The following is a 57,671-nucleotide window of genomic DNA, read 5'->3' as shown; positions in this document are numbered from 1 at the left end:
GATTTCAAACGTAAAGTACTGGTAAGGAAATTTACGCCTATTTATTTTGACATGGAGCCAAAATATTTTAACGCCAAACATTATCCTGAAGCTGCGATGTACAAAGGTAATACAGGAAATAAAAATGAATTTCTGAATGGGCCACTTATCTATAACGATTTTATAGCGGAAAAGTGTGAGATCTTAATCCCTTTTTCTGGTGTAATCAATGCTAATGAAGGAGATAAGGTAACTTTTAAGATTAAAAATGTTTCAAAAGGGGATGATCTTTATTATCTTGATAAAAAGGAAGAAAAAGTTAAAATTGAAAATCTAAAAGAACAGGATGGGGTATTAGAATTTCAAATTACTTATAATAGAAAACAGGGTCGTTTTATTACTTTGTATCTTGATAAAAATGCTCTTGCTTCTTTTAAAGTAGTTCCAAAAACAATTTAGACTTTAAGGAGATTTCGAAATATTATTTTAATAGCGTATCTTAGCAAGAAGTATAAAAAAATAGTTTTGGACTTATGGAAACAACTTTTCTGAAATCAATTTTAGATAATGATTTCTATAAATTTACGATGCAGCATGCTGTAATTAAACTTTTTCCAAAAGCAAAGGTACGTTATGCTTTTATCAATCGTGGAAAGCATGTTTTTCCGCCCGGTTTTGCTGATTTGCTTCGACGTTCGGTTGATGCGATGGCAGATTTGCGATTGACGAAAGAAGAGAAGCGTTATTTGTCTCATCATACCCATTACCTTGATCCCACCTATTTGGATTTTTTGCAAGGATATAGTTTTGATCCGTCAGAAGTCGAAATTAGTCAGGAAGGATTAGAATTAAAAGTTACTATTGAAGGCTATTGGTACCGTACCATTTTGTGGGAAGTTCCTTTGATGGCTCTGATATCGGAACTTTTTTATAAAGCCAATCTTCTGATTCGATTAAACGATGATGCCATAAAAAGCCTGACCAAAGATAAAATAGATAATTACAATACACTTGGAGTGGCTGTTTTGGAATTTGGGACACGCCGCCGCCATTCTTACGAGGTGCAGGAGTTGGTAAATGAAACGCTGAATAATTTTGGTAATCAAAGTTTTATTGGAACCAGTAATGTGCATTTTGCAATGGTTAACAATAAACGACCGTTGGGAACACATGCCCACGAGTGGTTTATGTTTCATGCAGCACAATACGGCTTTAAGATGGCCAATTCAATGAGTTTGGAGCATTGGACACAGGTGTACGGAGGAGATCTCGGAATTGCGCTTACAGATACGTATACGTCGGATATATTTTTCAACCAATTTGATAAAAAATACTCCAAACTTTTTGATGGCGTTCGGCATGATAGTGGTGATCCCGTAGAATTTGCTCAGAAAGTAATCGCGCATTATACCAAAATGGGAATTGACCCGAAATCAAAAAGCATTGTTTTTTCAGATTCTCTTAATTTTGATAAAGTAAAAGTGATATCCGATTTCTGTAAAGACAAGATCAGAATGTCTTTTGGAATCGGAACTAATTTCACCAATGATGTAGGCCTTCCGTCTATGAATATGGTGGTCAAATTAACCGATACCAAACCAGATAATACACATTGGCAGGGAGTTGTGAAACTTTCTGACGAAAAAAATAAAAATACAGGAACGCCTGAAATGATTGCTTTGGCAAAAGAAGTACTGGGAATCAAATAGTATTTTTTGTTGTAACGTTGATTTTTTATATTTTTAAGGTCCGTATTATTTTAAAATCAGTTTAAATAGTTCTAAAAAGCCGTTTTTATTGATAACTTTAAAATGATACGCTTTCATTTTTTACCCAGAAATGGTACATTAGCCAAAAATCCTAAATTCATTTATGCTAGAGCAAAATCAATATAACGAAGATAACATTCGATCACTCGATTGGAAAGAACATATCCGTATGCGTCCGGGAATGTATATCGGAAAATTAGGTGATGGATCTTCACCAGATGATGGTATTTATATTCTTTTAAAAGAGGTTTTAGACAACTGTATCGATGAATTCGTTATGGGTGCCGGAAAAACTATTGAAGTGACGATCAAGGATAAAACGGTTTCTGTTCGGGATTACGGACGTGGAATTCCGTTAGGTAAAGTAGTCGACGTAGTTTCGAAAATGAACACAGGAGGAAAGTACGATTCTAAAGCTTTCCAGAAATCAGTGGGTCTGAATGGTGTCGGAACAAAAGCAGTTAATGCTTTGTCAAGTAGTTTTCGTGTAGAATCGGTTCGTGATGAGAAACAGAAAGCAGCAGAATTTTCGGCAGGGAATCTTGTTTCAGAAGAAGATGTAATTGATACAACAAAACGAAAAGGAACAAAGGTTTCTTTTACACCGGACGAAACGATTTTCAAAAACTATAAATTTCGTTTAGAATATGTAATCAAAATGGTCAAAAACTATTGTTATTTGAACAATGGTTTGACGATTATCTTCAATGGTGAAAAATATCTTTCAGAAAACGGTCTTAGAGATTTATTAGAAGAAACCATTAGTGAAGAAGATTTAGAATATCCGATTATTCATTTGAAAGATCATGATATTGAAATCGCTTTAACACATAGTAAAACACAATATAGCGAAGAATACCATTCTTTTGTAAACGGTCAGAATACCACACAAGGAGGTACACACTTAGCCGCTTACAGAGAAGCTGTTGTAAAAACCATTAGAGAATTTTACAACAAAAACTTTGAGGCATCAGACGTTCGTAAATCGATTGTGAGTGCGATTAGCATCAAGGTAATGGAACCCGTTTTTGAGTCCCAGACCAAAACCAAATTGGGTTCTATGGACATGGGTTCTGATGATGGAACGCCTGCAGTATCGGTTCGTACTTTTGTAAATGATTTTGTGAAAACCAAATTAGACAATTATTTACATAAAAATACACCAACGGCAGAAGCCTTATTGCGTAAAATTTTACAAGCAGAACGCGAACGTAAAGAACTATCAGGAATTAGAAAACTGGCCACAGATCGTGCTAAAAAAGCCAATCTTCACAATAAAAAATTAAGAGATTGTCGTGCACATCTTCCTGATACAAAAAATCCAAGAAACTTAGAAAGTACTTTGTTTATTACCGAGGGAGATTCGGCATCGGGATCGATTACCAAATCGCGTGATGTAAATACACAAGCCGTTTTTAGTTTACGTGGTAAGCCTTTGAACTCGTACGGAATGAGCAAAAAGATTGTGTATGAAAACGAAGAATTTAATTTACTGCAAGCCGCTTTAGATATCGAAGACGGATTAGAGAAATTAAGATACAACAATATCGTAATCGCAACCGATGCCGATGTCGATGGTATGCACATTCGTTTGTTGTTGATTACGTTCTTTCTTCAGTTTTTCCCCGAATTAATAAAAGAAGGACATTTATACATTTTGCAAACGCCACTTTTTAGGGTTAGAAATAAAAAGGAAACGATCTATTGTTATTCGGAAGAAGAAAGAAAAGACGCGATTGAGAAATTAAAACCAAAGCCGGAAATCACGCGATTTAAAGGTTTGGGAGAGATTTCTCCCGACGAGTTTAAAAACTTTATCGGAGATACCATTCGCCTTGATCCGGTTATGATGGATAAAAATACCTCAATCGAGCAATTATTGTCTTTCTATATGGGTAAAAATACACCGGACAGACAAGAGTTTATTATCAAGAATTTGAAGGTGGAGTTGGATGCGATTGAAGAGGAAGCTTAAAAACAACATATTACTGTCAAACAATCTGCAAAATAAAGATGTATTTCAACAAGTAGTCGAGTTGCTTCAAAACGCTAGACAGCAGGTTTTATCAGGACTTTTACAACGATTGAATTAAGAATTTGGAAAAGGATTTTCGATAGATAATTTGGAAAGAATAAGGAAGTTTTATTTGACTTACTCAATTTCCGCATCAGTGATGCGGATTTTAGAAATTCGAAATACGCAGTCAGTGACTGCGCAATTTAGTAAACTAGATTATCCAACATTGTCTTCGTTTTTTAAATTGAGTTTTACGCACTACAATTTTTAATGTGTATTGATGATGAAAAAAAGCATTTGGAAGATGAAAAGAATGAGCAAATTTTTGCCAGCAAGTATAAGACCGTTTTACCTAGTGAGTCAGTATTAAAAAAACGCATTGAAAACAGATAACATTAAATTTATAATTTCGAATATAAATAATGAAAGACGAAGAAGACGATAACATAATTCCGGACGGGGAAGATAATAATTACGAAGAAAACTCAGCTGATGGCAATCAGGATGAGGATTCTGACGAAATTATTGATGTAGATGCCAAACATTTCGAAGGCCAGCATTTTTACGAAAATCAGGAAGAGGAAGGTCAGGATACGATTACGAAAGTAACCGGAATGTATAAAGACTGGTTCTTGGATTATGCGTCGTACGTAATTCTGGAACGTGCAGTTCCTGCTATCGAAGACGGATTTAAACCGGTACAACGTCGTATTATGCACTCTTTGAAGGAGCTGGATGATGGTCGTTATAACAAAGTTGCCAATGTAGTTGGTCACACCATGCAGTATCACCCACACGGAGATGCGAGTATCGGTGATGCTATGGTACAGATTGGTCAGAAAGATTTATTGATTGACTGCCAGGGAAACTGGGGAAACATACTAACAGGTGACGGTGCTGCAGCTTCGCGTTACATCGAAGCGCGTTTGTCTAAATTTGCTTTGGAGGTTTTATACTCTCCAAAAATTACCGATTGGGGTGTTTCGTATGACGGACGTCGTGCTGAACCGAACAATCTTCCGGTAAAATTCCCATTACTACTGGCACAAGGAGCTGAAGGTATTGCGGTTGGACTTTCAACGAAAGTTTTACCTCATAACTTCAATGAATTAATCGATGCTTCGATCAAGATTTTAAAAGGAAAACCGTTTACACTTTATCCGGATTTTATGACACAGGGTATTGCCGATGTGTCCAATTATAATGACGGACTTCGTGGCGGTCGTGTGCGTGTGCGTGCTAAAATTGCCCAGTTGGATAAAAACACATTGGTGATTACACAAATTCCGTTTTCGACCAATACCACGACTTTGATTGACAGTATTTTGAAAGCCAATGATAAAGGTAAAATCAAAATCAAGAAAATCGAAGACAATACAGCAGCCGATGTTGAGATTTTAATTCACCTTTTTCCAGGCGTTTCTCCGGATAAAACAATTGATGCTTTGTTCGCTTTTACAGCCTGCGAAACTTCTGTAGCACCTTTAGGTTGTGTAATTGAAGACAATAAACCCTTGTTTATCGGAGTTTCTCATATGTTGAAAATTTCAACAGAGAGAACGGTTGATTTACTGCGTCAGGAGTTGGAAATTCAATTGGAGGAATTAAAAAACAAATGGCATTTTGCTACTTTAGAAAAAATCTTCATCCGTGAAGAAATGTATATTGACTTTAAGCTGTATGGTGATAAAGATGGATTATACAAATATATGTACGATCGATTTGAGCCTTTCAAAAAAGCATTCGTCAGAGAAATCAACGACGATGATTTGCAACGACTGACTCAGATTCCGATGATTCGTATTACGCGTTTCGACTCTGACAAAGCCGATGATCTTATCGCTAGATTAGAAGACGAAATGAAAGAGGTAGAGCATCATTTAGAAAACCTGATAGATTTTGCCATTGCCTACTTTACGAAATTAAAAGAGAAATACGGAAAAGGTCGTGAACGCCAGACAGAACTTCGTATTTTTGATAATGTTGAAGCTACAAAAGTGGTTTTAAGAAACACAAAACTGTACGTAAACCGCGAAGAAGGTTTCGTCGGAACGAGTTTAAAGAAAGACGAATATGTAGCGGATTGTTCTGATATTGATGATGTAATTGTGTTTTTGCGTGATGGTACATTAATGATTACAAAAGTCGACTCCAAAACATTTACAGGAAAAGATATTATACATGTTGCCGTTTTTGATAAAGGAGACAAACGTACAATTTACAACATGATGTATCGTGATGGTAAATCGGGTCCTTCTTATATAAAACGTTTTAACGTGACTGGAGTTACACGTGACAAACCTTACGATTTGACAAATGGTACAAATGGTTCGCAGGTCGTTTATTTTTCGCATAATCCAAACGGAGAAGCTGAGGTGGTGACTATTTTATTGCGCCAGATTGGAACCATCAAAAAATTGAAATTTGATATTGATTTTGCTAATTTGGCAATTAAAGGACGTGCTTCAAAAGGGAATCTGGTTACTAAATATCCAATTAAAAAAATCGAATTAAAAGAGAAAGGAATTTCAACTTTACTGCCAAGAAAAGTTTGGTTCGACGATACGGTAAAACGTCTGAATGTAGATGCACGAGGCGAACTGTTAGGCGAATTTAAGCCAAGTGATAAGATATTGGTCATTAGCCAGGCAGGTAAAGTAAAAGTTATCATTCCGGAATTGTCTACTCATTTTGATGAAGATATGATTGTTCTGGAGAAATGGAAACCAAAGAAACCGATCTCAGCGATTTATTATGATGGGGAAAAAGAGCGTTATTTCCTGAAACGTTTTCTGGTAGAAACCGAAAACAAGGAAGAAACTTTTATTACCGATCACCCAAATTCGCAATTAGAAATTGTATCGACAGACTATCGTCCGCTTGCGCAATTGGTTTTTGCAAAAGTAAAAGGAGTTCAGAAAGAAGATTTACATATTGATGTTGAGGATTTCATTGCTGTAAAAGGATTTAAAGCATTAGGAAATCAATTGACCACTGATAAATTGAAACAGGTTAATTTATTAGAGCCATTGCCTTACGAAGAGCCTATAGAAGAGGTTGTAGAAAGAAAAGTGAGTTATAATGACGATGGTTCAGTTGAAACCGAATTAGATGACGACGGCCAGATAGGTCTGGTTCTGGATTAAGATAATTAGTGTAAACCGTCTCAGTTTGAGGCGGTTTTTTTTGCTTTTGCTTGTAGCTATATAGTGATTTAGATTTTTTGCCACAGATTAATGGATTAGAATGATTTTATTTTAAGCTGAAGCGATAAAAGTTTTTTTTGAATAGCCTCCTGCTTTAGCTGGAGGAATCAGATAAAGTATAGATTTCAAGGCTTTAGCCAAAACTGCAATTTTGGCTAAAGCCTTTTTTGTATGCATTTTGGAACCTCCAGCTAAAGCAGGAGGCAATTTACAATATAATTTTTGGAGTCATTTTTTAGGCTGACCTGTCATCCCGATTTCCATGATAAAAAGCGAGCGTTAATTTCGAGGCACGAGAAATCATAGAAGAAACTCCGTACAGTTTGTCATACTGAGGAACGAAGGATCTACGTTTGCTGAATCGATACCGTTGAACTTCACTTTACGGAATTACTTGTGAAGATACTTCGTTCCTCAGTATGACAAAATTGTGAAAAATAGAAGCGGAGCATTTAGTGTGATTTCTCGTGCCTCCGAAATCTGATTTATTAGATGAAACAGTAATAAAATCTATTCCTACAATACAGATGTTGATCAACCAAAATTGATTATGTTTGTGTAACTTACTGAATTTAAAAAGTAATAAAAAATGAATGTTAAGCTAACAGATAAAGATAAAATTAGTGTAACGAATCCTGATGAATTATACGAAATCATGCGACAGATTTTGTTTCGTGATAATAAAATAGACCGTGAGAAGGAACATTTCTGGATGATAGGGCTAAACATGGCAAATACAATCGTGTATATAGAATTGGTAAGCATGGGGAGCGTAAAAGCTTCACAAGCAGAACCAATGAATGTTTATAGAGTTGCGGTATTAAAAGGTGTTACAAGTGTGATCGCTGTGCATAACCATCCGAGTGGTAATTTGACTCCCTCTGAAGCCGACAAGGATACTACAGACCGATTAATACAAGTGGGGAAAATTTTAGATATAAAATTTTTAGACCATTTTATTATTAGTGCAGAAAAATATATTAGTTTTTTGGATATTGGATTAATGGCTCAATTAGAAAAAAGCCTAAAATATGTTGTTCCGTATAAAATAGAAGAAATAATCCGCAAACAGGAAATGGAAATCAGATTAGGGAAAGAAAAAGCGGATAAATTAAAGGAAACAACAAACCAATTAAAAGAATCGGCAAAAGAATTTAAGGAAACCGCAAAAATAGAAAAGTCTTTAAGGATTGAATTTGAAATGACGGTTATTTCCAATTTACTAAAACAGAAGATGACAATAGAACAAATAGCAGTTATTTTGAATCTTACTACAAAGGAAGTAGAGCAAGTTACTAAAAAGATAAAATCATAAAAATCCATTCTTAATTTAGAGCAAGGTTTGAATAGCCTCCTGCTTTAGCTGGAGGAATCAGATAAAGTATAGATTTCAAGGCTTTAGCCAAAACTGCAATTTTGGCTAAAGCCTTTTTTGTATGCATTTTGGAGCCTCCAGCTAAAGCAGGAGGCAATTTACAATATAATTTTTGGAGTTATTTTTTGGCTCGACCTGTCATTCCGATTTCTATGATAAAAAGCGAGCGTTAATTTCGAGGCACGAGAAATCATAGAAGAAACTCCGCACAGTTTGTCATCCTGAGGGACGAAGGATCTACGTTTGCTGAATCGATAGCGTTTAACTTCACTTTACGGAATTACTTGTGAAGATACTTCGTTCCTCAGTATGACAAAATTGTAGAAAATAAAATTGGAGCACCTAGTGTGATTTCTCGTATCGAAATGGTAAAAAAAGCGGGTGTAAATTTGCTAAATTTGAGCTGTTCAGAAAAAAGAAGTAATAAAAAAAGGATGTTTCGCTAACTGCGAGACATCCTTTTTATTGATGATAAGGTGTTATTTTAGTTTTGTTGGTATTTTTTATCCGTTAGTGTTTTCATGAATGCAACCAACGATTGTTCTTCTTTTTTAGTTAGTTTTAGTGCATCAAAAGGCAATGTTTGGTTGTCTACTGCATAACCCAATCCTTTTCCACCACCTTTATTGTAGAAGTCAACAACTTCTTCTAAAGTTTTAAAAACACCATTGTGCATATAGGGTCCTGTTACAGCAATGTTTCGAACTGTTGGTGTTTTGAAAGCTCCAACTAACTGAGGCATTTTATTGTATAAATATCTGCCGGTATCGGGGCTCAATGCTTTTCCTGAGATGTCATTTGGAGTTCCTATAACTTCGTGTTCGGTTTTGGAATAATTTGGTGGTACAGTTCCGTTAAACAAAGGTGTGAAGTGGCAGGTCGCACATTTTGCTTTACCCATAAAAAGATTCATACCTTCTATTTCCTGATTGGTCAGTGTATTTTTTTCGCCTCTCATATAAACGTCAAATTTAGAATCAAAAGCATTAAGCGACCTTACGTAACTGGCAATTGCGTTTTGAATTTGCCAAGCTTCCGGTTTTGCTGTTTTAGGGTATGCCTTTTTGAAAAGTTTTACATATTCGGAATCCAGTAAAATCTGAGCATGAATATCTTTTAAGGAACCATGCATTTCATCTTTATTTTCAATGACATCTACACTTTGTTTTTCTAAATCTAATTGGCGCATATCCCAAAATTGTGCATTCTGCAAAGAAGCATAGGTCAGGGTAGGCGTGTTTCTCATCAGGTTGCTGCCATTTAGCGAAACATTTGTTTTTAGGCCATCGGTAAAGGCTTTTTCAGGATGATGACAGGTAGCGCAGCTTCGGTCATTGTTTTTGGAAAGCGTTTTGTCATAAAATAATTTTTCTCCTAAAGTAGCTTTATCAGCGGTAAAATTATGCGCATCAGAAAGAACAAATCCATTTACGTCAAAGGCATCTTTATCGAAAAAAGTGGTTGCAGTGGGTTTTAACGGACTGCTTTTTTTAACATTTTGAATCTTTTCTTCTTTCTGGAAAGCTTTTATTTTTTTTGAAATCGGATTCAGATATTGAGTTATAAAAACGGCTCGGTTGAAGGCGTTAAAATTGTTGTTGTTTTTACAATATTTTTGCGCTTCTGTAATTAGTTTTTTTAAATCTGCTAACGTTTTACTAGTGCCATCAATTCTTTCGAGTAGACTTGGAATACCGATTAAACTTTCACCAGCTTCAGGAATTGAAGTCTGTAAAATTGGACTATCAAAACCGGTAATACCTAAGGCAATTACTCTAAAAACGTTTTGCTGAACAGCATCTAAGACATAATCGTTACTAATTGTAATGACTTCAAAAGTGCTTTTCAACTGTTTTATGTTGGAGGCGAAAATGTTTAATTCTCGAACTAAATCTTCCTTGTTTGTAACTTCATATTCCGGATAAATAAGTTCTTCCATAACCTGAAAACCATGTGGTTCGAAGGATTTGTTTTCTTCCAGTTCCATTTCGTCTAAGGCTGGGCCGTTCATAAAACGAGCGGTTTCAGGAATGAAGTATTCAACTGCCCATTCTACTTTTTTATAGGCCAGACGGGACTTTTTAAACTGTTCTACAATTTCTTTTTGGGATTGGTCTGTAGTCACTAATTTTTGAAATTGTACAATTTCATTGTTTAATTTGTTTAAATCAATGATCAAATCCTGATTGATGGTAGTTTGAGAATCTTGATTTTCTTTGCATGAAATGGCCAGGCAAAAAAGTATAAACAGAGGAATAAAGTATTTTAATTTTATCATAGTATATAAAAAGATAACAACCCTTATCAAAAAAATAAGGGTTGTAAATTTAATTTAGGTTGAAATTATTAGCGTTGTACGTTTCTAATAATAACAGTTTGTCCACCTTCTTTGTTGGTGTTGATACCCGAACCATCTGCATTTTTGAATGCATCAAGTTGCCAAGTGTGCGAGTGAATATTTACTGTAAAAGTGTTTGGTACACCAATTAAATCAGAGATATCTTGCATGGCACCAAATTCCCAGCTACCAAGTCTTGTCTCTCCAGTTTGATTGTATAAGGCATTCCAAGACGCGTCTGTTCTTTTGTGATTCATGTTTAACCAAGGCTTGTTTTGTTTTGATGCAATATTATATTGCCAGATGTACGAATCGTGTTTTGCATCAGCATAATAACTATCACCATCTTCCTGAATGTAAACGTAATTTTCAGTAACACAAAGGTTGTCCGGATTGATGATTCCTGTTCCCGGAGTACTATCACCTTCAACGGCTAATTCTAAAGTTCCTTTTAAAGGATCAGCAGCATCCATTTTTAGTTTGTAAACTCTTCCCCACATGGTATAACCATCAACAGGAGCGTTTGAAGTAGCTTGTCCGGTTGCTGTAAAGTAAACCTCTCTGTTATTGCTGGCACTTCCTTTTCTGTAGTCAACATCTTCTACTCTTGAAAAACGAATAGCTCCTAATGCATTTACAGTAGTATTAATTACAGCTCCTGTCAGGTTTTTTGCATTTGGAATTTCAACAAAAGAAACAGGGTAAGAATTGTTTAAAGTCATGGCAGTTTCTACCTGATTTCCGTCATTTCTTTTTAAAGCATATAATTTTCCGTTTGATAAATCTCCTACAGTACTCATATACATGATCAATTGTCCCGCACTTGCATGTGAAGTTGCGTAAGATTGATCTTCACCAATCATGATAATTGTTTTTCCAGGATACGCTTCTTTTGGTAATGGAACCGCATTTTCCATACTCGCTTTTCCTAAAGCAGGTAAAACTCTGTCGGTTTTGCTTTTGTCTGAAGATAATCCCAGTGGATTAATTCCATGAACCATACTTTCCTGACCACTTTCCCCGGCAGTTAAAAAGATTGGACCAAATCCGTGAATTTCAGGAGTGGCTAAAGTTGCTGAACACAAACGTGTTAAACCTCCAATTCCGTCTACTAGATAATCTCCTTTTACTGGTTTAAAAGTTTTGTCTAAATAAACTCTTGAGACAGATTGTAATATTTCGTGGTTGGTAATTAAGATATAACCTTCTCCGTTTGGATTTTTCATGAACCCGGCTCCATCTGGCTGTGCTCCATAAACAAATTTCGGAGATTCCGGTAAAACGTCCGCACTACTGATCAAGGTGCTAATCTGAAGGTTTTCGAAACCAGTCATCGGAAAAACAAAAGCAGGGACTTTTGAGTGTGATGTGAAATCGATAGAGGACTTTACCTCGTTAGATGCACCTTTGTTGTCATCATCTTGACAACTGATTGCAGAAAGACCTGTAATACCAAGCAATGCTAGCGATCTTAAAAAATTAAATTTCATAATATTTTGGTTTTTTTATTTTGAGCAAAGCTATCCCTCAAAAACAAAATACATGTTATGTCAGTTTTTTATAATTGCTAATAAACTATAAGGTATATATTATTAAATCGTAAATATTGGAAGTTAATTGTAAATTTTATACTTGTGGGGAAGTTATAATAAACTGCGAAAAAAAATAGAGTATGCTGCTACAAGAGTAAAGGTGCGAAATTGAAAAAACAATCCTAAAAACAAATCCATCCAATACGTTTAATCTGTGGCAAGAAAAAGTAGCCACAGATTTTAAAGATTAAAAATGATTTTGTCTCTTTTGAGCTAAAAAGTTTAAACGGTAAGGTATGCAAAGTTTAAACGGTAAGGTATGCAAAGTTTAATTATAGTATTACGGCACTTTTTTAACTTTATACCTAATTTTCTGCACGCAGATTTAGAAGATTTAGCAGATTGCACAGTTTTTCTTAAGACGTAAATAAGATCGGCCTAATCTGCTAAATCTGCGTGCAAAAGAAAAAACGCAAAGTTCGCAAAGCTATAACTAAACTTTGCGAACTTTGCGTAAACCCTCTGCGCGCTTTGCGGTTAAAATTCCCCGAAAAGAAGCTTATTTTTAAGAAAGATATTATTGTTTCTTTCGAATTTTCATATTAACAAATTCAACAGCCAACGAAAATGTTATAGCAAAATACAAATACCCTTTCGGAATCGCGCCAATGTGTTCTCCTGCAAGTGTGGCTTCAGATAAGTGCATGCTTTCCGTAATCAGCATAAAACCAATAAGGATTAAAAAAGACAATCCTAATATTTGTATAGAAGGATTCTGATTGACAAAATTCCCAACCGGAACTGCAAATAACATCATTACCGCCACCGAAATAATAACGGCAGTTACCATAATAGTCAAAGCGCCATTTACTCCGTTTGTCATTCCAACCGCAGTCAGGATTGAATCAACCGAAAAGATTAAATCGATTAATAAGATTTGTAGAATAACATTGGAGAAGGATTGCTTTGCTGCCGTCTTGATGTTTTTTTCCTCTTCGCCTTTATGATCTACTTTTTCGCTGATTTCTTTGGTGCTTTTATAGATAAGGAACAATCCTCCGAAGAACAAAATCAGTGCCTGTCCAGTAAAATCGGCATTTAACCAACCCCAGTTTATGCTGAACAGAATGGCTTTCATCGCAATTAGATAAGAAATCCCCATCAACAAGGCAATACGCATGAACATGGCTAAAAATAAACCAATTCTGGTAGCTCTTTTGCGATTTTCTTCCGGAAGTTTGCCCGTTACAATCGATATAAAAATGATATTGTCAATTCCCAGAACAATTTCAAGAAAAGTAAGCGTTAAGAGTGCAATCCAGGCATCGGGGTTTAAGAATACTTCCATTTTTAAGAGCTTTTAATTTATTCTATTTTATGAACTGTTCCGCGTTGTTTTTCTTCAGAGCCCACCATTCCAAATTCAAATGTATAGGAATCCTTTGTAGTGTTTAGGATTTTCATGCTGATTGCTTTTTCTTCCGCCATATTTTTTGGGTGTTTTTTTTGCAGAATGTATTCGCAATCACTTACCCAGCGTACAGTTGATGTATCTGTTTTGCCATCGAAAGTTTCAATTTCTATATTGTCTTTTCGTTCAAATATTGTGGTTTTTTTTACACCGTTTACTTCAAACTCAAATTTGAATTTTCCGTTTTTGAAGTCCTTGCAGTTGTGTTCTGCGTTGTAACATGATACTAATGCTAATAACGGAAGTAAGAATATAATTTTTTTCATTTTTTTGTTTATGTTATTTTTTGAGTCATCCTGAGCGAAGTCGAAGGAGTTTTAGTAGGTCTTCGACTTCGCTCAGACTGACATTTGGGTTCGCTCAGACTGACATTCAGGTTCGCTCAGACTGACATTCGGGTTCGTTCAGACCGACATTTGACTTCGTTTAGACGGATAATACGATTATTTCAATTTTTTTAACTCGTCATCCGTAAAGTTCTTAATTTCTTTTTCTTTGGCAAACTTTTCGGCATTGTAATTTCCCGATTTATTCTTCGGAATTGATAAACTGTTCCAATCGTCTTTTTTTAATTGTTTGGCATAAAAAACAATTTGTCCGATATGATAGGGGTAATGTGCCAATTGTCGATTGATGGCTTCAATGACCGTATGACCTTCGTTTCTGATGTAGATTATTTGGGAAAGTTGTTCGGGTTTTAAATTTTCTAAAGTAGTCAGAAAACAATCCCATCCTTTATTCCAAACCGCCAAAACTTCTTCTTTTGATTGTAAGTCATTTTCAAATTCGGCATCACGATTGCGCCATTCTTTTTCGCCATCGGTAGTTAGGAAATCAGTCCAGCGTGATAACATATTGCCCGAAATGTGTTTTATGATTGTAGCGATACTGTTCGTGTCTTCATTTATGGCAGTAAAAAGCTGTTCGGGTTCCAGTTGGGCCATTGCTTTTTCTCCTAAGATTTTGTAATATAAAAATTGCTTTTTAACACTTTCTAAATACGATTCGGTTGCATCCATAACTAAACAATTTTAATGTCATATTTGTCTAAAAGGCCTTCAATTCCCTGAGTTGCAAATTGTGCTTTTCGCATTGGATTAAACTCGGGATCAATTTTGTAATTATAAGCTGTTCTAAAGTCAACCGCCGCTAATTGAGTTTCGTTAAAAATAGCTCCCTCAAGATTGCAATTATCAAAAGAAGAGCTTGTGAGATTGGTTCCTATAAAAGTTACTTCTCTCACCGAACAGTTTATAAACTTAGTTTTGGGCATTTTTTTGTTCGAAAAAATAGCGTAGTCTAAAGTGCTTTCCTCAAAGTAAACCTGAAATAAAAAGTCATCACACTCATTAAAGGCAATTCCTAAAAGTTTACAATTCTTAAAAGTCACATTTTTTAAACTCGTTCCGGCTAAACTGGTCATGGAGAGATTGCAGTCTATAAATTCGCAGTCTAAAAAAGTATTGTAAGCAAAATTACTGTTGGAAAAATCACAATTTTTAAATACACAATCTTCAAACTCGCGATTGTTTATTTTTTTATCAATATAAATGACTTTGTCAAATGTTTTCTGAATGTGTATTAGACTTTCCATACAATTTTGTGGTTGTTTTTTAGCAAACCTAACAGGTTTTAAAAACCTGTTAGGTTTATAATATATTTTAGAAATTTAATCATTAAACAAACCTTTCATGATGATTTTCAATCCATAAAAAATTAAAAACATGGCACTTAAACAAGCTACAATTCCGATTCCTAAAACCAAATAGTGCCAGTTCGTATGCTGATTCATAAAAGCGTTATAAATTAGGGATGGTCCAATGAATAGTAACGGTAATGAACCTGTCACGTATTTGATGCCTTTTCCGAGTAGTTCTTTATTTGTTGACATATTTTTTTAAGGTTTCAGGTTTAAAAGTGTTTCAGGTTTAAAGTTGTTTCAGGTTTCAGGCTTCAAGTTTTTCGCAATCTTGTCATTTCGACGGAGGAGAAATCACACAAGAAATTCCGTTATGAAAATCGCTAATCTTTGTCGAATATTGAATGTGATTTCTCCTTCGTCGAAATGACAAATCGATAGTACTCTGACCAAAAACATCTTACATCTCACATTTCACAAGCTTTCCACATTTTACAAATTATAGTTGTCAACAGCATTTCTCACGCTGCCATATTTTTTCAACAAATCAGAGGCTTCTTCATATGAAACAGGGATTTCTCCCATAATCATTTTGACACCGCGATCCACCAATTTGATGTTGCTGAGCTGCATATCGACCATTTTGTTTCCTTTTACTTTTCCAATTTGGATCATGGCTGCAGTCGAAATCATATTCAGAACTAATTTTTGTGCAGTTCCGGCTTTCATTCTGGAGCTTCCGGTAACAAATTCAGGTCCTACGACCACTTCAATTGGAAATTGTGCAGTTAAGGCTAATGGACTTCCTGCGTTACAGGTAATAGATCCTGTGGTAATATTATTCTCATTACAAGTTTCTAAACCTCCAATTACATAAGGTGTCGTTCCAGAAGCGGCAATACCTATAACAATATCATTTTTTCCAATATTATTTGCTTGTAAATCAATCCAGGCTTGTGCTGCATCGTCTTCGGCATTTTCTACGGCACGACGGATTGCAGTGTCCCCACCGGCAATAATTCCGTTTACTAGATCAAACGGAACGCCAAAAGTAGGAGGACACTCAGAAGCATCAACAACGCCTAAGCGCCCTGATGTTCCGGCTCCGATGTAAAACATTCTTCCGCCTAGTTTTAACTTGGCTACAACTTGTGCTACAAGAGCTTCAATTTGTGGCATCGCTTTTTCAACAGCGTGCGGAACGGTTTTGTCCTCGTTATTGATATTAGCAAGCAATTCATGGACAGACATTTTTTCTAAATGATCATATTTTGATGCTTGTTCTGTAGTTTTTGTAAAAATCATGGTATCTTTTATGTGCTGTGTTACAAAGCCTCAAAGTTACAAAGTTTTAAGGCTTATAACAACGAAATATATTTGTACCAATTAGTTTTTTGTGAGGAATTAGAAGCAACCTGCTCCTGTATGTTTATGAAATGTGGGTATTGTAAGCGATTTGTCAAATAAAATCTCTTGTTAAGATCTGTTGCTGTTAATTATAAGAAAAAAGCCAACAGAACGCCAAGAACGATCATCGACACTTTAGCGACATTAAATTTATGCCCTTCGCTACTTTCAAAAATAATAGTAGAGGAGATGTGAAACAAGATACCGATTACAACTGCTGTAATCTCTGTATAGTATTCGTTTAAAATCGGCAAATATTCTGATGCGATTGTACCTAACGGCGTCATAACTGCAAAAGTTAGCATAAAAGCAAAAATGGCTTTTTTGTTTAAGCTTGCGTTTAGAAAAAATGTCGTTAATATAATGGCAATTGGCAGATGATGAATTGCAATTCCAATCGCTAAATCATGATGATGGCTGACAGGGAAACCTTCTAAAAAAGCATGAATACACAAACTTATAAAAAGCAACCACGGGATTTGGTTCATTTTTTCGTGCCCGTGAACATGACCGTGTTCTGCGCCTTGTGAGAAAAATTCCAGAATGATCTGAAACAGGATTCCCACCATGATAAACAAACCAATATTATGATTGTGTGACGCGTAAACTTCCGGTAACAGGTGCATAACCGTCAAGGATAGTAAAAACGAGCCGCTAAAAGCTAATAAAAGTTTTAGATTGGATTTGTTTTTTGGCTTTAAAAACAAAGCTACAATATAGCCCAGAAGTACCGAAAATAAAGGTAATAAGTAGTTCATTTTTTGTTTAATCGTTTGTTAAGTTTAATCGTTTAACTGTTGGATTGTTTAATCGATGCAACGGTTAAACAAAGAGGCAATTAAACCATTTTATTTAAAAATCATGATTAATCGTTCGCTTTCAGTCTTATGAAACTTTTTTAGTTTATAATCTCCAAAAGTATCTAAAAGAAAAATACCTGCTTCATTCATTAACTCTTCGAAATCCTTTAATGTTAAGGCTTTTACTTTTTCGGTAAAATGAAAATGCTGGCCTTTATCTTCAAAATCTATTTCTTTAAAAATATGTCCGTCTTGTAGATATCTTTTGATTTTAAAATCGATATCGTCTACTGTTTTAATTTCTTCGGGAACCAAAGTTTCTAAGACCTGAGTTACATTCATGAAATCAATTACAGCAAAACCATATTCGGATAAGCTTTCTTTTATGGCTTTTAAGGTGGTTAGATTGTCGTCATCACTTTCGAAATAACCAAAACTTGTAAACAAATTGAATATCGCATCAAATTTTTCTTCAAAAGGCTCACGCATATCGTGCACCTTAAAATGAAGTGTCTCATTACTGTTTTTGCTTGCTTCAGCAATGCTGTTTTCAGATAAATCGGCTCCTATTACGTTAAAACCTAATTGGTTTAAGTAAATAGAGTGACGGCCTTTCCCGCAGGCAAGATCGAGTACTTTTGCTTTTTCAGGTAAATTTAGATAATGTGTAAGATTATCCATGAAAATCTGAGCTTCGCGGTAGTTTCTATCTTTATAAAGAATGTGGTAATAGGGAGTGTCAAACCACGAAGTAAACCAATTTTCGGTGTTACGTTCCTGATTCGGTGTGGATGAGTTCGATGCGTCAGACATTTATTCTATTTCAATTAATTCAAAAGTCCCGCAAATTTAGTGTATTTTTGCCGAAAAATAACTATTTCGCAATGATACCTCGTGAATCATTGTGTGTAAGGTGAAATTTTTAATGCAGATTTGAGATTGATAAGAAATCTGTTTTAATTTAGAGAAAAAATGGAAGAAAATTTTAGAATGATAGCCAAATGTTTTTTTGGTTTTGAAGAAATATTGGAAAATGAGTTGCGTGCGCTTGGTGCTCAGGATGTAGAAAAAGGAGTGCGAATGGTTAGTTTTAAAGGCGACAAAGGATTTATGTACAAAGCCAATTTGTCGTTGCGTACTGCTCTTAAAGTTTTGAAACCTATATATTCTTTCAGAGCGAATAATGAACAGGCATTGTATAAAGGAATTTCAGGTGTAAACTGGTCTAAATTATTGAATGCCAATCAGACTTTTGTTATTGATGCTACAGTACATTCTACTTATTTTAATCACTCTGAGTTTGTTTCTCAAAAGTGTAAAGATGCGATTGTAGATCAATTTAGAGAGCGAACAGGGCAGCGTCCGAGTATTGATAAAGCTTTTCCGGATTTAAGAATTAACATTCATATTGATAAAGATCAGGTTTCGGTTGCGTTGGATACTTCAGGGAATTCATTGCACCAACGTGGTTACAGAACTGCTACGAATATTGCACCGATTAATGAGGTTTTGGCAGCAGGAATTTTATTGTTGTCAGGTTGGGAAGGACAAAGTCATTTTCTGGATCCAATGTGTGGTTCGGGAACGTTTTTGGCAGAAGCTGCTATGATTGCTTGTAATATTCCGGCAAACATTAATCGTAAAGAGTTTGCTTTTGAGAAATGGAAAGACTGGGACAACGATTTATTTGATCAGATTGTAAACAGTCTGATGAAAAAGACAAAAGAATTTCATTACACTATAAAAGGTTTTGATAAAGCACCAAGTGCAGTAAATAAAGCTAAAGATAACATCAGAAACGCTAATTTAGAAGATTACGTTACGGTTCAGGAAAATAACTTTTTTGATAGCGAAAAAGCGGTTGAAGGTAAATTACACATGGTTTTCAATCCTCCTTATGATGAACGTTTGGACATTCATATGGAAGAATTCTATAAAAATATTGGGGATACTTTGAAGAAAAGCTACCCGGGAACAAACGCTTGGTTTATTACAGCCAATCTTGAAGCACTGAAATTTGTTGGATTAAAACCGTCCAGAAAAATCAAACTTTTCAACGCAAGTTTAGAAGCGCGTTTGGTGAAGTACGAAATGTACGAGGGAAGTAAGAGAACAAAGTTTCAGGTTAATGAGTAGAAAAAAAGGTTCTAAGGGACTAAGTTTCTGAGGTGCTAAGCTTTTTTATACAATTTAAAATAATAATTTTAAGGTTCTAAGATGTTGAGTTACCAGATTAAAAAAATCTTAGAAACTCAGTATCTGAGAACCTTAGCAACTTTAAAAAAAATGACAAAACTACAAGTAAGAGGTTTTTTATATCAGTTGGGATGTTTCGCTATTTTGTTTATAGCGGGAAGGTATTTGGTAGCAAGCTATACCGGATTAACAGGACTTTGGATTCCGGTGACCTCTTTTATTGCCGCGACTTTGATTTCGCCTAAATTTCAAGCAGTAAAAACCAAAGACGGTGAAAAGCTTTTTATGAAATGGATTTTTATAAAAGGAATTAGAGAAATAGGGTAGGTGCTAAGGTTCTAAGTGACTAAGTTTCTAAGTGACTGAGTTTCTAAGAAAAAAACTTAGCGACTCTGCGTCTTTGCGAGATTCTAAAACGAGACAAAGTGTATCATAATTTTTGGTTTTGATTCGTTCGAGATTGAGTTTCTCTCATAAAAAATAAGCCCCAGATTCATGAATCTGGGGCTTATTTTTTTGCTATATTTTTCTCAGTTAAAAAACTTAGAAACTTAGCCACTTAGAAGCTTAGCAACTTAGGAACTTAGCAACTTAAGAAAAACCTATTTCTTCGGAATGTCTTTAATCTCCGGAATGATTACTTTTTTCTTGTAAAGCGGAATAAAATAAGAAACGGTATAATTAAAACCTACTCCAAAATTTCCGTCATAGGTTCTGTTAAAACCGGGAATATAAAGATTTTCAAAATTCCCTGGTTCTTTATTGCTTACCAAAAGTTTTAGCTGAACACCAAAACCAACAAATACGTTATTGAAAACTTTTGCTTTAACTCCCATAGCGACTTCGAGCCAGGCAGCAGTAAGACCATTGTATTTCTCACCTGAAACAATTGATTCTTGTGATGACCAGTAAGGATCTCGATTATAGATTTTATAAGTATTTAATTGTTGACTAAAAGTACTAAAACCACCTCGCAAGCCTATAGTGATAAGGTTTTCCATATCAAGCCAGTTTTGATACGTATTGTAGTCAAAACCTCCTTTTATATACGTTCCTGTTGCGGTGGAGTTTACTCTGTCGTCATCAGTGGTTTTGTCTTCAAAACCAAGTTCTGCCGCTAAATAGTATTTTTTCGTCAGACGAAAATCACCTGTAAATTCAACACCTTTATAATCTTTGTCGTAAAAACCACGTGTTAGTTTGTAGACATCAACACCAACGCGCAGACCGTATCGATCTGTTTTTGGTGGGATTGTGTCCGTTGTAACCTGCTGAGCAGCTGGTTTTTTGATTTCCGATTTTGGTTTTTCCTGAACAGTTTCTTTTGTTTTGGTTGTTTCTTGTGCCTGAACCATAAACATTGAAAACAAGAGAGGAATACTAAAAAAATACTTCAACATGTGTCTCATTTTCGTATTCAATGTTAGTTTTTTTTATGTTAATTTGTTTCATCCAAGGGTTGTCAGCATCAGGGATTATTCGAATGAAAGCTTCTAGATTAAAAATAGTTTTAACACCACAAGCTCTTGAAACATAAATGTTTTGACGCGTGTACTTAAATTCCAGTACATCCTTGTTAAACTCAGGAGAATTCGGATTTCCCGAGTCGTAAATAAACGTATAAGTTGTCGTGTCAGCATCTGTTCTTAAAGGAATGGAAATTGAATTAGCATTGGTTATGTACATTGCATCACCAATACCGGATTTATTAAAAACAATACCATTATCTTGTTTTTCACCAATTACTTTAAGGTTTTTTACATTCTTTTTTATAGATGCATTGGTTATATCATAAAAGGAGATTACTAAACGTGGCGTTGTTGGTGTATCTGCATCACAAATGTCATCTTTCTCGCAGCCGGATAAACCAAAAGCAAAAAGCAATAAAAAAGAGATTATTTTTTTCATGTATATTTTTGTTATCTAAGTTCTAAAAGTACAACATTTTCAACATGATGCGTTTGCGGGAACATATCTACCGGACGGACACGTGTTACCTTGTATTTTTCATCCATCAAAGCTAAATCACGTGCCTGCGTTGCTGAATTACAACTCACATAAACGACTTTTTTAGGTGCAATTTTCAAAATCTGATCAATAACGGCAGCGTGCATACCATCTCTTGGCGGATCCGTAATAATTACATCAGGTTTTCCGTGTTGTGCAATAAAAGCTTCATTAAATACGACTTTCATGTCTCCAACAAAAAACTCACAATTGGTAATATTATTGCGTTCTGCATTGGCTTTAGCGTCTAAAATAGCTTCTGGTACACTTTCTACCCCGATTACTTTTTTTGCCTTTTTAGAAACAAACTGAGCAATAGTTCCGGTTCCTGTATATAAATCATAAACCGTTTCGTTGCCGGAAAGACCTGCAAAATCACGTGTTATTTTATACAATTCATACGCTTGATCAGAGTTGGTTTGGTAAAATGATTTCGCATTAATGCTAAATTTTAAACCTTCCATTTCTTCTAGGATATAATCTCTTCCTTTGTATAATTTAACATCCTGATCGTAGATGGTATCATTTGCTTTTCCATTAATTACATACTGCAAAGAAGTAATCTGTGGAAACTTTTCATATAAATGATCTAATAACAATTCTCTGTTCTTTTGGTCCTCTTCAAAAAACTGAATCAAAACCATGATTTCTCCTGTTGAAGCCGTGCGAATCATAAAAGTACGCAATAAACCGGAATGCTCTCTAGGATTGAAAAAAGCTAAATTATGCTCGTTGGCAAATGCTCTGATTTCGTTACGAATAGCATTCGAAGGATCTTCCTGAAGGTGACACTTGGTAATGTCAAGGATTTTATCCCACATTTTTGGAATATGGAATCCTAAGGCATTTCTGTTTCCTAAATCTTCCGTACTATCAATTTCTTTTTCGGTTAACCAACGACTGTTAGAAAACGAAAATTCCATTTTATTTCTGTAGAAAAACTGTTTGTCTGAACCCAAAATAGTTTCGAATTCAGGAAGCTCCACTTTTCCAATACGTTGTAAATGATTTTTTACTTCGTTTTGCTTGTAATACAGCTGTTGACTGTATTTCATGTTTTGCCATTTACATCCTCCACAAACACCAAAATGATCGCAAATAGGATCAATGCGATGCTCTGATAATTCATGAAATTTTACTGCTTTGCCTTCATAATAGGCTTTTCTTTTCTTAAAAGTTTGTACATCAACTACATCACCAGGTACCACATTCGGAATAAAGATCACTTTTCCGTCAGGAGCCTTTGCTACTGATACTCCCTTTGCTCCAGCATCAAGAACTTGAATTTGATGAAAGACAACTTTGTCTGTATTTTTTCTTCCCATAGCGCAAAAATAAGGGTTTGTAAACTTTTATAAATTTAAATTTTAAAATATTTTACCATTTTTTTTAAATTGTTAGTTTAATCGACTTTTAAAAGTAACTTTGTTTTAGCAATAATCCCAAAAGCTACATTTTTAACCTATAGTTTTGTTATCTTTTTATGAAGTTGTATCACAATCTTTCACAAATTAGCTTTTTAAAGAAGAGTTACGCATTCAAATTCTTGTTTGTAGCTTTTATAGGTATACATATTCCCCTTATCGGTATTTTGTTTTTTGTGCTTTATTTTGATACTTCTATTTCACCGGCTTCTGTTTTGGTTTTTTCTTTAATAATGACCTTACTGGCAACTGCGATAACACTCTTGGTTTTAAAGAATTTAATTGAGCCAATAGCAAAGGCTTCAAAATCTTTAGACGATTACAGAAATAACAGAAGATTATCGGTTTTGCCAACGGAATACAGCGATGAGGCGGGTTTGCTAATGTGTAATATTCAGGAATCTATTTATGAAGCCGAAAGTTATATAAATGAAAAACAGGATTTAATTTATATGCTTTCACATGATTTAAAAAACTTTGCAGGGAATCCTCAGGGTTTAGCCAATCTCATTATAAGCGAAAATCCGTCAGACTCGGTGAAACATCTGGCCGGTTTGATTTGTGAATCCACTAATTTACAATTTAGATATATCGATAATTTTATTAAATTGTTGAATGAACAGGATCAGATTGTAAAAATGAATCAGGAATTAAAAACGATTGTATTCCCTAATATTTTGCCTTTTATCAATGAGCAGGTCGAACAACGACTGATTGATAAAAATATTAAGCTGACTTTGAGTTTAGAGCTATCTGAAGCTAAATTGAGAATCGAAGAAGGTTTGTTGGTTCAGGTTTTAGTGAATCTGATCAGTAACGCAATAAAATTTTCTTACTTTGACAGTGAAATTAAAGTGAGAATCTATTTTGAAGATGAAGAATTGATCATTACGGTCACTGACAAGGGGATTGGTTTTGACAAACATCAAATTGATGAATTGTTTAAAAAGTTCACCACAATGAGCCGATTAGGAACAGCAAAAGAATCCTCAACCGGAATTGGGCTTTATCTCTGTAAAAAAATCATAGAGAGAAATAGAGGCATCTTAAGTGCTACCAGTGAAGGAAAAAATAAAGGAGCTGAATTTAAAATCGTTTTTGAACTCTGATTAGGATCTTTTCTTGATGATTTCGTAATTGATAATGGTGAAAAAATAGAAACAAGTATCTGCTGTTATTTTTCCCAGAATAATTCCGAAGAAATAGTTCCCGCATAAGATTGGCATCCAATACATGCAAAAAGGGCGAACGACTAAAAAATCTAAAAACGCCGGATATCCAAACTCTAAAACTAAATTTTTGACAAGAGATACAATCTCACCAAATGTGGTTGTTTTGTTTTGAAGTTTATTCTGCTGTGCAATTTTTCTATAAGAAGAAACCAGAATAGTCCCGTAAAAAGCAAGATATTCGGCAAAGGTAATAAGGTAGGCTGTTGTTAATCCGCTGTAGATTGTGCTGAAGAATGAGGTCAGAAGTGCTGCTGTTGTACTTGCTAATTCAGCATATTTATACCTGTTAAACCATTCTTTGAAATTTGATTTTGTAAGCATTTTTGTTTGAAGTGACTAAGTTCCTGAGGGGCTAAGGTACTGAGTTTAATTTTGGAATGGAATTTTTTGTTTGAAGTGACTGCGTTTAGTCTTATAATGGAAGATTCTGTTTAATTTGAATAAGATTCTGAGAGGCTAAAATGATAAATTTTGATTTACAATGAAAAGAAAACTTTTTGACTTAGCATCTCAGAAACTTAGTCTCTTTTTCTTAATCAAATAAATCAGAAGAAAGATAGCGATCCCCACGATCGCAGATTACGGCTACGATAACTCCCGATTCTAATTGTTCTGCTATTTTTAAAGCTACTGCAACAGAACCTCCGCTGCTCATTCCTGCAAAAACACCTTCTTCAAGCGCTAAACGTTTGGTCATTTGACGGGCTTCGTCTTCGCTGATATCAATAACGGTATCAACTTTTGAAGCATCAAAAATTTTAGGTAAGTATTCTTTTGGCCATTTGCGAATTCCCGGAATCTGAGAACCATCGCTTGGCTGTGCGCCAATGATCTGAATGTCCTGATTTTTTTCTTTTAAATAAGTCGAAGTCCCAATGATTGTTCCGGTTGTTCCCATTGCCGAAACAAAATGGGTTACCGTTCCTTCAGTATCGTTCCAGATTTCTGGTCCGGTAGTTTTATAGTGCGCTTTCCAGTTGTCTTCATTGGCGAATTGATTTAACATCAAATAACCGCCTTCTGCGACCTTTTTGTCGGCATAGTCACGCGAACCGATAATTCCTTCACTGGCAGGTGTTAAGATCACTGTAGCGCCATAAGCACGCATGGTCTGCGTTCGTTCTTTTGTAGAATCTTCCGGTAATACTAATTCTATTTCTATTTGAAACAATTGAGCGATCATCGCAAGTGCAATTCCTGTATTTCCACTGGTTGCTTCAATTAGTTTGTCTCCTTTTTTGATGTCGCCTCTTTCAAGTGCCGATGCAATCATGTTATAAGCGGCTCTGTCTTTTACGCTTCCGCCGGGATTATTTCCTTCTAATTTTAATAGCAGTTTTACATTTTTATTTTTAACCAAATTGACTGTTTCCATCAATGGTGTGTTTCCAATTAGGTTTAGCAGTTTCTGTGGACCCATATTATCTTTTTTCTTTTATTTTAATTTCTGTAGTGGTGGTATTTGTTACAATAGAGTCGGCGGGAATCGATTTGGTGATCCAGGCATTTCCTCCTACAATACTGTTTTTGCCAATAACGGTTTCTCCTCCTAAAATGGTCGCATTTGCGTAAATGCAAACATTTTTTTCCACGGTTGGGTGGCGCTTGGCATTTTTCATTTCTTTGCTTACACTCAAAGCACCTAAAGTAACACCTTGGTAAATTTTGACATGTTTTTCGATAACGGTGGTTTCTCCAATAACAATACCGGTGGCATGATCAATAAAAAACGGTGAAGCAATAGTAGCACCGGCATGAATGTCGGTTCCGGTAATTCGATGTGCATATTCACTCATTAATCTCGAGAAGAGTAACAAGTCCATAAGGTACAATTCGTGACTTAATCGGTAAATAGCAATGGCATAAAAGCCCGGATAGGCTAAATAAACCTCGTCAATACTATTAGAGGCAGGATCGTTTTCTAAAATATACTCTGCATCCTCATTTAGTTTTTCTAAGACACCCGGAAGTTTTTCCAGAAAACGTTCCCAGATCGACTCGCACAAGTTTTCCGGTTTTTTGCAGGCCAGAATAGCAATCTCTTTAAATCGTACTTCAAGTTCCTGGATACTTTGGTCTAACGCTGCATTAGAATCAAAAAGAGTGTAAAAAAGCTTTTCGGTAAAGTCTTCCGTTTTGGTTTTGATCCCGTAATTTATATTTAAATGACTTTTTAACGCTTTTATATTTTGTATGATAAGTTCTTTTGACACAATTGTAAAATTGAATGAATATTTTTGAAGCCTTAAAAGTAAGGTGTTTTTTGGAAACAAAGGCATGATTTGCCTAAAGAAATTTTGTTTTGCGAATTGGATTTGTGATAAATAAAGAAAAATAACAGACTACTAATTTATTGTGATTCGGAATAAGTTAAATGCTTAAATTAGCAGTTAAAACACATTAAAATGAAAAACAATCCGACTTTTAAAAGTGCTATTTCTAATTTGTCTTTCCCTGCAAAGGATAAAATTTCGGGAAAATCGATTCACGATCCTATTTTAGGCCTTATTGTAAAAGATTATCCGGCTTTTTGCGATAGTGATTTCATAGCGGTTAAGGAATTGAATGCGTATCGTCAGAAATACATCTCCAATTATTTATCTACGGAGATTGGAGCCCTTTCGGATCTTGAAAAGAATGTTATTGAGTCATTAAAAGAAGATAAATCAATAGTGAGTATTGTTGAGGATGAAGATGAGAACAGAAGTTTTGGACAAAAAATAGCCGATAAGGTAGCTGATTTTGGAGGGAGTTGGACGTTTATAATCTCATTTCTGTTTTTTATCATCGTTTGGATTGCTTTGAATGTCTGGATTTTGGTGAATAAAGGTTTCGACCCTTATCCTTTTATTTTGCTTAATTTAATTTTATCCTGTATTGCCGCATTACAAGCTCCGGTAATTATGATGAGTCAGAACCGTCAGGAAGAAAAAGATAGAAATCGTGCCAAAAAAGATTATATGATTAACTTAAAATCGGAATTGGAAATTAGAATGATTCACGATAAAATTGATCATTTGATCATGCACCAACAACAGGAGTTAATCGAAATTCAGAAAGTACAAATCGAAATGATGGATGATATTCTGAATCAGATTAAAAAATAATTGGAGTGTAATATTTGAATTTAAAAGTGTTTATACCAATATCCCACAACCATAAAAAGGGCATTTAAGATTCCGGAAATCCAAAGTAGTTTGGTGTAGTTTTTTGATTTGTCGAAATAATACAAAAGGATAAAACCCAAAAAAAGAAGCGTAGAATAGAGTGCCGGATACATCTTAAAAGCGGCTAAAAGTTCACCCTGAAAAAGTAAGAATAAAGCACGTTGAAAACCACAGCCTAAACACTCTATTCCAAAGAGCGTTTTGAAAGGGCAGGGGAGCATATAATGTTCTAAACTCATGGGTTTTAATTTTTACAATTTTACAAAAAATATATGATAATGTTTCCGGAGGTAAGAACTGCTATTTTAAAGTTTCTTACTTTTGAGTTCTTATGATTTAAAAATATGAAAGCTTTTAAAATTTTAATAATGCTACTTGCCATTTCGGTCGCTTTATATGAGCAGGTTTCAGCAGAGAAAAATATCTATATCATGATAATTGCCATAGTGGTTTTCATGTATGGAATGATGCAGTTGAGTGCAAAAACACCAAGTAAAAACCAGGATAAAGAAGAAGAAGATGTTAAGTAAAGGAGATAAGGTTTCTGTTTTAGACGAGGCCATAAACGGAGTAGTGGTTTCAGTTAAAAACAAGGAGGTTTTGATTGAAACGGAGGATGGATTCATGATGACATTTTTTGTCAATGAATTACTTAAAATACAAGATACCAGTAATTTAATGAATTCTATTAAAAGAATTAATTTAGATGAGATTACAAAAGAGAAAACAGAGCCAAAACCAAGAAGTTTTGTGAAAGAACGCAAAGATAAACGCGAAATTTCGGCTCCGGAATTTGATTTGCATATCGAAAAACTGGTTCCGAACAAACGCGGAATGTCGAATTATGATATTTTAACTTTACAGACGGAGACGGCAAAAAGACACATAGAATTTGCGATTAGAAACCGGATTCCGAAAATAGTTTTTATTCACGGAGTTGGCGAAGGAATTTTAAAATCAGAACTTGACTTTTTGCTGGGTCGATATGACGGGGTAGATTTTCAAGACGCCAATTATCAAAAATATGGCTTAGGAGCGACCGAAGTTTATTTTAGGCAAAATGCCAAGTAAAGTACTTTTTGGGTGTGAGATCACCCAGAATATACGGTAAAAAAAAGTCCGTTTTCAGAACTAATTTTGAAATTAAATTAGCATGAAAACGGACTTCTTTTTTGTAAGAAAAAAAACTTTTTTACAAACAGGAATTAAGGTCGGTTATTTCGTTAATAGTTCCCCCAATACATAACTGGTTCCTAAATTAACAAAGTTGTTTCCTTTTTTTATAGAAGTATTTTTAAGTACAATTGTGTGTTTGAACTGATTGTTTACAGCTGTAGTTGTGGTTACCTCTATAATACCAGTTGTATTAGCTACACCATCGACTCCGGTCCAGGTCTCTTTTACTGTAGGTGTAGTTGGTATAGTTGTACCACAAAAGTAATCGTCACTAACTGGAGGGCCAGTAAATAATTTATACAAAAGCTTGTTTACAGTTGACCCGATTAATCCTCTTCTTGGGGAATTTGCAGCTGTTGCTTCATTTTTAATTAATAGAGGATCAATAGCATCAATTGTCATTGCAGATTTGGTATTGTAGGTGTAGATTTGTTTTGAAGTAGGACATTGTACTAGTGGTCTGGTGAAGGCTAAATCCAGTTTATCCACATCAGCTACGGTTGTTGTAAAATCACCAAAAACAACCTGAGGTTGTGTGATATCCAGACTGGATACTGAATAGGTTATATTTTTGATGACAATATTATGACTGTATCCTGTAATTGTGATAGCATTGGTGGTTGAGTTTGTAGATGTTATTGCTGTAGTCGCAATTTCAATTCTTCCGGATTTTGCATACCATTCATTAATCACATTTGGTGTTGTGGGAGGAATGAAGTCGCAAATGTTTGGTATTCCTACAGGTCCGTCGTAACTTCTATAGTAAAGCTTGAATTTATTATCATCGATCTGATATGTATTTGGTTTACCAGGAAGTGTTGGTTCGTTTTCGAAGGTGTCCTCATCCAATTGTAAAAGCAGTGATTCCTGACTTTTAATTTTATAAACCAATTGATTGTTACTACTAGGACAACTAGAAGCTTGTTTGATGTCGCTAAAATCTAATGTTTCAACAGTTACATCACCATCATCGCAGCCGTTTAATATAAGGGCGAATAACAGAAGGCATGCATATTTTCTCATCATAAATATATTTGGGTCAAAAATAGTGAAAAATTTGGCAATTGATATTTAAGAATTCACAATTGATATTTCTTAACTTTGCCGCAATGAAAAAAGTATATCTCGATAACGCCTCGACAACTGCTATGCGTGCTGAAGTTATTCAGGAAATAACAAAAGTCATGACCGATGATTTTGGTAATCCATCTTCAACTCACAGCTTTGGACGAAACGGTAAAACAATTCTGGAGCTTTCCAGAAAAAGTATTGCCAAATACCTAAACTGTTCTGCACAGGAAATTATTTTTACCTCAGGAGGAACTGAGGCCAATAATTGGATCTTGCGTTCTGCAGTAAAGGATCTTAAAATAGAACGTATTATTACGACTAAAATTGAGCATCATGCTGTTTTGTATACCGCCTTGGCTTTGCAAGCGGAGTATACTATTCAGGTTGATTATGTAAAAATCAATCCCGATGGAAGCATTGATTTGACTCATTTGTCCAATTTGTTGTCTGAAGAAAAGAAGACTATCGTAAGTTTAATGCATGTAAATAACGAAACCGGTACTATTCTGGATCTGGATAGAGTAAGTGTTATTTGTAAGCAATACAATACTTTGTTTCATTCTGATATGGTGCAATCTGTCGGCAAAACAGCAATAGACCTGCAAAAAACGCCTGTTGATTTTATTTCGGCTAGTGCGCATAAATTTCACGGTCCCAAAGGAGTCGGATTTGCTTTTATTCGAAGAAATTCGGGATTACAGCCTTCTATTTTTGGAGGAGAGCAGGAAAAAGGACTTCGCGCAGGTACAGAAGCCGTGCACCAAATTGCGGGAATGGCAAAAGCGTTGGCGCTCTCTTATGAAAATTTAGATCAGGAAAGAACATACATTTCAGATTTGAAAATGTACCTTATTGAGCAGCTTGAAATTCATTTCCCAAGCTTTAGAATCAACGGTAAAAAAGAAGATTTTTACAATATCATCAATATCATTCTTCCTTTTTCTTCCGATAAAACTGCTATGCTTTTGTTTAGTTTAGACATGAAAGGAATCGCAGTTTCCAGAGGAAGTGCCTGCCAATCCGGAAGTATTAAACCTTCCCATGTTTTAAAAGAAATGCTTTCAGAAGAAGATTTAAAACTGCCAAACCTACGAATTTCATTCAGCCATTACAACACCAAAGAAGATATTGACTGGCTGATTGAGAGTTTGAAAACGGTTTAGTTTTTTTTTAAAGTTTCTGAGGTTCTGAGAGGCTGAGTTTCTGAGTTTTTAGGTTTGCTGGCTCAAAGTTTCTGAGGTTTTTAGGTGTATAGGTATAGCTAACTTTGCGTAAAACCTTGTTTTTACTTTACGATTAAAAAGGTTCGGAAAGATTTTCTTTTGCACGCAGATTTGGTAGAGATTGCACAGATTTTTTATAAAAAGTAAATAAAATCAGCCTAATCTGCTAAATCTGCGTGCAAAAAAAATAGGTGTAAAATTAAAAAGAAGTCGTAATGTTATAATTAAACTTTGCGAACCTTGATTAAATCACGTCATTACATTTTTCAAATCAACAATTTAACCAAGACCATTTTACATTTTACACAAAAATCTATTTGCGAATAACCTTCACCTGAGAATCGTTCGTTAATTTGATAATCGTTGATGGTTTTCCGGCAAGTTTATCCTGATTTAATTTTACCACATAATCAACACCTTTTACAATTTCGGGACTGATATCCTTAAAAGCGATGGGTGTTGGTTGTCCTGAAATATTAGCAGAAGTAGAAACCAATGGTTTTTTCATTCGCTCTAATAGTTTAAAACAAAAAGGTTCTTTTACGAGGCGGATTCCAAGCGAATTATCAGCTGCAATTATATTTGCAGCAACATTTCTCGGTTCATCCAAAATTAAGGTAGTTGGTTTTTCAGACAAGTCTAAAAGCTGCCAGGCAACTTCAGGAATGTTTTTAAAAACGTTGTACATCATTTTTTCTCCATTCATCAAAACAATCATACTTTGTGTTTCTGCACGTTGTTTGAGTTTGTATATTTTGGCAACTGCTTCCGGATTGGTGGCATCACAACCAATTCCCCAAACCGTATCGGTAGGGTAAAGGATGATTCCGCCTTCTTTAATAACTTCGTAGGCGTTGATTATTTCCTGATTGATATCCTGACTCATAATTGAAAAATTTACTTTGTAATTGTAATACTTCGCAAAAAACGATACTGCTTTTTATGAAGTTAATTTGTTTATAATAGCGACAATCTTCTCCAGATCAATTGTAGAAAGACCAACGTATAACGGCAGGCAAACTACTCGGGAGGCGATAGATTCTGATACCGGCATTTCAGCACCATTAGTATAAGTAATGGTATTTAAGGAAGGGTAGAAATAACGTCTTGGTATAATGTTTTCCTCTGCTAATGCCTCCTGAACTTTTAATAAGACAGCTTCAGATTCGAAAAGTAAAGGGTAATAGCTATGATTCCACTCGGTGTTTTCTCTGATTTTTATGCTTTTAAGGTTTTCGAAATTCAAATGACTATTGTAAAAATCAGTTACCTTTTTTCTTTCTGCAATAATATGCTCCATATAAGGAAAAAGAGCTAATCCCATGGCTGATTGCAGTTCTGAAATCTTAGCATTAATTCCAAGTCCGTGAAAGGCTAATGGTCCGTTATGTCCAAAATTATGACTGTAAAACAATTGCTGTTGTGTTGCATCGTCATTACAGAACATGGCACCACCTTCTCCGGTATGAAATAATTTGGTGGCATGAAAACTGCAAGTGCTTACATCCCCAAAGTTAAATACTGATTGTTTGTTGTAGGTCACTCCAAAACAATGTGCAGCATCATAAATCACTTTCAGGTTGTGTTTTTTTGCAATAGTTTCTATCGCCTCAATATGACATGGATTTCCAAAAACGTGAGTAGCCAGTATGGCAGTTGTTTTTGAAGTTATAGCAGCTTCAATTTTAGTTTCGTCTATCGTTAAGTATTCCGGATTGATGTCAACAAAAACAGGGGTACAATTTTCCCATACAATAGCAGCCGAAGTAGCTACGTAAGAAAAAGGTGTAGTGATTATTTCTCCGCCTTTGCCAAATAGTTTTAAGGCAATTTGCAGCGGTATTGTACCGTTGTTAGTAATTGTAATATGAGGAACATCGAGATATTTTTTAAGTTTATCTTCAAGTTCTAATGTGAGTTCACCACGATTTGTGAGCCAAACTTTATCCCAGGCACGCTTTACATAAGAATTGTATTCTTCTTGTGGAGGTAGAAAAGTTTTGGTAACAGGAATCATTTTATTATGGATTTAGTAAGTTTAATTAACCTTTAAGGGCAAACTATTGTTATATTTGCGGGGTAAAAATAACAAAAGAATGCTGATTTATCAGCATAAGCGGGAATTATAAAAAAGAGAACCTTTATTAGATGTACTTGAGGCTTTGAAAAACAATATTTTAAGAATCGTTTTCTTAGAATAAAGTAAAGGATTTCCCTTTTGTTTGGTACAAAAATAAAAACAGAATTAAAATAATACAAATTTAGGAATACTATGGAGATTAACACTTTTTTGCAAAATTTTGCAGACATTTTAGATGATACAGATGCAACATTAATAAAACAAGAAACTGTTTTTAGAGATTTGGAAGAATGGGATTCTCTTACGGCTTTGTCGTTAATCGCAATGGCAGATGAAGAATACACAGTGAAATTGACGGGAGATGATATTAAATCTTCCAATACATTAAATGATATCTTCGAAATAATCAAAAATAAAGGGTAATTGAAATGGCTACTTTTTCAGTAAATAATATTGCAATAAAAGGTATATCATGTTGTGTTCCGAAAAATACGGAGCGCAATATAGATTTAGATATATTGGCAGAAGATGAAATTCAGAAATTTATAGATGTAACCGGAGTGGAAGAGCGACGTGTTGCCGCTAAAGAAATCTGTACTTCTGATTTGTGCTGTGAGGCTGCTGAAAAAGTAATTAAAGACCTGAACTGGCAAAAAGAAGAAATAGAAATTTTGGTTTTTGTTTCGCAGACGGCCGATTATATTTTACCAATTTCTGCGGCGATACTTCAGGACAGACTGGGATTGCCAACAAGCTGTATTGCTTTTGATGTGCCTTTAGGATGTTCCGGTTATGTTTATGGTTTGTCGATTTTGGCAAGTATGATGAAAACAACCGGCATTAAAAAAGGATTATTGCTGGCAGGAGATACAATCAGTAAGATTGTTTCAAAAACAGACAAAAGTACGTTACCTCTTTTTGGAGATGCAGGATCTGCAACTGCATTAGAACTTTCAGATAATGCAGAATTGTTGTTTGATTTAGGTTCTGACGGATCGGGCTATAAAACCATTATTGTTCCCGACGGAGGATCAAGAAACAGAATCAACTCTGATTCACTACAAGTACAAACAATCGAAAAAGGAATAGAAAGAAGTTCTTGCGATTTGGTTTTAGACGGAATGGATGTTTTTAGCTTTGGCATTACACAAGCGCCAAAAACCGTCAACAAACTTATTGCTGCATTTGAACTTGATAAAGATCAGATTGACTATTTTGTTTTTCATCAGGCCAATATGATGATGAACAAAATGATCGCAAAAAAATTAAAACTACCACTAGAGAAAGTTCCGTATTCTTTGAAAAATTTCGGAAATACGTCTTCTGCAACCATTCCGCTGACTATTGTTTCTGAGTTAAAAGAAGCAGTTTTAAATAAACCGTCAAATTTAATCATGTGTGGCTTTGGTGTAGGTTTATCATGGGGTACAATGTTAGCAAAAGACTGCAAAATAGAATCTCTAGAATTAATTGAATTATAAATTATGATTACATTAGAAGATAAAAACATATTGGTTACCGGTGCTTCTTCAGGAATTGGAAGACAGATCGCTATTACTGCTTCTGAGTTGGGTGCAAAATTGACCATTATCGGAAGAAATGTTGAGAAATTAAATGAAACATTATCTTTATTAAAAGGAAATGATCATAAAGTACATATAATCGATCTTTCTGATTCTGCTAATTTAGCAACCTTAATAAGCGAAAGTACTCCTTATGACGGTGTTGTTTTTAATGCCGGTGTGGTAGAATATTTACCGGTTAAATTCTTAAATGAGAATAAAATAAATGCTGTTTTTGGTACCAATTTTGACAGTAATGTGGTGCTGAGTCAGAAATTAATGAAAGGTAAATTATTGAAAAAAGGAGGATCATTAGTATTTGTATCGTCCATTTCTTCAAAATTAGGAGTTCCCGGTACCGCAATGTATACCGCATCAAAAGCAGCTTTGAGTGCTTTCTCAAAGGTTCTGGCTTCAGAATTGGCATCACAAGGGATAAGATCTAATAGTGTGAGCCCCGGAATTATAAAAACGGCAATGACTGAGCAGGCAAGTGATGTAGTGTCTGATGAAGAATTAAAGAAAGCAGAATTGGAGTATCCTTTAGGTTATGGCGAACCGGCCGATGTTGCGGGATTAATCATGTATTTGCTAAGTGATGTAAGTAAATGGATGACAGGCTCTGATCTGATTATTGATGGAGGATTTACACTGAAATAAAAGAATATGAATTCAAATATACCTGCTGTACATTATTATGACAATGCTATTTTCGCCAAGGAAAGCGAAATGCTGTTTAATAAAGTGTGGCATTTTGTAGGGTTTAAATCTGATTTTGAAAAAGACAATGACTTTGTTACACTAAAGATCTCAGATACCCCGATTGTAGTTCAAAATGTTAGAGGAAATATTAAAGCTTTTTTGAATGTTTGCTCGCATCGGTTTTCGATAATTCAGCAAGAACAATCAGGGAACAGACCTTTAATGTGCCCGTATCATGGCTGGGCATACGATAAAGACGGTATTCCAAGTGGAATTCCGAAGAAACCCTTGTTTAAAAAGTTTTCTAAAGAGGAGCTTTGCGAAATGAAACTTAAAGAATTTAAAGTTTCATTTTGTGGTAATTTATGTTTTGTTTCCGCAAATGAAAATGTAGAACCTCTTGAAGATTTTATAGGTGTTTTTTATAATGAATTGGAAGAAATGTCTTTGTCTTTAGGAGATAAAATAGACGTTAATACAATGGAAATTAGATCTAATTGGAAAGTTATTGTTGAAAATACCTTAGAAAGTTATCATGTAGGTTTGGTTCATGCCGAAACGCTTGCCAAGTTAGAGCCATCCGGATTAGACTTCGAATTTGACGAAAACAACTCCAGTTGGACCAGTGAATTGAATATTGCAAGAGATAAAGGAGGTTATAAAAAAATAGATACTTATTTTTCACCAAGAGTTTACGACATTGGAGGGTATAAGCACATATTGATTTTTCCAAATTTATTGATTTCAACTACACACGGTATATCGTATAATTATTCTGTTATTGAGCCAGTTTCGCCGGATATTTCAAAATTTACAAGTTATGTTTTTACAGCATCAACTGAAAGTACGAAGGAAAAATCGATTTTGATTAAAGGTTTTGAAGAATCATTAATCAACTTCAACCGACAAGTATTTGATGAAGATAAAACAGTTTGTCAACTAGTTCAGCAAGGAGTAAGACACACGAATTTGTCCGGAAAACTATCGGATGAGGAAGAACGTGTACATCATTTTCAAAAAACGTATTTAAAATTTTTACAGCATGAAAGCTAATATTCAAGCTATTTCGTATTATTTGCCAGAAGAAATTTTATCTAATGATTTGATTAATCAGGAATTTCCGGAATGGGACATTGAGAAAATCAGTTCTAAAACAGGCATCAATGTCAGACATATTAGTGCCAAAGACGAATTTTCGTCCGATATGGCTGTAAAAGCTGCCGAAAAATTATTCAAAGAGCACAATATCGATCGATCAAAAATTGATTTTTTATTATTTTGCACACAAAGTCCGGATTATTTTTTACCAACAACCGCCTGTATAATTCAGGAGAGATTAGGTCTTGAAACCACAATTGGCGCATTAGATTATAATTTAGGATGTTCCGGTTTTGTATATGGTTTAAGTCTCGCTAAGGGTTTAATTGCGGGCGAAATGGCTAAAAACATTTTGCTGATTACTTCAGAAACCTATACCAAGTTTATACATCCAAAAGACAAAAGCAATAAAACGATTTTCGGAGACGCTGCTGCTGCAACCTTAATTTCCAGTGAAAAAGGGTTTTGCTCCATTGGTAATTTTGTTTTTGGAACAGACGGTAAAGGCGCTGAGAACTTAATAGTAAAACAAGGCGGAATGCGTTTTCCGGTTTTAGAGGATAATGAAGATATAAGTGATGAATTCGGAAATGTTCGAAACGATAAAAATTTGTTTATGAATGGCAGTGAGATTTTTAATTTCACAGGTGAATTTGTTCCGAAATTGATTCAGGGAATGCTTGAAAAAGCAAGTTTGAGTCAAGATGATATTGATTTGTTTGTTTTTCATCAGGCCAATAAATACATGCTGAATTATCTTAGGAAGAAAATAAAAATAACAGAAGATAAGTTTTATATCAGTATGCAACATTGCGGTAATACCGTTTCATCAACAATTCCGATTGCTTTATATGAAGCCTTAAAAGAAGGAAAGTTGGAGCATCGTAAAAATATGGTATTGGCTGGTTTTGGAGTTGGATATTCTTGGGGAGCCTGTAATTTAATAATAGAATAATGAAAAACTTAATAATAATAGGAGCAAGAGGTTATGGACGTGAAGTTTATAATTTAGCCCTACAGTGTGAAGGTTATGAAAAAGACTATGTAGTAAAAGGTTTTTTAGACGATAAAGCGGATGCCTTAGTTGGTTTTGAAGGATATCCTGAAATTATCGGTACTGTTGAAGATTATGTAATTGAGGAGAATGATGTCTTTTGCTGCGCTTTAGGCAGCGTAAAATGGAAAAAGCATTATATCGAGTTAATCATTGCTAAAGGAGGAAAGTTTATTAATTTAATACATCCTACCGTAATTATTCATACCAATGTAAAACTGGGCACAGGCCTCATCTGTTTTATGTATTCTAATATTAGTAACGATTCGGTTTTAGGTGACTTTGTAACGATACAAGGCTTTGTCGCTATCGGACACGATTCTAAAATTGGAAAATGGTGCCATCTGAACGCTTACAGCTTTACGGGCGGATATGCAATACTGGAAGACGAGGTTTGCCTAAATACAAGAGCAACAGTTTTACCAAATGTAATTATCAGAAAAGGAGCAACAGTCGGAGCAGCCAGTTTGGTAATAAAAAATGTAAAAGAAAATACTACGGTTTTTGGCGTTCCTGCCAGAAAGATGGAGTTTTAATTCAATTAAAGAACCTCAGGAGAATTTATAAGATCACAAAACAGCTGTGAAAATAGAGTTTTAATTCTTTATGTATAGTGCCTTGTTTCTAGGCTTAAAAAAAAACAAAAACAAAAAGTATCTGGTATGAAAGATCAAAATGCTATTATTTCAAATTGGATAAATAATGGAGGAGAGCCTTTAGTAAGTATTGTATGTACTACTTTTAATCACGAGGATTTTATAGGTGAGACTTTAAAGGGGTTTTTAATTCAGGAAACGAATTTTCCTTTTGAAATAATTGTACATGATGATGCTTCCACAGATCGTACTGCGGTTATTGTTAAAGAATTTGCAGCTAAATATCCGTTAATCATTAAACCGATTTACCAAACAGTTAATCAGTATTCCAGAAAAGACATTAATATTTGGAGCGACATTACGTTTCCTGAAGCAAAAGGAAAATACATGGCGCTGTGTGAAGGAGACGATTATTGGATCGATGCTTTAAAATTGCAAAAACAAGTTGATTTCTTAGAAAACAATGCAGATTATGTCATCACATGGACTGACTTTTTTACGAAAAAGGAAAGTGAAATGGTTCCGAATGACTTTAAAGATACACTACCGGATATCTATACAATTGACTTTGATAATTTATTTGATCCTTATTGTACCTATACTTTAACATCACTGTTTAGAAAAACGGCTGTTGATCCTCTTGAGTATAGAAAATTTGTTCATAGTAAGGATAATACGCTTTATGCGTTGGTGTTGTGTAATGGAAAAGGAGCTTATATGAATTTCCAAAGTTCCGTTTACAGGTGGCATGCAGGAGGAATATACTCTTTGCAGAAGCCTTTTGTTCAGCGTTATTCATCCTATCAGAATGTTAAAGAAATTTACGAATTCATTCCTCAGTCGCGAACGGCAAATATAAAGCGTGTTGTGAAATCATTATTGAAAGCCTCAGCAAATGAAGCTTTAAAAACGGTGCACGATAAAACAATTGATAACACAAATCAAAAGAATGCAATTAAAGAGTTCTTAAATCAGGCTTCTATTGGAACCCGAATCAAATTTTTTATGCGTTCTGTAAAGAATAAAATACTAAAGTAAATTGATTCGACCGCATAGAAGCATAGATAATAAAGACTAAAAAGGCGTTTTATTTAGAATGCATTACATTAGACTATGTAAAAAAAAGATATTTTTTTTGAAACACCTTAAATCGTCAATTCTAAAATTATGTTTTTATGTGTTAAATAATAGTTACCTGAATTATCTCCAACGGATTACTGAAGTAGAAAAAAAACTACTTTTTCCAGCCAATTAAAGATTTGAAAAATAAAAGGACTTTATCAAGACCATTTATTTTTCCAAACAACTTTTTGTCGGTTTCTTTTAACTGATTGTAGAAAGTCAGATTGTAATTACTTGCATTTCTTATTGTACGTAATAAGGTTTTAGTAATGTGGCTTTCAAGTAATTCGGGATTGTAATTGTTAAGTTTGTTATTTTGTTCAATCAAATGTTTTGCTGCTGTAATAACCTGAAGTATTTCCTCCGAAGACAACCCTTTTTTTAACGATACCGCATTTAAGTAAGAATCAATTTTTGAGTCTGAGTTTTCAATTCCAAATTGGCTCAGTTGATTGATTTTAACCTTTCTTACCGATCGGTTTACATTGTCAATTTTGGTTTTACTGATGTTGTTATCGTGCTGTCTGTAGTCTAACAAGGATTCGGGGATGTTATAAAAGGCTGTTTTAGCCGATAATCTGCTCCATAAATCATAATCTTCCACAGGTACATATTCGTTTTCGAATTGAGCGTTGTTTAAGGCTGTTTTTCGAAGCATCACAGTTGGATTTCCTATAACGCAGCTGTGTAGAAATGAAATTTTTATAGCATCTGGTTTCTCGCTGTGTTTTATGAGTTTGTTCTTTTTAGATCCAAAAAAAGTAAACCAGGTTCCGCATACTCCAATTTCAGGATTGTTTTTTAAAACTGCAATTTGTTTCTCAAAACGTGTAGGCAATGCGATATCATCTGCATCCATCAAAGCGATGAAATCTCCCTTAGCGATTTTCAGACCTTCATTTCTAAGATTTGCCGGACCAACGTTAATGTCTTTGTTGATTATAATAATTCTCGAATCGTTTCGTTGATAATTAGAGATTACTTCCAGGCTATTGTCGGTAGATTTGTCGTTAAGAATAATTAGTTCAAAATTCGTGAAAGTCTGCTTTAGAATGCTTTCGATACTTTCAGCTAAAAAAATACCTGCATTGTAAACGGGCATTATAACAGAAATTTCGGGAGTTGCCATAAACTTAGTTTATTATTAAAATGACAAATATATAATATTAACTTAGTCTATTTTATATAATTCAAAAGTAATTTTGTGTGATAATTTGCGAATGTTTCTATCTTTGTTTTTTAACAAAATTTTATAATGAAAAGAATACAAGTTGGTTTTTTGGTCTCATATGATTACGAATTGCTTAAAAATGCTATACCTCAGGTGTATAAGGAGTCCGATTCAATTTTTTTAGCAATTGATAAGGATAGAAAGACTTGGAAAGGAGAGTCTTTTACAGTTGAAGACAGTTTTTTTCAGTGGATTAAATCAGTTGATGTTGATTCAAAAATTCAAATTGTGGAAGATAATTTCTATCGTCCGGAATTAACAAGTATGGAATGCGAAGTTCGCGAGCGTAAAATCCTTGCAGAAAAAATGGGAATTGGAAATTGGCTGATCCAATTGGATGCCGATGAATATTTTTTGGATTTTAAAGAGTTTGTCTCTTTTCTGAGATCTAAAAATCATTATTTGGATAATCCTAAAAAACAGCAGGTTCAGATTTCTCCTTTTTTAATTAATATGTACAAATGGGTTGAGAATGGGGTGCTGTATGTTGAAAAACCAACAAAAATTATGGTTGCCACCAATTATCCAAGTTATAGAGTCGGACGTCAAACCCGTAAAAGAATTATTTATTACAAAGGTGCCGTGCTTCATGAATGCCTTTCCAGAACAAAAGAAGAGCTGCAAATGAAGTTCAATAATTGGGGACATGATACCGATATCAATAAAAACGAGTTTCTCGAAAAGTGGGAAGCTGTAAATGAGAGTAATTATAAAGAGATGCGCAATTTCTTCTATATGGAGCCTGAAAAATGGAAAAAACTGGCTTTCGTAAAAGGGACCACATTTAAAGAAATTGAGCAAAATTTAGATTTCCTAAATGTACTTCCAACATTTTCGTACATCTCAAAGAAAAACTTCGGACAATGGTTCAAACATTTATTTAAGTAATTCTATTTTAGAATATCCTTATAAATTTTCAAATAATCAGCAGCAGCAACTTTCCAATCGAAACTTGCTGCTCTTTTTTTCATTTCTGTTTCGATTAGGTTTTTGTTATTTTCAAAATGATCCAGTCCGTTTAGTAATACTTCTTTCATGTATTCAGGATCAAAATCGGACCAATAATTAGCCATTTCACCACCAATTTCAGGTAAAGAAGTTTTGTCAGATAAAAAGACCGGTTTGCCAAAACTCATTGCTTCAATAGGAGGTAAACCAAATCCTTCTCGTATAGACGGGAAAAGAAATGCAGTACAGTTTTTCATGTAAAATTGTTTTCCCTCATTACTGATCTTACCTGTTAAAAAAACCTGGTTCTGAAGCCCGTTTTCTTGTATAAGATCCTTAATTACCTGCCCGTATTTCCTGTCGTTATTTCCGGAAATAATCAAATTGAAATCTTTCATTAACCTCATCATGTTGATAATAGAGGTGTAGTTTTTTCTTTCGATAAAATCTCCGATAGTATAAAAGAAAGGTTTGTTTACAGGAACGGTACTTACAAAACCCGAAGTATCTAATAAGGTAGAAATTGGATTTCCGTTGTATATAACATGTTCCGGAACATTCGGTACATCAAAATAATCATGAGTTTGCTTTTTTGCAAATTCAGAAATATAAGTAATAGCAGTTGCTTTGTTTAGTTTCTCCGTAAAAAGTCGGTTTCTTTTATGATTCATGTCAGAAGAAACTTCTTCGTGAAAATTGACATCATGAATCGTTAAAAGATATTTAGAATACGATCTGGGTTCTAATTTAGAGTTTTGATTTACAGAATGCCATAAATCAAATTTATGTAGCGGTCTGAAGGTTTTATACCTGTGAAACGACCTGTATTTATGGTATTTGAATGAATCACCAAATTCGTCTTTTAATAATTTAGGTTGTCCTGCGTTGAGATGCAGTTCTAAATCCTCAAAATTAAGATGTTGCAGACCTTTAATTAGTTCATAATTAAAAGTGCCTAAGCCAGTAGCCCTGTTGTTGATATTATGGGTCTCTAAGAAAACACTTTTTTTGCTGGACATTTAATTCTTTTTTTTACGAAAATACAATAATAATTTGAAGTCTAAAATTCTATGCGTATTTTTGTTTGTTCGTAAAACACAACTGAATGAATTTCAAGATAAATCCGATTTTTAAAAATAGTACCGAGTCAATACTTAAAAATATTGAAACATTTAATACTTCAGGAACTCTTTTTGGTAATGGAGATCGAAATAAAATAAAGCTTTTTAGTTTAAATGAGGAGACCATTAATATCAAATCATTTAAAATCCCCAATATCGTTAATAAAATCGCCTATAAATACTTTAGGAAATCAAAAGCCAAGCGATCTTTTGAATTTGCTACTATCTTATTAGAAAAAGGGATTGGAACTCCTACGCCCCTTGCATTTCTTGAAAATTTTAGCTGGGTTGGATTAAGGGACAGCTATTATGTAAGCCAGCATTTGGTAACGGAATTGACTTATAGAGAACTGGTAGAAATCGCGGATTATCCGGATTATGAGAACATTTTGCGACAGTTTACTAAATTTACTTTTGACTTGCATGAAAAAGGAGTAGAGTTCTTAGATCATTCACCCGGAAATACTTTAATCAAGAAAAAGGAGGCCAATCAATATGATTTTTTTCTGGTCGACTTAAATCGAATGAATTTTCATGAAAATATGAGTTTTGAACAACGTATGAATAATTTCAGACGTTTAACTCCGAAGAAAGAAATGATTGCGGTGATGAGTAATGAATATTCAAAGTTCTATACCGCTAAATCTGAGCTGGAGATTTTTGAGCTGATGTGGCAAGATACAACGCAGTTTCAGGAAGAGTTTGCAAAAAAGAAAAGACTTAAAAAGAAACTTAAATTCTGGAAGTCCTAAGACGTCATTCGGATTTTTTTAAGTTCCTGAAAGCGTATAGCCACACTCATGGCATTAAGATAACAAATTATAATTCCTTTTTTACCGTCTAAAAAACCAAAGCGAAGCAAGTATTGATTCAGAAACTGGTAAAGTGGACGAATATAAAAATGAAAAAAGTTAGGATTGGTTTTCTTTAGCAGTTCTTCCTGTGCCTTTAACTTCCCGTAAAAAATCATTTTTTGCTTGTAGTCCTCATAATTGGAATACGAATGATGAATCAATTTGTGTTTTAATTTGCCGGTTTTTCCGTTTACAATTAATTTCTCGTGAACAATCTTTTCGATGTTATAAATGGCGTTTTCTTTTTTGAAAAGACGAATGATTTTATCTGTTTGCCAGCCACTAAAGCGTAATTTTTTGTTTTCGAAAATGAAATTGCGATACATGAAATAGGCAGGACAACTGTCGGCTTCATTAATTATAGCTTTGATTTCCTGCTGCAGTTTCGGAGTTATTCTTTCATCCGCATCAATAAAAAGAATCCATTGATTGGAAGCAAGGCTCAGCGCATAATTTCGTTGCAAAGCAAAGTTGTCAAACGTATGTTGAAAAACTTTTACATTTTTAAAGCTTGAGGCAATTGCTACTGTTTGATCCGTGCTAAAAGAATCAACAACGATTATTTCATCTGCAAAAGACAGATTGAGAAGCGCTTCTTTTATATTTGACTCCTCATTATAAGTGATAAGCAAGGCCGATAAAAGTTGTTTTTCAGGCAATATCATTTTGTTACTTGCTTATGTTTTGATTTAGAAACAATTTGATTGTATCGCTAAAAAAATCAGGTTTGAACTCCTCATATAAAGATAAGGCTTCTTTTTTGAGTATTTTTTCCGTTTTGTCCACAAACAAGTCCGGTCGGAAATCTTTAAGATGCACTGAGAGATGATGGATTCCATCTTCAAAAGTGGCCCATATTTTTTTCTCAATCCAAGGAGAGAAAATAATAAAAGAGGGTTTTTCTAAGGCTTTTGCCATATTGATTGCACCTCCGTCGTTTCCGATAATTAAATCACATTGATTCATAATGGCAATAAAGGATCTTAAATCATCGCCTAGTAAATCAAAATAAATTTTTTGCTGAGTTGAGGATTTGCAGGCATTAAATACGGTTTTGGCGCTTTCAAGTTGCTTTGGGAAATAATTAAAAAGAATATTTACATCCTCCTGATCCGCAATATAATCGACAACTTTGGCCATGAAATCTAAAGGATATGTTTTTAGTTTTTCACTTCCTAAAAGACTCATCATAATTGTTTTTCGGCCTTTTTGGACTTTATGTTTCTCAAAAAGCGCAATGGCATCTTGGTTTTCCTTGTCCGAAACAAATAATTTCGGAATAGGATCTGTTTTTATTTGTAAATCAAGCGGTTCCAGTAAAGAAAGGCGTCTTTCAATCGCCAGACCCAGATTGGTTTTTGGATAAGATTCAAACGGAATATTGTCTGTGTAAAGAAAATTTCTGCCCGGTTTTTTGTACGAGATTTTTCGTTTGGCATTGCTTAAGAGAACCAACACCCAGCTTTCTAATTTGGAGTAGGCATCAATTAATACATCATATTTTTCATTTCTGATCTGTAAACCAAGCTGAAGTAATTCTTTTTTGCTTTTTCGATGTTTTTCTTCAAACAGGATAATATTATCAATACTTGAATTGCCTTCGAGAACAGGAGTTGTTGAGCTGTAAACCAAATAATCAATCTGGGCGTCAGGATAAGCAATACGCAGATTGTTGCAAATGATACTGCTAACCAAAACATCACCAATCATTTTTTGCTGAATTACAAGTATCTTCATATAGAAAAATAGATTTTTTTTTGAGAATACAAATTGAAGCAAAAAATTCCAAATTCCAATTATTTTATTGATTGGAATTTGGAATTTTATTTGTCTTTCGAAAAGTAATTTTCTTTTTAAATTACCAATTGATTATTTGTTACTCTTTCATTAAAAGATTGAATATAGGTTTTTAAGAATTTTTCTGCTTTTTGGGCTCGGGCTTTATCAATTTTCATTAAATTATTGTTCAATAAAACATCCTTTTTCCAATTATATAGTCCAATTACTTTATTGTCTGAAAATGAAACATAGTAATCGTCCTGAATATAATGATAAGTTCCCTGAAGATAGTACACAACAAAATTTTCTTTTGATTTGTAGCTTTTTCCAAAACTCACCATATCGGTTTTGATATGCAGATAATCCAAAATACTCGGCATAATATCAATTTGTTGGAAATTTTTCTCGCTGACACCTGTTAACGCCGGATTTGAAGGATCAAAAAATAAGATTGGAATTCTGAATTTTCCAATGTTAGTTTGATCTGTTTCCCGATCTCCGCCAGATGAAGTGTGATCTGATGAGATAACAAACAATGTATTTTTATACCATTTCTGTTTTTTCGCAGTATCAAAAAATTTACGAAGAGAATGATCAGCGTACGCTATACTTTCGTGTATGTCAGTTGTTCCTTTAGGGAATTTATTTTGATATCTTTCCGGTATAATGTAAGGGATATGCGAAGAAATAGTAAATATGGAGCTGAAAAACGGCTTTTTAAATGTGCCTAGTTTCGTAGCGTAAAATTGCAGGAATTCTTCGTCAAATATGCCCCATTTTCCATCAAAAGCATCCTTTCCTTGGTATTGATCTTTTCCGTAATATTCATCAAAGCCTGCCGCTTTTGCGTATTTGTCAAAGTTTTGGCTGCCATTAAAAGCACCATGAAAAAAAGAAGTAGTGTATCCTTGTTCCTTAAAAATCAGGGGTAAACTATGTACTTTGTTTAAAGCATAACTGGACGATATATAAGAATCGTTCATTAAACTCGGGATGCTTGATATGATCGAAGGAACAGCGTCAATTGATACTTTTCCGTTTGCAAATCCATTTTTGAAATAATATGATTTTGTAATAAGAGAGTCTAAAAATGGCGTTTGACCTCTTCCGACATTTTCATTTCCAAAACTTTCTAAAATTATAATGACAACATTCTTTCGTAGCGGTGCCTGATTTGATTTTATGGAAATGATTGGATTGTAAGTCTTAGACAGTTCCTTGCTGTCGTAATAGTGTGTAAAAGTATTGCCTTCTTTTTTGAATAAAGTTTTTAAAATAGAAAAAGGAGTATTTAACACTAATCCTGCATTGTTGACTTCACCATATTCAATAGCGTCTACAATTCGGAGTGGTTTTTTTCGAAACCCGCCGCGGCCAATAATTAAAATAACAAGCAGCAATGCAATCCCGTAAGAACATTTTTTCAAATAGTTCTTTTTGGTTAAATTGTTGATAACAATTTTATCTTTTGGATTTGGCATCAACATCCAAAGCACAATGCTGGTCATTAAAAAAGAAACACCAACATACCAATATTCTTTTAAATAGGAAGGAATTAAACGAATAATATCATTTTCCATACCCGTAGCAGTAATCAGTCCAAAAGTACTCCTTCTGCCCGTAAAGCGGTAATAGATAATATCAATAAAATTGGTAGAAATAAGCAGAAGATTAACTGCGAAAAAAGTAATTTTTAATGTCGTTTGGTATAACGGCTTGTATTTAAAATTACCCGGAACTATATGTAGTATAAGGAAAATACAGTTTATGTAGGCAATAACAGCTAAGTCAAAAAGCAGTCCTCCGATAAAAATTTTAAAGGTAAATTGTTCAAACAGTTCTATATTCATAATGAAAAATAGAAATCTGCTAAGTTGGTAGGTCAGTAATATTAAAGTAAATCTTTTTAAAAATAAAATTACGTTTTGATTAATATTGTTCATTTAAAAATTTTAGGTTTTTTTTAAAAATGGGATTTTAATTTTTGCGCAAAAGTATAAACCCAATTTTAAAAAAAACCTAAAAAAATTAATATTTTGTTAACATTAATTTAAACAGCTACATCGTATTCGCGAAGTGCATTGTTTAATGAAGTTTTCAAATCTGTAGAAGGCTTGCGTGTACCAATGATTAGGGCACAAGGAACCTGAAATTCTCCAGCAGCGAATTTTTTAGTATAACTTCCCGGAATTACAACAGAACGAGCCGGAACATAACCTTTTCTTTCAACTGGTTCGTCACCTGTAACATCTATAATTTTTGTTGATGCAGTAAGACAAACATTAGCACCAAGAACGGCTTCTTTACCAACATGTACACCTTCTACTACAATACAACGAGAACCGATAAAAGCACCATCTTCAATAATTACCGGAGCAGCTTGTAATGGTTCTAAAACACCACCAATACCAACACCACCACTCAAGTGAACATTTTTACCGATCTGTGCACAACTACCAACAGTCGCCCAGGTATCAACCATAGTTCCTTCGTCAACATACGCTCCGATATTTACATAACTTGGCATTAAAATAACACCGCTTGAAATGTAAGCTCCGTAACGTGCAACTGCATTTGGTACTACACGAATTCCTTTTTCAGCATAACCTCTTTTTAGTAACATTTTGTCGTGGTATTCGAAGATACCCGCTTCTAATGTTTCCATTTTTTGAATTGGGAAATACATTACTACTGCTTTTTTTACCCATTCGTTTACCTGCCATCCTTCACCAACCGGCTCAGCAACACGTAATTTTCCTGTATCTAATAATTCTATAACCTCTCTAATGGCATCAGTTGTAGTAGTCTCTTGTAATAAAGCTCTGTTTTCCCAAGCTTGTTCGATTATCGTTTGTAAAGAATTCATAAGTTTTAATTTTTGGCAAAGATAGCGTATTTGGCCAAAAGCAAAAAGGTAAAACCGGTTGAAAGTGTTATAAATATAACATTTTGTGTTTAATTTGATAAACAAAATTGCGTACTAAAAATTATAGTATATGAAAGAAGACTATTTTTTTTCGTTGTTATAACAGAATAACCTTTGCAATTTATTTCTAAATTAATTTAAGAATAATAACGGAATCTGTCTCGATGCTAATTTTTTAAATTTAGGTGTACTTTTTTAATTGAACTTGAAAAAATAAGTGCTGACTTAAAGAAGCTTTATTATTTAGTTGGATTTGTACCGTAATTCTTGACGCAAATTTGGTTTTGAGCAAATAAATGGCAGGTAAAGATTTATAATCGTGTCTTTTTCTTGTTAAACTTTTGAGCGTCAATTTGTATCTTGCAACAGATTTAATATGGAAAGAATGAAAGGGAAAATACAAATAGGTTATTTAGTTTCATATGATTACGAATTATTAAAAAAATCAATACCAATTATCTATCAGGATGCGGATACTATCTTTTTTGCAATTGATAAAAAAAGACTTACATGGAAGGGAGATTCTTTTTTTATAGAAGAATCATTTTTTCAATGGATTGATAATTTTGATATCGAAAATAAGATTGTCATTTATGAAGAGGATTTTTACGTTCCGACCTTAACAACGATGGAGTGCGAAATTAGGGAAAGAAAAATGCTTTCGGAGAAGATGGGTATAGGAAACTGGTTAATTCAAATTGATAGTGACGAGTATTTTGTTAATTTCAAACAGTTTGTTTACGATTTAAGAGAATACGATTCTTATCTTGAAAATCCGGAGAAAAAACCGGTTCAGATTTGTGCTTTTTTGATCATGCTTTATAAATACACAGATAATGGAATTCTATATGTAGATAAACCTCAGAAAGCAATTTTTGCTACAAATTACCCCGAGTATATGTTTGGACGCAGAACCTACGGGCGTCAAATTTATACTAACAATATAGTCTTGCATGAGTCTTTATCCAGAACAGAAGAAGATTTGCGTTTTAAACTTAAAAGTTGGGGGCATAATGCAGAAGTTGACAATGGGTTCCTGGTAAAATGGCTGAAGGTTAATGAAAATAATTATAAGGAATACAGAGACTTTCATTATTTAAAACCTAAAAGATGCAAGAAATTAGCTTTTTTTCCTACAAAAACAATAAGCGAAATAATAGACATTATTCGAGAAGAAAATAGACTTAACAGGTCTGCTTCATTGCTTTGGTTTAAAAATTTTGAACAGAGAATTAAATTTTTAAGTAAAAAGTACTTTTTTGGCATCGACAATAAGAGTGTTTCTGACTAATGAGGGAATAAATCGAAAAAGAAAAATACACTCTGTTATTGGAGATCTTATAAGGATTCTAAAAAAAAAGGACTAGTAAATTTTCTGATTACAGATAAAATTATTCCAGTTTATTGCGTAATAACCAAAGGAATAAATAACGTTTTAGAATGGCAAACGAGTTTATGTAAGCAAGAATATAACCTTCCTTTCCATCTAAAAAACCAAGTTTTGCAAAATATTGATTCATAAAATTAAAAAAAGGCTTTACAAGAAAATGATACATATTGGGTTTGATGTTTTTCATATGTAAAAGTATTGCTTCCTCTTTGCTTTTTAAACTTAATCGCAAGTTGTATTCGTCGAAATCTTTATAAGTGTATGAATCGATTCTGTTTTTTAATATTTCAGATTTTCTAAAGAAAGCAATTATAGAAGGTTTATTCCTGTTATTAGATAAAGAGATTTCTACTTTTTTTCTAAAAAGGAAGACCCTTTTTCGGTATATAAATTCGCCATAATTTATTTTCTTTTTAAAAAAATGAAACGTCTGTTTGATGTAGTAAATTCTATTTGCTTGCGGATTAGAAATTTTGAGTAAAATTTCATTTTTAAGTTCAGTAGAAATATATTCTTTTAGATCTAATAGCAGTATCCAGTCGTTTTGTACTTGGTTAATTAATAGATTTTGTTGTTGGGTTTTATTTGTGATAGTTTGTTGTACAAGAGTTGCCCCACATTTTTCGACAAGTGGTAGGATAGCATTGTTACGTTTATTAGTGTTTATTAGAATGATTTCATGAGCAAATGAAACGTTGTCTATAAGTTTTTTAATATCGTTTATTTCGTTAGTACAAAAGGCAATAACACTGATTTTGGGAGTTGGTATACTGGATAACATAAAATATTTTTGTATGAAAATACGTATTTTTTTAATAATTTTTTAAAATAAAATTAAAAATGTCTAAACTTCCCATTTTAATGTATCATAACATCTGTCAGTGTGAAAATGAAAGCAATAAACTGACTATTTCAGCACGAAATTTAGAAGAGCAACTTCGATTTTTAAAAGACAATAACTACAGAACATTTCATTTTGGTGAATTGGAAAAGATGCAGGTTATTCCCCGGAAAAGTATTGTTCTTACTTTTGACGACGTTACAGAGAATCAACTGATTTATGCAGTTCCGTTATTGGAGAAGTTCAATTTAAAGGCCAGTTTCTTTATTCCTTTTTCTTATATTGGTAAAATAGACTTATGGAATGAAAACTCAAAGTTCCCTGGAGAGAAAATAATGACTATGGATCAATTGAAATGTCTTAATAGAGATAAAATAGAATTAGGTTATCATTCGTTTGGACATAAAAAATACAGTTCATTATCTGCTTTGGAAATAGAAAATGATTTTTTAAAATGTGAAGAAGTGATGACAAAGAACAATTTGAAAGTTTTCCCGGTCTTAGCGTATCCTTACGGTAATTATCCGAGGGAAAACAAGGAAAAAGCAGAATTTAAGAGCGTAATCGTTGAAAATAAAATGAAATTTGGTTTAAAAATTGGTAATCGCCCCAACTATTTTCCTTTTAAGGATCAATATGAGATAAAACGAATTAGTATTGAAGGGCACGATAGTTTAATGATCTTTAGATTAAAAATAAGATGGGGGAAATTAAGACTATTTTGAGTCTTTTTCAATGAGCATCATTTTAGCATATCTGGAGAAAACCCCGTATGCATCTATTGCTGCAGCAGCAAGACCCGGAACGCCATCAAGATATACTCTTTTGATAATATAGGTGTGGAAAAAACGATAAAAGGGCTTGAAAATCAACAAAAACAAAGTTACTTTTTGTGCTTTAGAAATGCACATTTTTGCTTGAAACCAAGCATATTTATCTTTTTTACTTATAAAATGTAAAAGTCCTCTGTAGGTATAGTGTATCATGTGATTTCGTAATACACCAGGTTTTGACTTAAGAACTAATCTTTCGTGTACTTCATTTTTAAATAGTAGATCGTCATTTTTCATCAAACGAACAGTTTTATCTGTATAATGAAATAAAAATCGATTCATGAAAAAATGAGGAAACCAGATTTTATAAGTACTAAATTTATTTGACTCGATGCTTTTTAATATTTCTCTTTTAAGTTTTTCAGATACTCTCTCATCAGCGTCTAAAAATAGAATCCAATCTCCCGTGGCATAGGGTATGGCATAATTTCTTTGATTACAATAATTATCGAATTCTCTGAAAATTAAATTGCTTCCTAAGCCCGAAGCAATTTCTGGAGTTCTGTCATTACTGTATGAATCTAAAACAATGATTTCATCTGCAAAGGAAACCGATTTTATTGCTTCACTAATGTAAAACTCTTCATTGTGAGTAAGAATGATAACGGATAGTTTTTTTGTGTTTCTCAATTGCATAATTTAATTATTCTAATAAGTAATGTGTAATATTTTGTTTTTCAGGAAGAAACGCTCTATCACAATTATTTGAAGTTTTTTTTGAATATGTAGTGCTAAATTTCAATGAAAGAAGTGAAATTTGATTGATTTAAAGAGTCAATTTATTGTCAATGACCCTTTCGTTAAAAGATTGAATATATGCTTTCAGAAATTTTGTAGCTTTTTTGGTTCTGGTCTTGTCTGATTGCATCAAATTTGTTTTTAATAAAACATCTTTTTTCCAGTTGTATAAGCCAATTATTTGATTATTAGCGAAATTTATATAATAATCGCCTTGTATATAATGATAAGTTCCTTGAAGATAATTGATTACAAAGTCGTCTTTAGATCTGTAGCTTTTTCCAAAACTAATTAGATCAGTTTTTATATTTAAGTAATCGAGGATACTGGGCATGATATCAATTTGTTGAAAGTTCTTTTTAGTAACGCCAACTAATTCGGGGTTGGAAGGATCAAAAAATAGTATTGGAATTCGGTATATTCCAATATTTGTTTTGTCTGTATTTTTATCTCCGCCGGAAGTATGATCCGATGAAAGAACAAACAAGGTGTTTTTATACCATTTTTCTTTTTTAACAGTGTTGAAAAATTTTCGTAAAGAGTAATCAGTATAAGCTATACTTTCTTGTATTTCAGTAGTTCCTTTTGGAAATTTTCCTTGATATTTTTTTGGAATTGTATACGGGAAATGAGATGAAATTGTAAATAAAGAACTAAAAAATGGCTTTTTAAAAGTGTTCAATTTATGAGCGTAAAATTGTAAAAATTCTTCGTCAAAAATCCCCCACTTTCCATCAAAGGCATCATGTCCTGTATATTGGTCTTTTCCATAATATTGATCAAAACCGGATATTAGTGCATACTGATTAAAGTTTTGACTACCATTAAAAGCACCATGAAAAAAAGAGGTATTGTATCCTTCTTTTTTAAGAATTTGCGGAAGACTATTTGTTTTATTTAATGAATAACTGGATAATATGAATGCATTATTCATTAGACTTGGTAAACTCGAAATTATGGAGGGAACCGCATCTATAGAAACTCTCCCGTTTGCAAAACCATTTTTGAAATAATAAGATTTTGTGATGAGTGAGTCTAAAAAAGGAGTTTGTCCTCGTCCGATATTTTCATTCCCAAAACTTTCCAAAATTAAAATTACTACATTTTTCTTTATAGTAGGTTGGTTAGGCTTTAGTGAAATTATCGGGTTGTAAATTGAAATTAATTCTTTTTCACTGAAGTAATTAACTTTGTCAATATCCTCTTTTTTAAAGAGAGTTGTAAGAATGGAGAAAGGGGTATTTAAGACTAAGCCTGTATTGTTAAGTGTGCTGTATCTAATTGCATCTACGACCTTAATTGGTTTTTTTTGGAATCCTCCGCGTCCTATAATTACAATTGCAAGTAGTGAAATAATAAAACAGGCATATTCTTTAAAACGGTCTTTCTTTGTTGAATGTTCTGGATTTGTATTGTTTTTAAAATTCGATAGTAAGAACCAGAATAAAATACTAATAATAATAAAAAAGAGCGTAACGTACCAAAACTGTTTTAAAAAAGAAGGGATTAGTCCTAATGTTTCATTTTCCATTCCTTTTGCAGTGATCATGGCAAGAGTGCTTCTTTTTCCTGTAAATCTGTAATAGATAATATCAATAAAATTGGTAGCGATAAAAAGAAGGTTTACAAGATAAAACGAGACCTTTAAAATATGCTGATAAGCCGTATTATATTTTAAGTTACCGGGAAGTAAATGACCAACTATAAAAATACTGTTTATGTATACGATAGCCGACATATCAAAAGACAGTCCTCCCAAAAAAGTTTGAAAAGTAAATTCGGTAAACAATTCAATATTAAAGAAGTAAAAAAGAACTCTGGTGAATTGATAGAGTAATAAAACGATAAGAACTCTTTTTAAGAGCAAAGAAATGCTTTGTTTGTAACGGCTCATTTATTTGTAGGTTTTTGTATTAAAAACAGCTTCAAAATTAACCTGACAAAGTGGTAATCCTCTTAAAAATTGATATGCTTTGATGTTTAGTTTATATTCGTAAAATAGATTATTTGGGAAGGCTTTTAAGTCTGTAGAGAATTTACGAAAACAAAAAAATGATTTGTAAATCAAAGTATAAAACGATGCTTTTCCGGGTTTTTTAGTACAACTTTCTTATATCTAAAAATTAAAATAATGGTCTGTAAACGTTTTTTTACTGTTATAATATGATAAAAGTCAGATTTTGTGTTTTTACTTCTTGTTAGTTTTGTATCCTAATTCGGACAATATAAAGTAAGAATTGTCAGTATCAATCCAAAACAAATTAATCTACTAAGATATGAATAGCGAAAATCAGCTCCAAAACCGAACCATAATAGATAAAGAAGTCTCGTGGGACAAAACTCAGGTGATTATGAGTAAAACCAATGCATTTGGTATCATCGAATATGCAAATGAAACTTTTATAGACGTTTGCGGATATGAAGATTACGAGCTTATGGGGCAGCCACATAATATTGTCAGGCATCCTGATATGCCTAAAGTAATTTTTAAAGTTTTGTGGGAAAATCTTAAAGCAGGTAAAAACTTTCATGCCGTTGTGAAAAATCTTGCCAAGTCAGGGAGATATTACTGGGTCATTACTGATTTTGAAATTGCCAAAGACGAAAATGGTGTTATTGTAAATTATTTTGGAAGAAGACAGGCCATTCCTCAAGAAGTCATTGCCCTGCATATTGAACCCTTGTATAAAAAATTACTGCAAATAGAAAACGCGAGCGGAGTGGAGTTCAGTGAAAAATACCTGATCGGATTTTTAGAAGAGAAAAAGAGATCGTATGTAGAATATATCAAGGAACTGATTTTAGACCACGAAAGAGCACAATCTAAGTCTTTCCACCAAGAGCAACAGGAAGAGGAGGAAGAAGACGAGAGAGGTTTTTTTAGTCGTTTATTTGGTAGATAACCCCATTTTTTTAGGTTTTAATGTTGGATGAGTTCGTTTTGAGCAATCAAGGCGGACTCTTTTTTTGTAAAATGAAATAATTCTTTTTTCAGGTTTGTGAATTTTCCTTTCTATCTTTGATAAAAATTACTAAAATGCCAAGAATCCTCTCTATAGATTACGGACAAAAACGCACCGGAATTGCCGTTACAGACGAAATGCAGATTATCGCCTCGGGTTTGACAACGATTCCGACGAATACTTTAATAGATTTTCTGAAAGATTATTTCACTAAAGAAAAAGTAGAAGCGGTCTTAATTGGGGAGCCCAAACAAATGAACGGGCTTCCGTCTGAAAGTGCTTCGATAATTAAAGGATTTGTAACGCATTTTTCAAATATCTTTCCGGATATGAAAGTAGTGCGTGTAGACGAGCGCTTTACTTCAAAAATGGCATTCCAGACGATGATAGATAGCGGATTAAGCAAAAAGCAACGCCAGAATAAAGGGTTGATTGATGAAATTTCGGCTACCATAATGCTTCAGGATTATCTTTCTTCGAAACGATTTTAGGATTTTCTTTTTCGGAATCTTCAAGGATTTTAGTGTTTTAAATTTCCTAACTTTTATCCTATGAAATTAGTTTTTTTTTGCAATTATAAAAAGTACCTTTGCGTTTTAAAATAAATTTGTTATGCCTGACGAAACAATACGTTCAAATAGTGAAGTAGTTCTCATTGGAGCTGGAATTATGAGTGCCACTCTTGGAGTAATTTTGAAAGAGTTACAACCGGATATTAAAATTGAAATATACGAAAGATTAGATGTTGCTGCAGCCGAAAGCTCTGATGCTTGGAATAATGCAGGAACCGGTCACTCGGCCTTTTGTGAATTAAACTACACTCCGGAAAAGGCAGACGGAAGTATTGATCCTAAAAAAGCAATAAGTATAGCGGAATCTTTCGAGGTTTCCCGTCAGTTTTGGGCCTACTTAGTGCAACAAAATAAAGTTCCCTCTCCCGACAATTTTATAAAAAGTGTTCCGCATATGAGTTTTGTATGGGGAGATAAAAACGTTGAATATCTTAAAACACGTTTTGAAGCTTTACAAAGTAATCCAATTTTTGCTCAAATGACTTTTAGTACTGAATTTGAACAATTGAAACAATGGATGCCTCTTGTAATGGAAGGCAGAGAAAATAATGAAAAATTAGCAGCCACCTTTATGCCGATTGGTACCGATGTAAACTTCGGTGCATTGACCAGAAGTATGTTTAATTATCTGGAAAAACTGGATGGTGTGTCGCTGCATTTCAATCACGAGGTTCAAAAAATGAGACAACGTGAAGATAAATCCTGGAGAATTAAAATTACCGATTTAGCTACAGGACAAAAAAGAAAATCCTATACCAAGTTTGTTTTTATCGGAGCAGGTGGAGGTTCATTACCTTTATTAGAAAAAGCCAATGTTCCGGAAGGAAATGGGTATGGCGGTTTTCCGGTAAGCGGACAATGGTTAAAATGTACTAATCCTGAAGTGATTGCAAAACATCAGGCAAAAGTGTACGGAAAAGCAAGTGTTGGAGCGCCTCCAATGTCCGTTCCGCATATTGATACCCGTGTCATTGATGGTGAAAAAGCGCTTCTTTTTGGGCCCTTCGCCGGATTCTCTACACGATTCTTAAAAAACGGATCGTATCTGGACTTGCCTTTGTCTATAAAAGCAAACAACGTAATTCCAATGTTATCAGCGGGATTTCATAATATTCCATTAACCAAATATTTGATCGAACAAGTGCGTCAGTCTCCAAAAGACCGAATGAAAGCACTTCGTGAATATTTGCCAACAGCACGTTCTAAGGACTGGACATTAGAAAGAGCCGGACAACGTGTTCAGGTGATTAAAAAAGACGAAAACGGTGGTGGAGTTTTAGAATTTGGAACAGAAGTAATTAATACACATGATGGAACTTTAGCGGTTTTATTAGGTGCTTCTCCGGGAGCTTCTACTGCTGTTTCTATTATGGTGGACTTAATTAGCAGATGTTTTGCAGATCAAAGTAAATCACCTGAATGGGAAGAGAAAATGAAAATCATGATTCCTTCTTACGGTAAAAACCTGAATGAAACACCGGAGCTTTTAGAAGAAATGAGAAAATATACTTCTGAAGTTTTAAAACTGAAAAACTAGAATCAACTACTTACTATTATAAACAACAAATCCAGATGAATTAATCTGGATTTGTTGCTTTTAGCTCTTTCGTAATTTTTAGAATTTTTTCTGCCAGATTGCTCATCCAGATCAATTGCTCAATGACCATCTGAGCCTCCTGCATTTTAGCCTGACGGGTTTCTTTATCAAGTTCATCGTCTGCCGCCAGACGCGTAAAGTTAATGCGTTTTAATTCTTCGAATTGCAGGGTTACATCTTCCTTATCAAAAAAGGTATCGGTTATAATCGTTTCGTTTTTTAAAACCGAAATAGAATGATCGAGATTCAATAATATCGTTTTTATAATATAATTGAATGATTCCGAAGCAGATGTGGTCTGATGCGATTGAATATAAGTTGACAAAGAAGCCAAAGCCGATAGCAAAGAATGGTTCAAAACCACCAGTTTATTGACCAATGGCAGGGTTTTTTGCTTTGATTTAGGTTCCTGCATCATGCGTTGAAACGAGGTCGTTAAATTGCCAATTTCGACAAAAGCATGTTTTCTGGCCAATCTGTAGGACGTTGGTGTTTCTCCTTTTTTATTGTAAAAATCAGCAATTTCTTTAAGGTAATTTCGATTGGCGCGAATCGAATTTTCAATGTGTATCGGAGTATTGATAAACTCCCAGGCCGGCCATAAAAACTGATTGGCAATAAAAGCTAAAATAGCT

General features: G+C 34.0%; 57 protein-coding genes (2 of these 57 running past the window's edge). 26 read left to right on the top strand and 31 right to left on the bottom strand.

Translation table 11 applies throughout. The features are described from left to right. The 4 genes from AB674_RS10210 to AB674_RS10195 form a co-directional block, all read left to right on the top strand. On the top strand, positions 1–438 hold the 3' end of the coding sequence (locus tag AB674_RS10210) for a transglutaminase domain-containing protein (RefSeq protein ID WP_047776248.1). 546 nt of this gene lie to the left of the window's left edge; only the last 438 of its 984 coding nucleotides appear in the window; the start codon falls outside the window, past its left edge; the stop codon is at positions 436–438. A gap of 74 nt (positions 439–512) precedes the next feature. Beyond that, positions 513–1,688, top strand: a complete 1,176-nt coding sequence (gene pncB / locus AB674_RS10205) for a nicotinate phosphoribosyltransferase (RefSeq protein ID WP_047776246.1) — start codon at positions 513–515, stop codon at positions 1,686–1,688. A gap of 163 nt (positions 1,689–1,851) precedes the next feature. After that, the gene (locus tag AB674_RS10200) at positions 1,852–3,723 is read left to right on the top strand and encodes a DNA topoisomerase IV subunit B (RefSeq protein ID WP_047776245.1); all 1,872 of its coding nucleotides are present in this window, start codon (positions 1,852–1,854) and stop codon (positions 3,721–3,723) included. 464 nt (positions 3,724–4,187) lie between these two features. Then, positions 4,188–6,911: a DNA gyrase/topoisomerase IV subunit A gene (locus tag AB674_RS10195; protein WP_047776244.1), complete on the top strand. Its 2,724-nt coding sequence runs from the start codon at positions 4,188–4,190 to the stop codon at positions 6,909–6,911. Positions 6,912–7,022: 111 nt separating this feature from the next. On the opposite strand, the gene AB674_RS23150 is transcribed toward AB674_RS10195, so the two are convergent. Beyond that, a complete protein-coding gene (locus AB674_RS23150) occupies positions 7,023–7,148 on the bottom strand; it encodes a hypothetical protein (protein ID WP_262487196.1) in 126 nt (41 codons plus the stop codon). A 412-nt stretch (positions 7,149–7,560) separates the two neighbouring features. Between AB674_RS23150 and AB674_RS10190 the strand changes: the two genes are divergently transcribed. Then, entirely contained in the window at positions 7,561–8,286 is a 726-nt protein-coding gene (locus AB674_RS10190; RefSeq protein ID WP_053004235.1) for a JAB domain-containing protein, read from the top strand. Positions 8,287–8,830: 544 nt separating this feature from the next. Here AB674_RS10190 and AB674_RS10185 read toward each other — a convergent pair. From AB674_RS10185 to AB674_RS10140, 10 genes are all read right to left on the bottom strand, one after another. Continuing rightward, positions 8,831–10,624 carry a cytochrome-c peroxidase gene (locus AB674_RS10185; RefSeq protein WP_047776243.1) on the bottom strand — a complete coding sequence of 598 codons (1,794 nt, stop codon included), beginning with the start codon at positions 10,622–10,624 and terminating at the stop codon, positions 8,831–8,833. A gap of 68 nt (positions 10,625–10,692) precedes the next feature. After that, positions 10,693–12,174, bottom strand: a complete 1,482-nt coding sequence (locus tag AB674_RS10180) for a hypothetical protein (RefSeq protein ID WP_047776242.1) — start codon at positions 12,172–12,174, stop codon at positions 10,693–10,695. 619 nt (positions 12,175–12,793) lie between these two features. Further along, positions 12,794–13,564 carry a TerC family protein gene (locus AB674_RS10175; RefSeq protein WP_047776241.1) on the bottom strand — a complete coding sequence of 257 codons (771 nt, stop codon included), beginning with the start codon at positions 13,562–13,564 and terminating at the stop codon, positions 12,794–12,796. A 17-nt stretch (positions 13,565–13,581) separates the two neighbouring features. Next, a complete protein-coding gene (locus AB674_RS10170; protein ID WP_047776240.1) occupies positions 13,582–13,953 on the bottom strand; it encodes a hypothetical protein in 372 nt (123 codons plus the stop codon). A 177-nt stretch (positions 13,954–14,130) separates the two neighbouring features. After that, on the bottom strand, positions 14,131–14,706 hold the full coding sequence (locus AB674_RS10165) for a DUF1572 family protein (RefSeq protein WP_047776239.1): 576 nt from the start codon (positions 14,704–14,706) through the stop codon (positions 14,131–14,133). 2 nt (positions 14,707–14,708) lie between these two features. Next, the gene (locus AB674_RS10160) at positions 14,709–15,281 is read right to left on the bottom strand and encodes a pentapeptide repeat-containing protein (protein ID WP_047776237.1); all 573 of its coding nucleotides are present in this window, start codon (positions 15,279–15,281) and stop codon (positions 14,709–14,711) included. Positions 15,282–15,356: 75 nt separating this feature from the next. Beyond that, positions 15,357–15,578 carry a DUF6095 family protein gene (locus AB674_RS10155; protein ID WP_047776235.1) on the bottom strand — a complete coding sequence of 74 codons (222 nt, stop codon included), beginning with the start codon at positions 15,576–15,578 and terminating at the stop codon, positions 15,357–15,359. A gap of 240 nt (positions 15,579–15,818) precedes the next feature. After that, the gene (murQ, locus tag AB674_RS10150) at positions 15,819–16,631 is read right to left on the bottom strand and encodes an N-acetylmuramic acid 6-phosphate etherase (protein WP_047776233.1); all 813 of its coding nucleotides are present in this window, start codon (positions 16,629–16,631) and stop codon (positions 15,819–15,821) included. A 191-nt stretch (positions 16,632–16,822) separates the two neighbouring features. Then, entirely contained in the window at positions 16,823–17,491 is a 669-nt protein-coding gene (locus AB674_RS10145) for a ZIP family metal transporter (protein WP_047776231.1), read from the bottom strand. A gap of 90 nt (positions 17,492–17,581) precedes the next feature. Continuing rightward, entirely contained in the window at positions 17,582–18,346 is a 765-nt protein-coding gene (locus AB674_RS10140; protein WP_047776229.1) for a class I SAM-dependent methyltransferase, read from the bottom strand. Positions 18,347–18,505: 159 nt separating this feature from the next. Here AB674_RS10140 and AB674_RS10135 point away from each other — a divergent pair, with 159 nt between their 5' ends. Both AB674_RS10135 and AB674_RS10130 read left to right on the top strand, forming a co-directional pair. Further along, positions 18,506–19,669: a class I SAM-dependent RNA methyltransferase gene (locus AB674_RS10135; protein WP_047776228.1), complete on the top strand. Its 1,164-nt coding sequence runs from the start codon at positions 18,506–18,508 to the stop codon at positions 19,667–19,669. A 150-nt stretch (positions 19,670–19,819) separates the two neighbouring features. After that, complete coding sequence (locus AB674_RS10130) at positions 19,820–20,056, top strand: hypothetical protein (RefSeq protein ID WP_047776321.1); 237 nt, start codon at positions 19,820–19,822, stop codon at positions 20,054–20,056. A gap of 275 nt (positions 20,057–20,331) precedes the next feature. On the opposite strand, the gene AB674_RS10125 is transcribed toward AB674_RS10130, so the two are convergent. Genes AB674_RS10125 through rlmD form a run of 3 tightly spaced genes read right to left on the bottom strand, consistent with a single transcriptional unit; the run spans position 20,332 to position 23,061 of the window. After that, positions 20,332–21,138 carry a DUF6048 family protein gene (locus AB674_RS10125; RefSeq protein ID WP_047776226.1) on the bottom strand — a complete coding sequence of 269 codons (807 nt, stop codon included), beginning with the start codon at positions 21,136–21,138 and terminating at the stop codon, positions 20,332–20,334. After that, positions 21,110–21,637, bottom strand: a complete 528-nt coding sequence (locus tag AB674_RS10120) for a DUF6452 family protein (protein WP_047776223.1) — start codon at positions 21,635–21,637, stop codon at positions 21,110–21,112. Before AB674_RS10120 ends, AB674_RS10125 begins: the two co-directional genes overlap by 29 nt. Before the next feature lie 11 nt (positions 21,638–21,648). Next, positions 21,649–23,061 carry a 23S rRNA (uracil(1939)-C(5))-methyltransferase RlmD gene (rlmD, locus tag AB674_RS10115; RefSeq protein ID WP_047776222.1) on the bottom strand — a complete coding sequence of 471 codons (1,413 nt, stop codon included), beginning with the start codon at positions 23,059–23,061 and terminating at the stop codon, positions 21,649–21,651. Between the two features lie 221 nt (positions 23,062–23,282). On the opposite strand from rlmD, the gene AB674_RS10110 reads away from it, so the two are divergent. Further along, positions 23,283–24,269, top strand: coding sequence for a sensor histidine kinase (locus AB674_RS10110; RefSeq protein ID WP_240478080.1), 987 nt, complete (start codon positions 23,283–23,285; stop codon positions 24,267–24,269). On the opposite strand, the gene AB674_RS10105 is transcribed toward AB674_RS10110, so the two are convergent. From AB674_RS10105 to epsC, 3 genes are all read right to left on the bottom strand, one after another. Then, positions 24,270–24,713 (bottom strand): hypothetical protein, encoded by a 444-nt coding sequence (locus AB674_RS10105; protein ID WP_047776218.1) that lies wholly within the window; start codon positions 24,711–24,713, stop codon positions 24,270–24,272. Positions 24,714–24,924: 211 nt separating this feature from the next. Beyond that, positions 24,925–25,812: a cysteine synthase CysM gene (cysM, locus tag AB674_RS10100; RefSeq protein ID WP_047776216.1), complete on the bottom strand. Its 888-nt coding sequence runs from the start codon at positions 25,810–25,812 to the stop codon at positions 24,925–24,927. A gap of 1 nt (position 25,813) precedes the next feature. Beyond that, positions 25,814–26,605, bottom strand: coding sequence for a serine O-acetyltransferase EpsC (gene epsC / locus AB674_RS10095; RefSeq protein WP_047776320.1), 792 nt, complete (start codon positions 26,603–26,605; stop codon positions 25,814–25,816). Between the two features lie 192 nt (positions 26,606–26,797). Between epsC and AB674_RS10090 the strand changes: the two genes are divergently transcribed. Then, positions 26,798–27,499: a DUF1003 domain-containing protein gene (locus AB674_RS10090; RefSeq protein WP_047776215.1), complete on the top strand. Its 702-nt coding sequence runs from the start codon at positions 26,798–26,800 to the stop codon at positions 27,497–27,499. A gap of 20 nt (positions 27,500–27,519) precedes the next feature. Here the strand turns inward: AB674_RS10090 and AB674_RS10085 are convergent, their stop codons facing one another. Next, positions 27,520–27,798 carry a DUF2752 domain-containing protein gene (locus tag AB674_RS10085; RefSeq protein WP_047776213.1) on the bottom strand — a complete coding sequence of 93 codons (279 nt, stop codon included), beginning with the start codon at positions 27,796–27,798 and terminating at the stop codon, positions 27,520–27,522. A gap of 105 nt (positions 27,799–27,903) precedes the next feature. Here AB674_RS10085 and AB674_RS10080 point away from each other — a divergent pair, with 105 nt between their 5' ends. Both AB674_RS10080 and AB674_RS10075 read left to right on the top strand, forming a co-directional pair. Then, positions 27,904–28,089 (top strand): hypothetical protein, encoded by a 186-nt coding sequence (locus tag AB674_RS10080; protein ID WP_047776210.1) that lies wholly within the window; start codon positions 27,904–27,906, stop codon positions 28,087–28,089. Then, a complete protein-coding gene (locus tag AB674_RS10075; protein ID WP_047776208.1) occupies positions 28,079–28,630 on the top strand; it encodes a Smr/MutS family protein in 552 nt (183 codons plus the stop codon). Before AB674_RS10080 ends, AB674_RS10075 begins: the two co-directional genes overlap by 11 nt. Positions 28,631–28,774: 144 nt before the next feature. Here the strand turns inward: AB674_RS10075 and AB674_RS10070 are convergent, their stop codons facing one another. Continuing rightward, entirely contained in the window at positions 28,775–29,761 is a 987-nt protein-coding gene (locus AB674_RS10070; RefSeq protein WP_131701538.1) for a hypothetical protein, read from the bottom strand. A gap of 83 nt (positions 29,762–29,844) precedes the next feature. Here AB674_RS10070 and AB674_RS10065 point away from each other — a divergent pair, with 83 nt between their 5' ends. Next, a complete protein-coding gene (locus AB674_RS10065; protein WP_047776203.1) occupies positions 29,845–30,969 on the top strand; it encodes a cysteine desulfurase family protein in 1,125 nt (374 codons plus the stop codon). Positions 30,970–31,342: 373 nt separating this feature from the next. On the opposite strand, the gene AB674_RS10060 is transcribed toward AB674_RS10065, so the two are convergent. Both AB674_RS10060 and AB674_RS10055 read right to left on the bottom strand, forming a co-directional pair. Beyond that, entirely contained in the window at positions 31,343–31,915 is a 573-nt protein-coding gene (locus AB674_RS10060; RefSeq protein ID WP_047776201.1) for an L-threonylcarbamoyladenylate synthase, read from the bottom strand. A gap of 54 nt (positions 31,916–31,969) precedes the next feature. Continuing rightward, entirely contained in the window at positions 31,970–33,046 is a 1,077-nt protein-coding gene (locus AB674_RS10055; RefSeq protein WP_047776200.1) for a DegT/DnrJ/EryC1/StrS family aminotransferase, read from the bottom strand. Between the two features lie 255 nt (positions 33,047–33,301). On the opposite strand from AB674_RS10055, the gene AB674_RS10050 reads away from it, so the two are divergent. The 7 genes from AB674_RS10050 (at position 33,302) to AB674_RS10020 (ending at position 39,159) form a co-directional block, all read left to right on the top strand. Continuing rightward, positions 33,302–33,532: a phosphopantetheine-binding protein gene (locus AB674_RS10050; RefSeq protein WP_047776198.1), complete on the top strand. Its 231-nt coding sequence runs from the start codon at positions 33,302–33,304 to the stop codon at positions 33,530–33,532. 5 nt (positions 33,533–33,537) lie between these two features. Further along, entirely contained in the window at positions 33,538–34,590 is a 1,053-nt protein-coding gene (locus AB674_RS10045) for a 3-oxoacyl-ACP synthase III family protein (RefSeq protein WP_047776197.1), read from the top strand. A 3-nt stretch (positions 34,591–34,593) separates the two neighbouring features. Continuing rightward, the gene (locus AB674_RS10040) at positions 34,594–35,331 is read left to right on the top strand and encodes an SDR family NAD(P)-dependent oxidoreductase (RefSeq protein WP_047776195.1); all 738 of its coding nucleotides are present in this window, start codon (positions 34,594–34,596) and stop codon (positions 35,329–35,331) included. 6 nt (positions 35,332–35,337) lie between these two features. Further along, the gene (locus AB674_RS10035) at positions 35,338–36,426 is read left to right on the top strand and encodes an aromatic ring-hydroxylating oxygenase subunit alpha (protein WP_047776193.1); all 1,089 of its coding nucleotides are present in this window, start codon (positions 35,338–35,340) and stop codon (positions 36,424–36,426) included. Then, complete coding sequence (locus AB674_RS10030) at positions 36,416–37,426, top strand: 3-oxoacyl-ACP synthase III family protein (RefSeq protein WP_047776191.1); 1,011 nt, start codon at positions 36,416–36,418, stop codon at positions 37,424–37,426. The genes AB674_RS10035 and AB674_RS10030 overlap by 11 nt, the downstream gene beginning before the upstream one ends. Continuing rightward, entirely contained in the window at positions 37,426–38,061 is a 636-nt protein-coding gene (locus tag AB674_RS10025; protein WP_047776189.1) for a sialic acid O-acetyltransferase, read from the top strand. The genes AB674_RS10030 and AB674_RS10025 overlap by 1 nt, the downstream gene beginning before the upstream one ends. 126 nt (positions 38,062–38,187) lie before the next feature. Beyond that, on the top strand, positions 38,188–39,159 hold the full coding sequence (locus tag AB674_RS10020; RefSeq protein ID WP_053004234.1) for a glycosyltransferase family 2 protein: 972 nt from the start codon (positions 38,188–38,190) through the stop codon (positions 39,157–39,159). A gap of 196 nt (positions 39,160–39,355) precedes the next feature. Here the strand turns inward: AB674_RS10020 and AB674_RS10015 are convergent, their stop codons facing one another. Further along, positions 39,356–40,372 carry a glycosyltransferase family 2 protein gene (locus AB674_RS10015; RefSeq protein WP_053004233.1) on the bottom strand — a complete coding sequence of 339 codons (1,017 nt, stop codon included), beginning with the start codon at positions 40,370–40,372 and terminating at the stop codon, positions 39,356–39,358. Between the two features lie 126 nt (positions 40,373–40,498). Here AB674_RS10015 and AB674_RS10010 point away from each other — a divergent pair, with 126 nt between their 5' ends. After that, positions 40,499–41,362: a hypothetical protein gene (locus tag AB674_RS10010; protein WP_047776188.1), complete on the top strand. Its 864-nt coding sequence runs from the start codon at positions 40,499–40,501 to the stop codon at positions 41,360–41,362. A 2-nt stretch (positions 41,363–41,364) separates the two neighbouring features. Here AB674_RS10010 and AB674_RS10005 read toward each other — a convergent pair whose 3' ends face one another. Next, positions 41,365–42,441, bottom strand: coding sequence for a glycosyltransferase family 4 protein (locus tag AB674_RS10005; protein ID WP_047776187.1), 1,077 nt, complete (start codon positions 42,439–42,441; stop codon positions 41,365–41,367). Between the two features lie 86 nt (positions 42,442–42,527). Here AB674_RS10005 and AB674_RS10000 point away from each other — a divergent pair, with 86 nt between their 5' ends. Then, positions 42,528–43,295: a hypothetical protein gene (locus tag AB674_RS10000; RefSeq protein ID WP_047776185.1), complete on the top strand. Its 768-nt coding sequence runs from the start codon at positions 42,528–42,530 to the stop codon at positions 43,293–43,295. Here the strand turns inward: AB674_RS10000 and AB674_RS09995 are convergent. The 4 genes from AB674_RS09995 to AB674_RS09980 all read right to left on the bottom strand — a co-directional run bounded on the left by AB674_RS09995 (position 43,292) and on the right by AB674_RS09980 (position 48,042). After that, positions 43,292–44,062 (bottom strand): glycosyltransferase family 2 protein, encoded by a 771-nt coding sequence (locus tag AB674_RS09995; RefSeq protein WP_047776184.1) that lies wholly within the window; start codon positions 44,060–44,062, stop codon positions 43,292–43,294. The genes AB674_RS10000 and AB674_RS09995 overlap by 4 nt on opposite strands. Positions 44,063–44,066: 4 nt before the next feature. Then, complete coding sequence (locus AB674_RS09990) at positions 44,067–45,134, bottom strand: glycosyltransferase family 9 protein (protein WP_047776182.1); 1,068 nt, start codon at positions 45,132–45,134, stop codon at positions 44,067–44,069. Between the two features lie 116 nt (positions 45,135–45,250). Further along, positions 45,251–47,026, bottom strand: coding sequence for an LTA synthase family protein (locus AB674_RS09985; RefSeq protein WP_240478079.1), 1,776 nt, complete (start codon positions 47,024–47,026; stop codon positions 45,251–45,253). A gap of 200 nt (positions 47,027–47,226) precedes the next feature. Then, positions 47,227–48,042, bottom strand: coding sequence for a 2,3,4,5-tetrahydropyridine-2,6-dicarboxylate N-succinyltransferase (locus tag AB674_RS09980; protein ID WP_047776174.1), 816 nt, complete (start codon positions 48,040–48,042; stop codon positions 47,227–47,229). A gap of 445 nt (positions 48,043–48,487) precedes the next feature. On the opposite strand from AB674_RS09980, the gene AB674_RS09975 reads away from it, so the two are divergent. Next, positions 48,488–49,393, top strand: a complete 906-nt coding sequence (locus tag AB674_RS09975; RefSeq protein WP_047776316.1) for a hypothetical protein — start codon at positions 48,488–48,490, stop codon at positions 49,391–49,393. 100 nt (positions 49,394–49,493) lie between these two features. Here the strand turns inward: AB674_RS09975 and AB674_RS09970 are convergent, their stop codons facing one another. After that, positions 49,494–50,273, bottom strand: coding sequence for a hypothetical protein (locus AB674_RS09970; protein ID WP_047776172.1), 780 nt, complete (start codon positions 50,271–50,273; stop codon positions 49,494–49,496). 59 nt (positions 50,274–50,332) lie between these two features. On the opposite strand from AB674_RS09970, the gene AB674_RS09965 reads away from it, so the two are divergent. Then, a complete protein-coding gene (locus tag AB674_RS09965) occupies positions 50,333–51,058 on the top strand; it encodes a polysaccharide deacetylase family protein (protein ID WP_047776171.1) in 726 nt (241 codons plus the stop codon). Here AB674_RS09965 and AB674_RS09960 read toward each other — a convergent pair. Both AB674_RS09960 and AB674_RS09955 read right to left on the bottom strand, forming a co-directional pair. After that, positions 51,050–51,796 (bottom strand): glycosyltransferase family 2 protein, encoded by a 747-nt coding sequence (locus AB674_RS09960; protein ID WP_230001563.1) that lies wholly within the window; start codon positions 51,794–51,796, stop codon positions 51,050–51,052. The two genes, AB674_RS09965 and AB674_RS09960, sit on opposite strands and share 9 nt — an antisense overlap. Before the next feature lie 136 nt (positions 51,797–51,932). After that, complete coding sequence (locus AB674_RS09955; RefSeq protein WP_047776168.1) at positions 51,933–53,798, bottom strand: LTA synthase family protein; 1,866 nt, start codon at positions 53,796–53,798, stop codon at positions 51,933–51,935. A 382-nt stretch (positions 53,799–54,180) separates the two neighbouring features. Here AB674_RS09955 and AB674_RS09950 point away from each other — a divergent pair, with 382 nt between their 5' ends. The 3 genes from AB674_RS09950 to AB674_RS09940 all read left to right on the top strand — a co-directional run bounded on the left by AB674_RS09950 (position 54,181) and on the right by AB674_RS09940 (position 56,976). Continuing rightward, complete coding sequence (locus AB674_RS09950; RefSeq protein WP_047776165.1) at positions 54,181–54,807, top strand: PAS domain-containing protein; 627 nt, start codon at positions 54,181–54,183, stop codon at positions 54,805–54,807. A 134-nt stretch (positions 54,808–54,941) separates the two neighbouring features. Then, a complete protein-coding gene (gene ruvX, locus AB674_RS09945; RefSeq protein WP_047776164.1) occupies positions 54,942–55,358 on the top strand; it encodes a Holliday junction resolvase RuvX in 417 nt (138 codons plus the stop codon). 121 nt (positions 55,359–55,479) lie between these two features. Then, positions 55,480–56,976, top strand: coding sequence for a malate:quinone oxidoreductase (locus tag AB674_RS09940; RefSeq protein ID WP_047776162.1), 1,497 nt, complete (start codon positions 55,480–55,482; stop codon positions 56,974–56,976). Between the two features lie 40 nt (positions 56,977–57,016). Here AB674_RS09940 and AB674_RS09935 read toward each other — a convergent pair whose 3' ends face one another. Then, positions 57,017–57,671, bottom strand: partial view of an FUSC family protein gene (locus tag AB674_RS09935; RefSeq protein ID WP_047776161.1) — the 3' portion only. 1,568 nt of this gene lie beyond the right edge of the window; 655 of the gene's 2,223 nt are visible here — the last part of the coding sequence; its start codon lies off the right edge, out of view; the stop codon is at positions 57,017–57,019.

Origin of the sequence: Flavobacterium sp. ABG (genome assembly GCF_001027725.1) — a bacterium.
Taxonomy (GTDB): Bacteria; Bacteroidota; Bacteroidia; order Flavobacteriales; family Flavobacteriaceae; genus Flavobacterium; species Flavobacterium cupriresistens.
Note: the sequence above shows the minus strand (reverse complement) of the source record. Positions and strands in the feature narration are given on the sequence as shown.

Excerpts from the sequence above, each read along its gene's own strand:
- AB674_RS10105 (WP_047776218.1), bottom strand. The coding sequence starts at position 24,713 with ATGCTTACAAAATCAAATTTCAAAGAATGGTTTAACAGGTATAAATAT.
- AB674_RS10170 (WP_047776240.1), bottom strand. The coding sequence starts at position 13,953 with ATGAAAAAAATTATATTCTTACTTCCGTTATTAGCATTAGTATCATGT.
- AB674_RS10155 (WP_047776235.1), bottom strand. The coding sequence starts at position 15,578 with ATGTCAACAAATAAAGAACTACTCGGAAAAGGCATCAAATACGTGACA.
- AB674_RS10160 (WP_047776237.1), bottom strand. The coding sequence starts at position 15,281 with ATGGAAAGTCTAATACACATTCAGAAAACATTTGACAAAGTCATTTAT.
- AB674_RS10145 (WP_047776231.1), bottom strand. The coding sequence starts at position 17,491 with ATGAACTACTTATTACCTTTATTTTCGGTACTTCTGGGCTATATTGTA.
- AB674_RS09985 (WP_240478079.1), bottom strand. The coding sequence starts at position 47,026 with ATGAATATAGAACTGTTTGAACAATTTACCTTTAAAATTTTTATCGGA.
- AB674_RS10020 (WP_053004234.1), top strand. The coding sequence starts at position 38,188 with ATGAAAGATCAAAATGCTATTATTTCAAATTGGATAAATAATGGAGGA.
- AB674_RS10185 (WP_047776243.1), bottom strand. The coding sequence starts at position 10,624 with ATGATAAAATTAAAATACTTTATTCCTCTGTTTATACTTTTTTGCCTG.
- AB674_RS10050 (WP_047776198.1), top strand. The coding sequence starts at position 33,302 with ATGGAGATTAACACTTTTTTGCAAAATTTTGCAGACATTTTAGATGAT.
- AB674_RS10140 (WP_047776229.1), bottom strand. The coding sequence starts at position 18,346 with ATGTCTGACGCATCGAACTCATCCACACCGAATCAGGAACGTAACACC.
- AB674_RS09965 (WP_047776171.1), top strand. The coding sequence starts at position 50,333 with ATGTCTAAACTTCCCATTTTAATGTATCATAACATCTGTCAGTGTGAA.
- AB674_RS10080 (WP_047776210.1), top strand. The coding sequence starts at position 27,904 with ATGAAAGCTTTTAAAATTTTAATAATGCTACTTGCCATTTCGGTCGCT.
- AB674_RS10195 (WP_047776244.1), top strand. The coding sequence starts at position 4,188 with ATGAAAGACGAAGAAGACGATAACATAATTCCGGACGGGGAAGATAAT.
- AB674_RS10085 (WP_047776213.1), bottom strand. The coding sequence starts at position 27,798 with ATGAGTTTAGAACATTATATGCTCCCCTGCCCTTTCAAAACGCTCTTT.
- AB674_RS10125 (WP_047776226.1), bottom strand. The coding sequence starts at position 21,138 with ATGAGACACATGTTGAAGTATTTTTTTAGTATTCCTCTCTTGTTTTCA.
- AB674_RS09940 (WP_047776162.1), top strand. The coding sequence starts at position 55,480 with ATGCCTGACGAAACAATACGTTCAAATAGTGAAGTAGTTCTCATTGGA.
- AB674_RS09950 (WP_047776165.1), top strand. The coding sequence starts at position 54,181 with ATGAATAGCGAAAATCAGCTCCAAAACCGAACCATAATAGATAAAGAA.
- AB674_RS10175 (WP_047776241.1), bottom strand. The coding sequence starts at position 13,564 with ATGGAAGTATTCTTAAACCCCGATGCCTGGATTGCACTCTTAACGCTT.
- AB674_RS09980 (WP_047776174.1), bottom strand. The coding sequence starts at position 48,042 with ATGAATTCTTTACAAACGATAATCGAACAAGCTTGGGAAAACAGAGCT.
- AB674_RS10010 (WP_047776188.1), top strand. The coding sequence starts at position 40,499 with ATGAAAAGAATACAAGTTGGTTTTTTGGTCTCATATGATTACGAATTG.
- AB674_RS09975 (WP_047776316.1), top strand. The coding sequence starts at position 48,488 with ATGAAAGGGAAAATACAAATAGGTTATTTAGTTTCATATGATTACGAA.
- AB674_RS10135 (WP_047776228.1), top strand. The coding sequence starts at position 18,506 with ATGGAAGAAAATTTTAGAATGATAGCCAAATGTTTTTTTGGTTTTGAA.
- pncB (WP_047776246.1), top strand. The coding sequence starts at position 513 with ATGGAAACAACTTTTCTGAAATCAATTTTAGATAATGATTTCTATAAA.
- AB674_RS10070 (WP_131701538.1), bottom strand. The coding sequence starts at position 29,761 with ATGATGAGAAAATATGCATGCCTTCTGTTATTCGCCCTTATATTAAAC.
- AB674_RS10075 (WP_047776208.1), top strand. The coding sequence starts at position 28,079 with ATGTTAAGTAAAGGAGATAAGGTTTCTGTTTTAGACGAGGCCATAAAC.
- murQ (WP_047776233.1), bottom strand. The coding sequence starts at position 16,631 with ATGATTTTTACAAAAACTACAGAACAAGCATCAAAATATGATCATTTA.
- AB674_RS10025 (WP_047776189.1), top strand. The coding sequence starts at position 37,426 with ATGAAAAACTTAATAATAATAGGAGCAAGAGGTTATGGACGTGAAGTT.
- AB674_RS09955 (WP_047776168.1), bottom strand. The coding sequence starts at position 53,798 with ATGAGCCGTTACAAACAAAGCATTTCTTTGCTCTTAAAAAGAGTTCTT.
- AB674_RS10200 (WP_047776245.1), top strand. The coding sequence starts at position 1,852 with ATGCTAGAGCAAAATCAATATAACGAAGATAACATTCGATCACTCGAT.
- AB674_RS10060 (WP_047776201.1), bottom strand. The coding sequence starts at position 31,915 with ATGAGTCAGGATATCAATCAGGAAATAATCAACGCCTACGAAGTTATT.
- rlmD (WP_047776222.1), bottom strand. The coding sequence starts at position 23,061 with ATGGGAAGAAAAAATACAGACAAAGTTGTCTTTCATCAAATTCAAGTT.
- AB674_RS10045 (WP_047776197.1), top strand. The coding sequence starts at position 33,538 with ATGGCTACTTTTTCAGTAAATAATATTGCAATAAAAGGTATATCATGT.
- cysM (WP_047776216.1), bottom strand. The coding sequence starts at position 25,812 with ATGGGTCCACAGAAACTGCTAAACCTAATTGGAAACACACCATTGATG.
- AB674_RS10055 (WP_047776200.1), bottom strand. The coding sequence starts at position 33,046 with ATGATTCCTGTTACCAAAACTTTTCTACCTCCACAAGAAGAATACAAT.
- AB674_RS10130 (WP_047776321.1), top strand. The coding sequence starts at position 19,820 with ATGACAAAACTACAAGTAAGAGGTTTTTTATATCAGTTGGGATGTTTC.
- AB674_RS10040 (WP_047776195.1), top strand. The coding sequence starts at position 34,594 with ATGATTACATTAGAAGATAAAAACATATTGGTTACCGGTGCTTCTTCA.
- AB674_RS10180 (WP_047776242.1), bottom strand. The coding sequence starts at position 12,174 with ATGAAATTTAATTTTTTAAGATCGCTAGCATTGCTTGGTATTACAGGT.
- AB674_RS10005 (WP_047776187.1), bottom strand. The coding sequence starts at position 42,441 with ATGTCCAGCAAAAAAAGTGTTTTCTTAGAGACCCATAATATCAACAAC.
- AB674_RS10120 (WP_047776223.1), bottom strand. The coding sequence starts at position 21,637 with ATGAAAAAAATAATCTCTTTTTTATTGCTTTTTGCTTTTGGTTTATCC.
- AB674_RS09990 (WP_047776182.1), bottom strand. The coding sequence starts at position 45,134 with ATGAAGATACTTGTAATTCAGCAAAAAATGATTGGTGATGTTTTGGTT.
- AB674_RS10165 (WP_047776239.1), bottom strand. The coding sequence starts at position 14,706 with ATGGATGCAACCGAATCGTATTTAGAAAGTGTTAAAAAGCAATTTTTA.
- AB674_RS10065 (WP_047776203.1), top strand. The coding sequence starts at position 29,845 with ATGAAAAAAGTATATCTCGATAACGCCTCGACAACTGCTATGCGTGCT.
- AB674_RS23150 (WP_262487196.1), bottom strand. The coding sequence starts at position 7,148 with ATGCATACAAAAAAGGCTTTAGCCAAAATTGCAGTTTTGGCTAAAGCC.
- AB674_RS10035 (WP_047776193.1), top strand. The coding sequence starts at position 35,338 with ATGAATTCAAATATACCTGCTGTACATTATTATGACAATGCTATTTTC.
- AB674_RS10000 (WP_047776185.1), top strand. The coding sequence starts at position 42,528 with ATGAATTTCAAGATAAATCCGATTTTTAAAAATAGTACCGAGTCAATA.
- AB674_RS10090 (WP_047776215.1), top strand. The coding sequence starts at position 26,798 with ATGAAAAACAATCCGACTTTTAAAAGTGCTATTTCTAATTTGTCTTTC.
- AB674_RS10015 (WP_053004233.1), bottom strand. The coding sequence starts at position 40,372 with ATGGCAACTCCCGAAATTTCTGTTATAATGCCCGTTTACAATGCAGGT.
- AB674_RS09970 (WP_047776172.1), bottom strand. The coding sequence starts at position 50,273 with ATGTTATCCAGTATACCAACTCCCAAAATCAGTGTTATTGCCTTTTGT.
- ruvX (WP_047776164.1), top strand. The coding sequence starts at position 54,942 with ATGCCAAGAATCCTCTCTATAGATTACGGACAAAAACGCACCGGAATT.
- AB674_RS10190 (WP_053004235.1), top strand. The coding sequence starts at position 7,561 with ATGAATGTTAAGCTAACAGATAAAGATAAAATTAGTGTAACGAATCCT.
- AB674_RS09995 (WP_047776184.1), bottom strand. The coding sequence starts at position 44,062 with ATGATATTGCCTGAAAAACAACTTTTATCGGCCTTGCTTATCACTTAT.
- AB674_RS10030 (WP_047776191.1), top strand. The coding sequence starts at position 36,416 with ATGAAAGCTAATATTCAAGCTATTTCGTATTATTTGCCAGAAGAAATT.